At 72.0% G+C, this 54,918-nt stretch carries 56 protein-coding genes and 2 pseudogenes (1 of these 58 only partly in view); 25 read left to right on the top strand and 33 right to left on the bottom strand.

Features of this window, described 5'->3' with window-relative positions; genetic code table 11:
- Positions 1-52 precede the first annotated feature (52 nt).
- A complete protein-coding gene (locus tag ACFV0T_RS23770) occupies positions 53-1,006 on the bottom strand; it encodes an SPFH domain-containing protein (RefSeq protein WP_385782504.1) in 954 nt (317 codons plus the stop codon).
- Here ACFV0T_RS23770 and ACFV0T_RS23775 point away from each other — a divergent pair.
- Positions 957-1,085 carry a hypothetical protein gene (locus ACFV0T_RS23775; RefSeq protein ID WP_385782811.1) on the top strand — a complete coding sequence of 43 codons (129 nt, stop codon included), beginning with the start codon at positions 957-959 and terminating at the stop codon, positions 1,083-1,085. The two genes, ACFV0T_RS23770 and ACFV0T_RS23775, sit on opposite strands and share 50 nt — an antisense overlap.
- Positions 1,086-1,136: 51 nt before the next feature.
- Here ACFV0T_RS23775 and ACFV0T_RS23780 read toward each other — a convergent pair whose 3' ends face one another.
- Both ACFV0T_RS23780 and ACFV0T_RS23785 read right to left on the bottom strand, forming a co-directional pair.
- Positions 1,137-1,568: an NfeD family protein gene (locus tag ACFV0T_RS23780; RefSeq protein WP_385782507.1), complete on the bottom strand. Its 432-nt coding sequence runs from the start codon at positions 1,566-1,568 to the stop codon at positions 1,137-1,139.
- A 94-nt stretch (positions 1,569-1,662) separates the two neighbouring features.
- Positions 1,663-2,460, bottom strand: coding sequence for an ABC transporter ATP-binding protein (locus ACFV0T_RS23785; RefSeq protein WP_385782511.1), 798 nt, complete (start codon positions 2,458-2,460; stop codon positions 1,663-1,665).
- Positions 2,461-2,598: 138 nt separating this feature from the next.
- Here ACFV0T_RS23785 and ACFV0T_RS23790 point away from each other — a divergent pair, with 138 nt between their 5' ends.
- A complete protein-coding gene (locus ACFV0T_RS23790; RefSeq protein ID WP_385782513.1) occupies positions 2,599-3,387 on the top strand; it encodes a hypothetical protein in 789 nt (262 codons plus the stop codon).
- Positions 3,388-3,554: 167 nt separating this feature from the next.
- Here the strand turns inward: ACFV0T_RS23790 and ACFV0T_RS23795 are convergent, their stop codons facing one another.
- The 3 genes from ACFV0T_RS23795 to ACFV0T_RS23805 all read right to left on the bottom strand — a co-directional run bounded on the left by ACFV0T_RS23795 (position 3,555) and on the right by ACFV0T_RS23805 (position 5,775).
- Positions 3,555-3,800, bottom strand: coding sequence for a chaplin (locus ACFV0T_RS23795; RefSeq protein ID WP_385782516.1), 246 nt, complete (start codon positions 3,798-3,800; stop codon positions 3,555-3,557).
- Positions 3,801-3,971: 171 nt separating this feature from the next.
- Positions 3,972-4,613, bottom strand: a complete 642-nt coding sequence (locus ACFV0T_RS23800) for a response regulator (RefSeq protein ID WP_385782519.1) — start codon at positions 4,611-4,613, stop codon at positions 3,972-3,974.
- Complete coding sequence (locus ACFV0T_RS23805; RefSeq protein WP_385782522.1) at positions 4,606-5,775, bottom strand: GAF domain-containing sensor histidine kinase; 1,170 nt, start codon at positions 5,773-5,775, stop codon at positions 4,606-4,608. The genes ACFV0T_RS23800 and ACFV0T_RS23805 overlap by 8 nt, the downstream gene beginning before the upstream one ends.
- A 282-nt stretch (positions 5,776-6,057) precedes the next feature.
- Between ACFV0T_RS23805 and ACFV0T_RS23810 the strand changes: the two are divergent.
- The 3 genes and pseudogenes from ACFV0T_RS23810 to ACFV0T_RS23820 form a co-directional block, all read left to right on the top strand.
- A pseudogene (locus ACFV0T_RS23810) lies at positions 6,058-6,303 on the top strand (SDR family NAD(P)-dependent oxidoreductase); the annotation flags it as partial.
- Positions 6,300-6,730 (top strand): annotated as a pseudogene (locus tag ACFV0T_RS23815) (S-adenosylmethionine:tRNA ribosyltransferase-isomerase); the annotation flags it as partial. The pseudogenes ACFV0T_RS23810 and ACFV0T_RS23815, both read left to right, overlap by 4 nt.
- Before the next feature lie 299 nt (positions 6,731-7,029).
- On the top strand, positions 7,030-7,776 hold the full coding sequence (locus tag ACFV0T_RS23820) for a transglycosylase SLT domain-containing protein (RefSeq protein ID WP_385782525.1): 747 nt from the start codon (positions 7,030-7,032) through the stop codon (positions 7,774-7,776).
- An 81-nt stretch (positions 7,777-7,857) separates the two neighbouring features.
- On the opposite strand, the gene ACFV0T_RS23825 is transcribed toward ACFV0T_RS23820, so the two are convergent.
- Entirely contained in the window at positions 7,858-10,353 is a 2,496-nt protein-coding gene (locus ACFV0T_RS23825; protein WP_385782528.1) for an FHA domain-containing protein, read from the bottom strand.
- Between the two features lie 238 nt (positions 10,354-10,591).
- Between ACFV0T_RS23825 and ACFV0T_RS23830 the strand changes: the two genes are divergently transcribed.
- Entirely contained in the window at positions 10,592-12,697 is a 2,106-nt protein-coding gene (locus ACFV0T_RS23830; protein ID WP_385782531.1) for a streptophobe family protein, read from the top strand.
- Between the two features lie 330 nt (positions 12,698-13,027).
- Complete coding sequence (serB, locus tag ACFV0T_RS23835; RefSeq protein ID WP_385782534.1) at positions 13,028-14,242, top strand: phosphoserine phosphatase SerB; 1,215 nt, start codon at positions 13,028-13,030, stop codon at positions 14,240-14,242.
- Between the two features lie 177 nt (positions 14,243-14,419).
- Here serB and ACFV0T_RS23840 read toward each other — a convergent pair whose 3' ends face one another.
- From ACFV0T_RS23840 to ACFV0T_RS23855, 4 genes are all read right to left on the bottom strand, one after another.
- On the bottom strand, positions 14,420-14,938 hold the full coding sequence (locus tag ACFV0T_RS23840; protein WP_385782536.1) for a SixA phosphatase family protein: 519 nt from the start codon (positions 14,936-14,938) through the stop codon (positions 14,420-14,422).
- Between the two features lie 112 nt (positions 14,939-15,050).
- On the bottom strand, positions 15,051-15,257 hold the full coding sequence (locus tag ACFV0T_RS23845; protein WP_385782539.1) for a hypothetical protein: 207 nt from the start codon (positions 15,255-15,257) through the stop codon (positions 15,051-15,053).
- 241 nt (positions 15,258-15,498) lie between these two features.
- Positions 15,499-15,615, bottom strand: a complete 117-nt coding sequence (locus tag ACFV0T_RS23850; protein WP_385782542.1) for an SGM_5486 family transporter-associated protein — start codon at positions 15,613-15,615, stop codon at positions 15,499-15,501.
- Between the two features lie 82 nt (positions 15,616-15,697).
- Positions 15,698-17,146, bottom strand: a complete 1,449-nt coding sequence (locus ACFV0T_RS23855) for a CynX/NimT family MFS transporter (protein WP_385782544.1) — start codon at positions 17,144-17,146, stop codon at positions 15,698-15,700.
- A gap of 70 nt (positions 17,147-17,216) precedes the next feature.
- Here ACFV0T_RS23855 and ACFV0T_RS23860 point away from each other — a divergent pair, with 70 nt between their 5' ends.
- Positions 17,217-17,906, top strand: a complete 690-nt coding sequence (locus ACFV0T_RS23860) for a FadR/GntR family transcriptional regulator (protein ID WP_385782547.1) — start codon at positions 17,217-17,219, stop codon at positions 17,904-17,906.
- On the opposite strand, the gene ACFV0T_RS23865 is transcribed toward ACFV0T_RS23860, so the two are convergent.
- From ACFV0T_RS23865 to fabG, 3 genes are all read right to left on the bottom strand, one after another.
- Positions 17,887-18,234 carry a hypothetical protein gene (locus ACFV0T_RS23865; RefSeq protein ID WP_385782550.1) on the bottom strand — a complete coding sequence of 116 codons (348 nt, stop codon included), beginning with the start codon at positions 18,232-18,234 and terminating at the stop codon, positions 17,887-17,889. The genes ACFV0T_RS23860 and ACFV0T_RS23865 overlap by 20 nt on opposite strands.
- 174 nt (positions 18,235-18,408) lie before the next feature.
- A complete protein-coding gene (gene fabI, locus ACFV0T_RS23870; RefSeq protein WP_385782553.1) occupies positions 18,409-19,176 on the bottom strand; it encodes an enoyl-ACP reductase FabI in 768 nt (255 codons plus the stop codon).
- A 5-nt stretch (positions 19,177-19,181) separates the two neighbouring features.
- Complete coding sequence (fabG, locus tag ACFV0T_RS23875; RefSeq protein ID WP_385782555.1) at positions 19,182-19,886, bottom strand: 3-oxoacyl-[acyl-carrier-protein] reductase; 705 nt, start codon at positions 19,884-19,886, stop codon at positions 19,182-19,184.
- 269 nt (positions 19,887-20,155) lie between these two features.
- Between fabG and ACFV0T_RS23880 the strand changes: the two genes are divergently transcribed.
- From ACFV0T_RS23880 to tyrS, 3 genes are read left to right on the top strand one after another with little or no spacing between them, the layout of a single operon-like run.
- Positions 20,156-21,679 (top strand): TldD/PmbA family protein, encoded by a 1,524-nt coding sequence (locus ACFV0T_RS23880; RefSeq protein WP_385782557.1) that lies wholly within the window; start codon positions 20,156-20,158, stop codon positions 21,677-21,679.
- Complete coding sequence (locus ACFV0T_RS23885) at positions 21,676-23,079, top strand: metallopeptidase TldD-related protein (RefSeq protein ID WP_385782560.1); 1,404 nt, start codon at positions 21,676-21,678, stop codon at positions 23,077-23,079. The genes ACFV0T_RS23880 and ACFV0T_RS23885 overlap by 4 nt, the downstream gene beginning before the upstream one ends.
- A 57-nt stretch (positions 23,080-23,136) precedes the next feature.
- Entirely contained in the window at positions 23,137-24,405 is a 1,269-nt protein-coding gene (tyrS, locus tag ACFV0T_RS23890) for a tyrosine--tRNA ligase (protein ID WP_385782563.1), read from the top strand.
- 66 nt (positions 24,406-24,471) lie between these two features.
- Here tyrS and ACFV0T_RS23895 read toward each other — a convergent pair whose 3' ends face one another.
- Complete coding sequence (locus ACFV0T_RS23895; protein ID WP_385782566.1) at positions 24,472-24,750, bottom strand: GlsB/YeaQ/YmgE family stress response membrane protein; 279 nt, start codon at positions 24,748-24,750, stop codon at positions 24,472-24,474.
- A gap of 235 nt (positions 24,751-24,985) precedes the next feature.
- Here ACFV0T_RS23895 and ACFV0T_RS23900 point away from each other — a divergent pair, with 235 nt between their 5' ends.
- Together ACFV0T_RS23900 and ACFV0T_RS23905 are read left to right on the top strand one after the other, a co-directional pair.
- Positions 24,986-25,387: a DUF3099 domain-containing protein gene (locus ACFV0T_RS23900; protein ID WP_385782569.1), complete on the top strand. Its 402-nt coding sequence runs from the start codon at positions 24,986-24,988 to the stop codon at positions 25,385-25,387.
- A gap of 187 nt (positions 25,388-25,574) precedes the next feature.
- The gene (locus ACFV0T_RS23905) at positions 25,575-25,793 is read left to right on the top strand and encodes a hypothetical protein (RefSeq protein ID WP_385782572.1); all 219 of its coding nucleotides are present in this window, start codon (positions 25,575-25,577) and stop codon (positions 25,791-25,793) included.
- A gap of 71 nt (positions 25,794-25,864) precedes the next feature.
- Here ACFV0T_RS23905 and moaA read toward each other — a convergent pair whose 3' ends face one another.
- From moaA to ACFV0T_RS23920, 3 genes are all read right to left on the bottom strand, one after another.
- Positions 25,865-26,854: a GTP 3',8-cyclase MoaA gene (moaA, locus tag ACFV0T_RS23910; protein WP_385782575.1), complete on the bottom strand. Its 990-nt coding sequence runs from the start codon at positions 26,852-26,854 to the stop codon at positions 25,865-25,867.
- 156 nt (positions 26,855-27,010) lie between these two features.
- Positions 27,011-28,639, bottom strand: a complete 1,629-nt coding sequence (locus ACFV0T_RS23915) for a cation acetate symporter (RefSeq protein ID WP_385782577.1) — start codon at positions 28,637-28,639, stop codon at positions 27,011-27,013.
- The gene (locus tag ACFV0T_RS23920) at positions 28,636-28,992 is read right to left on the bottom strand and encodes a DUF485 domain-containing protein (protein ID WP_385782580.1); all 357 of its coding nucleotides are present in this window, start codon (positions 28,990-28,992) and stop codon (positions 28,636-28,638) included. The genes ACFV0T_RS23915 and ACFV0T_RS23920 overlap by 4 nt, the downstream gene beginning before the upstream one ends.
- A 264-nt stretch (positions 28,993-29,256) precedes the next feature.
- Between ACFV0T_RS23920 and ACFV0T_RS23925 the strand changes: the two genes are divergently transcribed.
- The 3 genes from ACFV0T_RS23925 to ACFV0T_RS23935 all read left to right on the top strand — a co-directional run bounded on the left by ACFV0T_RS23925 (position 29,257) and on the right by ACFV0T_RS23935 (position 33,375).
- Positions 29,257-30,786, top strand: a complete 1,530-nt coding sequence (locus ACFV0T_RS23925) for a S8 family serine peptidase (protein ID WP_385782583.1) — start codon at positions 29,257-29,259, stop codon at positions 30,784-30,786.
- Positions 30,787-30,887: 101 nt separating this feature from the next.
- Positions 30,888-32,258 (top strand): CoA transferase, encoded by a 1,371-nt coding sequence (locus ACFV0T_RS23930; protein ID WP_385782586.1) that lies wholly within the window; start codon positions 30,888-30,890, stop codon positions 32,256-32,258.
- Positions 32,259-32,361: 103 nt separating this feature from the next.
- Entirely contained in the window at positions 32,362-33,375 is a 1,014-nt protein-coding gene (locus ACFV0T_RS23935; protein WP_385782588.1) for a CopD family protein, read from the top strand.
- Here the strand turns inward: ACFV0T_RS23935 and ACFV0T_RS23940 are convergent, their stop codons facing one another.
- The 4 genes from ACFV0T_RS23940 to ACFV0T_RS23955 all read right to left on the bottom strand — a co-directional run bounded on the left by ACFV0T_RS23940 (position 33,376) and on the right by ACFV0T_RS23955 (position 36,821).
- On the bottom strand, positions 33,376-34,422 hold the full coding sequence (locus ACFV0T_RS23940; protein WP_385782591.1) for a zinc-dependent alcohol dehydrogenase family protein: 1,047 nt from the start codon (positions 34,420-34,422) through the stop codon (positions 33,376-33,378). It lies immediately after the preceding gene.
- Between the two features lie 40 nt (positions 34,423-34,462).
- Positions 34,463-35,128 (bottom strand): lysoplasmalogenase, encoded by a 666-nt coding sequence (locus ACFV0T_RS23945; RefSeq protein WP_385782594.1) that lies wholly within the window; start codon positions 35,126-35,128, stop codon positions 34,463-34,465.
- The gene (locus ACFV0T_RS23950; RefSeq protein WP_385782596.1) at positions 35,125-35,997 is read right to left on the bottom strand and encodes a sterol desaturase family protein; all 873 of its coding nucleotides are present in this window, start codon (positions 35,995-35,997) and stop codon (positions 35,125-35,127) included. Before ACFV0T_RS23950 ends, ACFV0T_RS23945 begins: the two co-directional genes overlap by 4 nt.
- 113 nt (positions 35,998-36,110) lie before the next feature.
- A complete protein-coding gene (locus ACFV0T_RS23955; RefSeq protein ID WP_385782599.1) occupies positions 36,111-36,821 on the bottom strand; it encodes a VIT family protein in 711 nt (236 codons plus the stop codon).
- Positions 36,822-37,075: 254 nt separating this feature from the next.
- On the opposite strand from ACFV0T_RS23955, the gene ACFV0T_RS23960 reads away from it, so the two are divergent.
- The 5 genes from ACFV0T_RS23960 (at position 37,076) to ACFV0T_RS23980 (ending at position 42,067) form a co-directional block, all read left to right on the top strand.
- Entirely contained in the window at positions 37,076-38,071 is a 996-nt protein-coding gene (locus ACFV0T_RS23960) for a DEDDh family exonuclease (RefSeq protein ID WP_385782602.1), read from the top strand.
- Between the two features lie 144 nt (positions 38,072-38,215).
- Positions 38,216-38,449 (top strand): hypothetical protein, encoded by a 234-nt coding sequence (locus ACFV0T_RS23965; protein WP_385782605.1) that lies wholly within the window; start codon positions 38,216-38,218, stop codon positions 38,447-38,449.
- 49 nt (positions 38,450-38,498) lie between these two features.
- A complete protein-coding gene (locus ACFV0T_RS23970) occupies positions 38,499-39,290 on the top strand; it encodes an SURF1 family protein (RefSeq protein ID WP_385782608.1) in 792 nt (263 codons plus the stop codon).
- A 229-nt stretch (positions 39,291-39,519) separates the two neighbouring features.
- The gene (locus ACFV0T_RS23975) at positions 39,520-41,307 is read left to right on the top strand and encodes a glycoside hydrolase family 15 protein (RefSeq protein WP_385782611.1); all 1,788 of its coding nucleotides are present in this window, start codon (positions 39,520-39,522) and stop codon (positions 41,305-41,307) included.
- 4 nt (positions 41,308-41,311) lie between these two features.
- Entirely contained in the window at positions 41,312-42,067 is a 756-nt protein-coding gene (locus ACFV0T_RS23980; protein WP_385782613.1) for an SDR family oxidoreductase, read from the top strand.
- An 82-nt stretch (positions 42,068-42,149) separates the two neighbouring features.
- Here the strand turns inward: ACFV0T_RS23980 and amaP are convergent, their stop codons facing one another.
- Genes amaP through ACFV0T_RS24005 form a run of 5 tightly spaced genes read right to left on the bottom strand, consistent with a single transcriptional unit; the run spans position 42,150 to position 44,496 of the window.
- Complete coding sequence (amaP, locus tag ACFV0T_RS23985; protein WP_385782616.1) at positions 42,150-42,737, bottom strand: alkaline shock response membrane anchor protein AmaP; 588 nt, start codon at positions 42,735-42,737, stop codon at positions 42,150-42,152.
- On the bottom strand, positions 42,734-43,426 hold the full coding sequence (locus ACFV0T_RS23990; RefSeq protein ID WP_385782619.1) for a DUF6286 domain-containing protein: 693 nt from the start codon (positions 43,424-43,426) through the stop codon (positions 42,734-42,736). The genes amaP and ACFV0T_RS23990 overlap by 4 nt, the downstream gene beginning before the upstream one ends.
- Positions 43,423-43,806: an Asp23/Gls24 family envelope stress response protein gene (locus ACFV0T_RS23995; RefSeq protein ID WP_385782622.1), complete on the bottom strand. Its 384-nt coding sequence runs from the start codon at positions 43,804-43,806 to the stop codon at positions 43,423-43,425. The genes ACFV0T_RS23990 and ACFV0T_RS23995 overlap by 4 nt, the downstream gene beginning before the upstream one ends.
- Positions 43,803-43,988, bottom strand: coding sequence for a hypothetical protein (locus ACFV0T_RS24000; RefSeq protein ID WP_385782625.1), 186 nt, complete (start codon positions 43,986-43,988; stop codon positions 43,803-43,805). The genes ACFV0T_RS23995 and ACFV0T_RS24000 overlap by 4 nt, the downstream gene beginning before the upstream one ends.
- A gap of 28 nt (positions 43,989-44,016) precedes the next feature.
- Positions 44,017-44,496 carry an Asp23/Gls24 family envelope stress response protein gene (locus ACFV0T_RS24005; RefSeq protein ID WP_385782809.1) on the bottom strand — a complete coding sequence of 160 codons (480 nt, stop codon included), beginning with the start codon at positions 44,494-44,496 and terminating at the stop codon, positions 44,017-44,019.
- A gap of 109 nt (positions 44,497-44,605) precedes the next feature.
- Between ACFV0T_RS24005 and ACFV0T_RS24010 the strand changes: the two genes are divergently transcribed.
- Positions 44,606-45,400 carry a nucleopolyhedrovirus P10 family protein gene (locus tag ACFV0T_RS24010; protein WP_385782628.1) on the top strand — a complete coding sequence of 265 codons (795 nt, stop codon included), beginning with the start codon at positions 44,606-44,608 and terminating at the stop codon, positions 45,398-45,400.
- A 153-nt stretch (positions 45,401-45,553) separates the two neighbouring features.
- Here the strand turns inward: ACFV0T_RS24010 and ACFV0T_RS24015 are convergent, their stop codons facing one another.
- From ACFV0T_RS24015 to ACFV0T_RS24025, 3 genes are all read right to left on the bottom strand, one after another.
- The gene (locus ACFV0T_RS24015) at positions 45,554-46,357 is read right to left on the bottom strand and encodes an enoyl-CoA hydratase/isomerase family protein (protein ID WP_385782631.1); all 804 of its coding nucleotides are present in this window, start codon (positions 46,355-46,357) and stop codon (positions 45,554-45,556) included.
- Positions 46,358-46,485: 128 nt separating this feature from the next.
- A complete protein-coding gene (locus ACFV0T_RS24020) occupies positions 46,486-46,707 on the bottom strand; it encodes a helix-turn-helix domain-containing protein (RefSeq protein WP_004002281.1) in 222 nt (73 codons plus the stop codon).
- Positions 46,708-47,042: 335 nt separating this feature from the next.
- Positions 47,043-48,641, bottom strand: coding sequence for an ABC-F family ATP-binding cassette domain-containing protein (locus ACFV0T_RS24025; RefSeq protein WP_385782634.1), 1,599 nt, complete (start codon positions 48,639-48,641; stop codon positions 47,043-47,045).
- A 249-nt stretch (positions 48,642-48,890) separates the two neighbouring features.
- On the opposite strand from ACFV0T_RS24025, the gene ACFV0T_RS24030 reads away from it, so the two are divergent.
- Both ACFV0T_RS24030 and ACFV0T_RS24035 read left to right on the top strand, forming a co-directional pair.
- A complete protein-coding gene (locus ACFV0T_RS24030) occupies positions 48,891-49,778 on the top strand; it encodes a neutral zinc metallopeptidase (RefSeq protein ID WP_385782637.1) in 888 nt (295 codons plus the stop codon).
- Between the two features lie 82 nt (positions 49,779-49,860).
- Positions 49,861-50,274 (top strand): VOC family protein, encoded by a 414-nt coding sequence (locus ACFV0T_RS24035; RefSeq protein ID WP_385782640.1) that lies wholly within the window; start codon positions 49,861-49,863, stop codon positions 50,272-50,274.
- Between the two features lie 22 nt (positions 50,275-50,296).
- On the opposite strand, the gene ACFV0T_RS24040 is transcribed toward ACFV0T_RS24035, so the two are convergent.
- The 3 genes from ACFV0T_RS24040 to ACFV0T_RS24050 all read right to left on the bottom strand — a co-directional run bounded on the left by ACFV0T_RS24040 (position 50,297) and on the right by ACFV0T_RS24050 (position 54,067).
- Positions 50,297-51,751 carry a hypothetical protein gene (locus ACFV0T_RS24040; protein ID WP_385782643.1) on the bottom strand — a complete coding sequence of 485 codons (1,455 nt, stop codon included), beginning with the start codon at positions 51,749-51,751 and terminating at the stop codon, positions 50,297-50,299.
- 169 nt (positions 51,752-51,920) lie between these two features.
- Complete coding sequence (locus ACFV0T_RS24045) at positions 51,921-53,048, bottom strand: alpha/beta hydrolase (RefSeq protein ID WP_385782646.1); 1,128 nt, start codon at positions 53,046-53,048, stop codon at positions 51,921-51,923.
- A gap of 266 nt (positions 53,049-53,314) precedes the next feature.
- A complete protein-coding gene (locus tag ACFV0T_RS24050; RefSeq protein ID WP_385782649.1) occupies positions 53,315-54,067 on the bottom strand; it encodes a class II aldolase/adducin family protein in 753 nt (250 codons plus the stop codon).
- Positions 54,068-54,263: 196 nt separating this feature from the next.
- Between ACFV0T_RS24050 and ACFV0T_RS24055 the strand changes: the two genes are divergently transcribed.
- Positions 54,264-54,918, top strand: partial view of a lysozyme gene (locus tag ACFV0T_RS24055; protein ID WP_385782652.1) — the 5' portion only. It continues 92 nt past the right edge of the window; only the first 655 of its 747 coding nucleotides appear in the window; its start codon is at positions 54,264-54,266; the stop codon falls past the right edge of the window.

A 54,918-nucleotide genomic window follows, 5' to 3' on the forward strand; every position in this document is an offset into this window, starting at 1 on the left:
CCGTCGGAGGTGGGCCCCGGTCTCGTCTGTGCGTGTGCCGGCCGTCGGCCGGTCAGTCGAGGGACGGCTTCTCGCGGCGCTCCGTGTTGCCGCCCGAGCCGGAGGAGTTGCCACCGCCCGAACCGCCGCCCATGCCGCCGAAGTTGCCCATGGCTCCGGACAGGCCCTTGAGGGCGTCGCCGATCTCGCTGGGCACGATCCAGAGCTTGTTGGCGTCGCCCTCGGCGATCTTCGGGAGCATCTGGAGGTACTGGTAGGAGAGGAGCTTCTGGTCCGGGTCTCCGGCGTGGATGGCCTCGAAGACCGTACGGACGGCCTGGGCCTCGCCCTCGGCGCGCAGGGCCGCGGCCTTGGCCTCACCCTCGGCCCGCAGGATCTGGGACTGCTTCTCGCCCTCGGCGGTGAGGATGGCGGCCTGGCGCGTGCCTTCGGCGGTGAGGATCGCGGCCCGCTTGTCGCGGTCGGCGCGCATCTGCTTCTCCATCGAGTCCTGGATGGAGGTCGGCGGCTCGATCGCCTTGAGCTCGACGCGGTTGACGCGGATGCCCCACTTGCCGGTGGCCTCGTCGAGGACACCGCGCAGGGCCGCGTTGATCTCCTCGCGGGAGGTCAGGGTCCGCTCCAGGTCCATGCCGCCGATGATGTTGCGCAGCGTGGTGACGGTGAGCTGCTCGATGGCCTGGATGTAGCTGGCGACCTCGTAGGTGGCGGCCCGGGCGTCGGTGACCTGGTAGTAGATGACGGTGTCGATGTTCACGACCAGGTTGTCCTGGGTGATCACCGGCTGCGGCGGGAACGGCACGACCTGTTCACGCAGGTCGATGCGGTTGCGGATGGTGTCGATGAACGGAACGACGATGTTGAGCCCCGCGTTGAGCGTGCGTGTGTAGCGGCCGAACCGCTCCACGATGGCCGCGCTCGCCTGTGGGATGACCTGGATCGTCTTGATCAGGGCGATGAAGACCAACACCACCAGAATGATCAATACGATGATGACCGGTTCCATCGTGCTCCCCGTGCCCTTCTCCGCCTCGGCGCTTTCGGAAGATCTTATGGTTGTTGAAGATCTTGCTGGTCGAGTCTGACAGACCGTCGTGTGCCTCGTGGGGTGTTCCGGTCACTTGCGTCACGCGAGGTCAGATGACGATCGCCGTGGCTCCCTCGATGTCGACGACGTCCACCTCCTGGCCGACTTCGTAGGCACGGCCGCCGTCGAGCGAGCGGGCCGACCAGACCTCGCCGGCGAGTTTGATGCGGCCGCCCGAGCCGTCGACGCGCTCCAGGACGAGGGCCTGCTTGCCCTTCAAGGCGTCGATGCCCGTGGCGAGTCGGGGCCGCTCCGCGCGGTGCCGGGTCGCGATGGGGCGTACGACGGCGATGAGGGCGACCGAGACGACGGCGAAGACGAGTACCTGGACGACGACGTCGAATCCGAGGCCGGCCATCGCGGCGGCGGCGACGGCACCCACGGCGAGCATGCCGAACTCCGGCATCGCGGTCACCACGAGCGGGATTCCGAGCGCTGCCGCGCCGACGAGCCACCACACCCATGCATCGATGTCGTCCACACGGCCATGGTAGGTCCGCACGTCCTGTCGCCGACAGGGTGCCCGCAGGGCGGAGGGCGCGCCTACCGGTGTGTTCGCGGGGGCTTCACGGCCCTCAGGCCATCGGCAGGCCCTGCGCGGTCCAGCGCTCGCCGACCTGTTCTACGACGAGCGGGAGGCCGAAGCAGAGGGAGAGGTTGCGGGAGGTGAGTTCGAGCTCCAGCGGGCCCGCGGCGAGAACCTTGCCCTGACGGATCATGAGGACGTGGCTGAAGCCCGGGGCGATCTCCTCGACGTGGTGCGTGACCATGATCATGGAGGGGGCGATCGGGTCGCGGGCCAGCCGGCCGAGGCGGCGGACCAGGTCCTCGCGACCGCCGAGGTCGAGGCCGGCCGCGGGTTCGTCGAGCAGGAGCAGCTCGGGGTCGGTCATCAGGGCGCGGGCGATGAGGGTGCGCTTGCGCTCGCCCTCGGAGAGGGTGCCGAACTTCCGGTCGAGGTACTCGCTCATGCCGAGGCGGTCGAGGAAGGCGAGGGCGCGCTGCTCGTCGACCTCCTCGTACTCCTCCTGCCAGCCGGCCGTCATGCCGTACGCGGCGGTCAGTACGGTCTGCAGGACGGTCTGGCGCTTGGGGAGCTTGTCGGCCAGGGCGATGCCGGCCATGCCGACGCGCGGGCGCAGCTCGAAGACGTCGCTGCCCGGCCTGCCGAGGGTCTCGCCGAGCACGGAGACGGTGCCGGAGCTGGGGAAGAGGTAGGTGGAGGCGATGTTCAGGAGGGTCGTCTTGCCGGCGCCGTTCGGGCCGAGGATGACCCAGCGCTCGCCCTCCTTCACCGACCAGGAGACCTGGTCCACCAGAGCCCGGCCCTCGCGGACCACGGATACGTCCTGAAGCTCCAGAACATCGCTCATGAGCGCGTTGTCTCCCCTTGCAGTGTGGCCGGTCTCGGCGTCTCGGCTGTCGCGTGCGCCGGTGGGCGCCGCCCTCGAAGAAATCTACGCCACGAGTCCCCCGGTCCATTCCATCGGTCCGGTCCTTAGGCTGGTCACATGCTCTCGGAACCGCGCTCTGGACGCCTTGCCGCTTGGGGAAACGCCCTTTTGGCCGGACTTGTCTCTCCTGATGACGCCGTGCTCGCGATCGTCGGGGAGGACGCCGTGCACCGGGTGGAGGGGCTGCCCGGCGAAACGGCGCCCGTAGGACTGACGCTCGCCCTGGGGCGGCTGCGGAGGCTGGGCGTGACCGGGCTGCAGGTCGCGTTGCCCGCGCCGGGGCATCCGCTGGGGCTGAGCGGGCCGCCGGAGTTCAACGCGCGGGCGCTGGAGGCCGAGGAGGCGGTGATCTGCCACGGGTCCGCGCTGGGGCTGGTGCCCGAGGTGTTCGAGGCCGGTCCCGACGGTGATGTGCATGTCGAGGTGGTCTGGCACTGCCTGCCGGTGCGGGAGGCTCCGCCCGCGGACGTGCCGTCGCTGGGCGAGGCCGAGCGGGAGCTCGCGGAGGCTCTGCGGGAGGCGACGGAGGTGCTGTCCCGGCTGGACGTGGCCGGGTCGGGGCCGGTCGCGGAGGCGGCGCTCGAGGCGTACCGGGCGCGGGCCGAGCGGGGGCGGGAGGTGCTGGCGCCCGGCTACCCGCCGCGGGCGGTGCGGGTGCTGGAGCTGGCGCAGCGGGTGGGGCTGCTGGTCTCCCTGGCGTACGAGAACGGGCACGGGGGTGCGGTGAGCGCGTCCGAGATGGGGGCGCGGGCTCAGGCGCTGCGGCCGGTGGAGCGGACGGCTCGGCGGGCGCAGGTCGCCGCGTACAACGCCGTTGTGGAGGAGCGGGAGCGGGGGGTGCGGTGAGCGTCGCCTGCCGGTGAACCGGCCTGGGCGAGCGCCCCCTGGGAGCTCTGCCCCAGAGCCCCGGAACGAGGCCTTGACGGCCTCGTCCTCAACTCCGTACGGGTTGAGTTCGGCCGGTCTCCCGGGAGGGCCCGGGAGACCGGAGGGCGTTACCGTGTGGGGCGAGGTCAGTGGTTGAGGCCGAGGTTGCCGAACGCCGGGTTCAGCAGACCGATGACGTTCACGCTGTTGCCCACCGCGTTCACGGGGATGTGCACCGGGACCTGGATGACGTTGCCCGAGACGACGCCGGGCGAGTGCTTGGCCTCGCCGCCGGCCCACGCACCGTCGGTGGCGGAGGCCATCCCGGCTCCGGCGGCGATCAGCCCGCCGGCCACCATCGTCACGGCCGCTGCCTTCTTCAGGTTCTTCACTTCTTCAACCCCTCCTTGCGATCGCCGCGGCAGTCGCCGCAGCACGCACTGGAGAACGGCCGAGATCCACGGAGGATGCGCCATCCGGGGGACATTCCCACGACGGTATGAATCTCAGACCGGAGTGGAACCGTCCGCGACGCCGCGGCCATCGCCCCCCGGCAGCGCGTTTCAGGTGGTCACGCCGTGGCGTACGGCCCACAGCGCGGCCTGGGTACGGTCGGAGAGGTCGAGTTTCATCAGGATGTTCGAAACGTGCGTCTTGACCGTCTTCTCCGAGAGAACGAGGGCCCGGGCGATCTCGCGGTTGGACCGGCCGTCCGCTATCAGCCCCAGCACCTCGCGCTCGCGGTCGGTCAGCGAACCGCCCCTCCCCTGGGGCGAGTGGGCCTCCTCCTGGGACAGCAGCACGACGGCCACCTCGGGCTGGAGCAGGATGTGGCCGGCGTGCACGGAGCGGATGGCGGCGGCGAGGGCGTCGGGATCCACGTCCTTGTAGACGTAGCCGGCGGCGCCCGCGCGCAGGGCCGGGACCACCGTGCGCTGCTCGGTGAAGCTGGTGACGATCAGCACGCGCGCGGGGTTGTCCAGTTCGCGGAGCTTGCGCAGGGCCTCCACGCCGTCCATGCCGGGCATCTTGACGTCCATCAGGACGATGTCGGGTTTCAGCTCCTCGGCGCGGGCGACCCCCTCGGCGCCGTCCGCGGCCTCGCCCACGACCTCGATGTCGTCCTGCACCTCCAGGAAGGTGCGCAGGCCCCGCCGGACGACCTGGTGGTCGTCGACGAGCAGCACTCTGATTGCGTCAGCCACCGGGGACCTCCAGCTCGATCGTGGTGCCCTCGCCGGGCGCCGACTCCACCACCAGCGTGCCGCCGACCCCGCTCGCCCGGTCCCGCATGGAGACCAGGCCCAGGTGGCGACCCGCCCGCCGTACCGTGTGCGGCTCGAAACCGCTGCCGTCGTCCGTGACCCGCAGGACCGCGCCGCGGTCCTGCCGCCGCACGGTCACCTCGACGTGCTCCGCCCCGGAGTGCCGCAGGGCGTTGTGCAGAGCCTCCTGGGCGACCCGCAGCACGGCCTCCTCCTGGGCGGCCGGCAGTGCGCGGAACTTGTGGGCGGCGAAGGTCACGCGCGCGCTGTGGGCGCGGTCCAGGACCTGGATCTGGGTGCGGAGCGTGGCGATCAGCCCGTCCTCGTCCAGCGCCGCGGGACGCAGCTCGACCACCGCCGCGCGCAGTTCGTCCGCGGCCTCCGCCGCGAGCATGGCCACCTGCTGCAGCTCGCCCTTGGCGCGGGCGGGGTCGCGGTCGACGAGGGCGGCCGCGGCCTGTGCCGTCAGACGCAGCGAGAACAGCTTCTGGCTGACCGCGTCGTGCAGTTCGTGCGCGAGGCGGGAGCGCTCCTCGGCGATGGTGAGTTCGCGGCTGCGTTCGTAGAGGCGGGCGTTGGTGAGGGCGATGGCGGCGTGCTGGGCGAGGATGGCGAGCAGTTCCTCGTCCTCCCGCGTGAAGCCGCAGCCGCTTTCGGGCGCGGGGCCCTCGGCGTGTCCTCGCGCGGGGCGCAGTTTGTTGGCGAGGAAGAGCGCGCCGATGACCTCGTCGCCGTCGCGGATCGGCAGGCCCAGGAAGTCCGACATGTCGGGGTGGGCGGAGGGCCAGCCCTCGAAGCGGGGGTCCTCGCGCACGTCGGCGAGACGCTCGGGGCGGGCCTCGTGGAGCATCGCGGCGAGGATGCCGTGCTGGCGCGGGAGCGGGCCGATGGCCTTCCACTGCTCGTCGCTGACGCCGTCGACGACGAACTGGGCGAAGCCTCCGTGGTCGTCCGGGACACCCAGCGCGGCGTACTGCGCGTCGAGCAGGTCGCGGGCCGAGGCGACGATCGTCTTGAGGACGTCGCGCACCTCGAGATGCCTGCTCATGGCCAGCAGCGCGGTGCTCACCGCGGCGAGGCCGGACCGGGGGCCTTGACTCATGACCTCACGGTACCGGCGGGGTAGGACAGCGCGGATCGGTCCGGTGGCGTGGCCGCCTGCGCCGGTGGGCCTAGGTCGGAGGTCCTGGGAGCTGCTGTGGCCTAGGGCGAAGGACCCCACTGTTCCGGGCCCCGCGTCCGAGGCGGGGCGGGCGGCCCCCTTCCTACGTTGGGATCACCCCGATCACAGACGGTCGAAGACGGTCGGAGGCGGTCGTAGGTGATCGAAGGCGGTCGACCGGAATCGGTCGGAAGCGGTAGGGGACGAGGAGGCGGGGTTTTCATGCCGGTAGCGATCATCACGGGGGCGTCGAAGGGGCTGGGGCGGGCGCTCGCCGAGGTCCCAGCCGCGCGCGGCTGGGACCTGGTGCTGGACGCCAGGACGGCCGGGGCGCTCCAGGAGACGGCGGCGGCGTTGACGGCGCACGGGAACGGGGTGGCGGCGCTGCCGGGGGACGTCACGGACGCCGGGCACCGCTCCGCGCTGGTGGCGGCGGCCCGGCGGCTGGGCGGTGCCGACCTGGTGGTGTGGCGTCGGCGGAGGGGCACGAACCGGCCTTTTCGGAGCGGTTCGGGGTACCGGAGACGTCGGCGCGCCTGATCAACGCGGTGCGGGCCGGGACGGACGGGTGATCGCGGTCGGTACGACGGCCGTGCGGGCCGTGGAGTCGGCGGCCGGCCCCGACGGAGTGGTGCGGGCGGCGGCGGGCTGGACGGATCTGGTGGTCACGCCCGGGCGCGGGGTGCGGCGGTCGACGGGCTGCCGACCGGGCTGCACGAGCCGGCGGCCTCGCATCTGCTGATGCCGGCGGCCGTCGCGGGGCGGGCGGCGGTCGAGCGCGGGTACGAGGAGGCGCTGCGCGGGCTCTGCCTGTGGCACGAGTTCGGGGACGTGCAACCTCATCCTCCCGACGGAGGCCACTCACACAGAGCGTTGCTCCAGCAACTGTTGGTGAGGCGAGGGTGGCGGCGGTGTGAGCCCGCACATAGGGCCCACATCACGTACGAAGGCGCATAGGAGACATAGGTATCCCGCATGAACGGGGCAGACGGCCTAGTCTGTCCCGTTTTGCCCTTCATGGGTCCACTACCGGGGATCGTACGTCACACCTTTGCCACAGGATTTTGCGGCCGCTAAGAATTGCTCTCGTCGCTCAGCGCCGCGGATTCTTCCCACGGCGTTCGTAACCGAAACACCGGTGTCCCCCGTCGGACGGAAGAGCGACCTCCGCGCTATCCGAAGAGGTCATCTGCCATGCCCAAGATCAACCGCACTCCTGGTCACAGTCGTACCCTGGCCAAGTCTCACAAGATCGCCATCGCCGGTGTCGCCACCCTCGGCGCCGCTGCCGTCGCCTTCTCCGCGGTTCCGAGCAACGCACAGACGACCACGACCACGGTCGACGCCGCCACCGCGGCGAACGTGGCCTACAGCACCGCGCCGATCAAGGACGTGAAGGCCCACGTCACCGATCAGCTCGCCGGTGCGAGCGTGAAGGTCGAGACCATCTCGGCGCAGAAGAAGGCCGCAGCCCAGGCCGTCGCCAAGCAGCAGGCCGCCAAGGCCGCCGCGAAGCAGCAGGCCGCGAAGCAGCAGGCCGCGAAGGCGCGCCAGGCGAAGGCGACCGCGAGCCGGTCCACGCAGCGCCCCGAGATGGAGCTCGTCGCCGCCAAGACGTACGCCAACAACCTCGACGGCTGGATCCGGCAGTCCCTGGACATCATGAAGAGCAGGGGCATCCCGGGCAGCTACAACGGCCTGCACCGCAACATCATGCGGGAGTCCTCCGGCAACCCGATGGCCATCAACGGCTGGGACGTCAACGCCGTCAACGGTATCCCGTCGAAGGGGCTGCTCCAGGTCATCCAGCCGACCTTCAACGCGTACCACGTGCCCGGCACCTCGTGGAACATCTACGACCCGGTCGCCAACATCACCGCCGCCGCCAACTACGCGGCGCACAAGTACGGCTCGATGGACAACGTCAACAGCGCGTACTGAGGCCGGCGCGGACCTCTGCTCACGTACGCCGAAGGGCGGCACCCCGGTCGGGTGCCGCCCTTCGGCGTCGTTCGGGCGCGCTTACTTGCGCATGACCTCGGGCTCGTGGCGGCGCAGGAAGCGGGCCACGAAGAAGCCGCAGATCACGCCGAGGGCGATCAGGGCGGCCATGTCCAGGCCCCAGGCGCCGGCCGTGTGGTCCCACAGCGGGTCCGTGCTCCCGCCGTCTGTCGGCGGGCTGATCTTGTTGAAGTCCAGCGTGGCGCCTGCCGCGGCGACCGCCCAGCGCGACGGCATCAGGTACGAGAACTCGTTGACGCCGATCGAGCCGTGCAGGGTGAACAGACAGCCGGTGAAGACGACCTGGATGATCGCGAACATGACCAGCAGCGGCATGGTCTTCTCGGCGGTCTTCACCAGCGCCGAGATGATCAGGCCGAACATCATCGAGGTGAAGCCCAGCGCCATGATCGGCACCGAGAGTTCGAGGATGGTCGCGCCGCCGAGGACCAGGCCCTTGTCCGGGATCTCTCGGCTGAAGAAGCCGATGGTCCCGACCAGGGCGCCCTGGAACACGGTGATCGCGCCGAGCACGAACACCTTGGACATCAGGTACGCCGAGCGGGACAGGCCGGTGGCGCGCTCCCGCTCGTAGATGACCCGTTCCTTGATCAGCTCGCGGACGGAGTTGGCGGCGCCGGCGAAACAGGCGCCGACCGCGAGGATCAGCAGGACCGTGGTGGCCGTGCCGTTGGGGATGATCCGCCCCTGGGCGTTGGCCGGGTTGGGCAGCAGGCCCTTGTCCGCGTCGATGAGCAGGCTCACCGCGCCGAGCACGGCCGGCAGGATCACCATCAGCGCCAGGAAGCCCTTGTCCGAGACGATGACCGTGCTGTACCGGCGTACCAGCGTGACGAACTGGGACATCCAGCCCTGCGGCTTCGGCGGCTTCATCGCCTGCATCGGCGCCATCGCCACGGACTGCGGCGCGACCGCGTCGATGTCCGCGGCGTACATCTGGTAGTGCTGCGAGCCCTTCCAGCGGCCCGCCCAGTCGTAGTCGCGGTAGTTCTCGAAGGCGGAGAAGACGTCGGCCCAGGTCTCGTAGCCGAAGAAGTTCAGCGCCTCCTCCGGCGGACCGAAGTAGGCGACGCTGCCGCCCGGCGCCATGACCAGGAGCTTGTCGCAGATCGCGAGCTCGGCCACGGAGTGGGTGACGACGAGGACCGTACGGCCGTCGTCGGCGAGGCCGCGCAGCAGCTGCATGACGTCACGGTCCATGCCCGGGTCGAGGCCGGAGGTCGGCTCGTCCAGGAAGATCAGCGACGGCTTGGTGAGCAGCTCCAGGGCCACCGAGACACGCTTGCGCTGGCCGCCGGAGAGGGAGGTGACCTTCTTCTCCTTGTGGATGTCCAGCTTCAGCTCGCGCAGCACCTCGTCGATGCGGGCGTCGCGTTCGGCGCCCGTGGTGTCGGCCGGGAACCGCAGCTTGGCCGCGTACTTGAGGGCCTTCTTGACGGTCAGCTCCTTGTGCAGGATGTCGTCCTGCGGGACCAGACCGATGCGCTGGCGCAGCTCGGCGAACTGCTTGTAGAGGTTCCGGTTGTCGTAGAGCACCTCGCCCTGGTCGGCGGGCCGGTAACCGGTGAGCGCCTTCAGGAGCGTCGACTTACCGGAGCCGGACGGGCCGATGACCGCGATCAGCGACTTCTCCGGGACGCCGAAGGAGACGTCCTTCAGGATCTGCTTGCCGCCGTCGACGGTGACGGTCAGGTGGCGCGCGGAGAACGACACCTCACCGGTGTCGACGAACTCCTCGAGCCGGTCGCCGACGATCCGGAACGTCGAGTGGCCGACGCCGACGATGTCGGCCGGGCCCAGCAGCTGTGTGCCGCCCTTGGCGATCGGCTGGCCGTTGACGTACGTGCCGTTGTGCGAGCCCAGGTCGCGGATCTCCATGCGGCCGTCGGGCGTCGAGTGGAACTCCGCGTGGTTGCGGGAGACCTGGAGGTCCGAGACGACCAGGTCGTTCTCCAGGGCACGGCCGATGCGCATCACGCGGCCGAGGGAGAACTGGTGGAACGTGGTCGGGCTGCGGTCGCCGTAGACCGGCGGCGCCCCCGCGCCACCACCGGGTCCCTGCTGCTGCGGGATCGACGGCGCCTGGTGCGCGGCCTGTTGGTTCCAGGCGTCCTCCGATTGCGCGGCCTGCGGGGCCTGCTGGGCCCAGCCGGGGTTCGCGCCCTGTGCCGCGTACGGCTGCTGCTGGGGCTGTGCGACCGCCGCGGTGCCCGAGAGGGTCACGCGCGGTCCGTCGGTGGCGTTGCCCAGATGCACCGCCGAGCCGGGGCCGAGCTCCAGCTGATGGATCCGCTGGCCCTGTACGAACGTGCCGTTGGTGCTGCCGTGGTCCTCGATCACCCAACTGCGGCCGTTATGGCTGACCGTGGCGTGGCGCCAGGAGACCCTGGCGTCGTCGAGCACGATGTCCCCCTGCGGATCACGTCCGAGGGTGTATGGCCTGGACGGGTCGAGCGTCCAGGTGCGTCCGTTCAATTCCAGTACGAGTTCCGGCACTCCAGCCCCACTGAGTTGTCCCCCGAGTTACCCCCATCACAGGGAGTCTAGGGATGTCGAACATCGGGGGGAACTATTTCAGGAGCGGCCCCCTGACCGAAAGCCGGGCCTTGTGAAGACGGTGTACGCGCGCTTCGGCAGTTCCCGTTGACGGGGTTGAAACCGGCCCGGAGAGTGGTAATCCCCCGCGAGGGGGACATGCGTGGCGGCCGCCGCGCAGCGGATCGGGGGGTCTGCCATGAGTGCTGGCACGGGCGTCGGGACCGTCGAGGGCGTCTCGCGGGGCAGGAACGTGCCCTGGTGGGACGTCCTGTTGTCGGCGATCGCCTCGGTGAGCTGGGCGTTGATCGGAATGGCGGGTACGGCGGCGCTCGGGCTGCATCTGCTCGCGGCCGACACGGCGGGTTCGCTCGGCCCGATGACCGCGGCGGTCGTGGCACTTGGGGTCGGTGGTTCCGTCTCGCCGTCCGGAGACGTGTCCGCATTCGGCCTGAAGGGCGCTGAGGCCACCACGGCCATCGAGGTCACGCCGCTGGGGGTGGGCCTGGTCGGAGCGGTGCTGATGTCGTGGTTCTTCCTACGGTCCTTGCGCACGGCCGGAGTTGTGGTCTCACCCGCCGAACTCCTCGCGCGCGCGGTGTCGGTGGCCGCCGTGTTCGTGGCGATGCTGGGCGGACTGGCCTGGGCGGGGCACGACGTCATCACCATCGACGGGGGTTCGCTGGGCCTCGACGACCTGCCCGGCGGGGGCGGGAGCGGGGGCGGCGGGATCGGCATCCCGGGGCTGGGCGACATCGGGGACATCGGGGGGCTGCTGCCGGACCGGCTCGGCGATCTGGTCGACGCGAAGGCGGCGGTCGGGTTCACCGTCGACACCGCGCCCACCCTGCTGGGCGGTCTGGTCTGGGTGGCCGGTGTCCTGCTGATCGCCCTGCTGGCCTCGCGCCGCACGCCCCTGCCGCACGGCTGGGCGGCCGTGCACCGGGTGGTGCGGCCGGCCGTGTCCGCGCTCGTCACGGTGCTGCTGGTGGCGGTGGCGGCGGGCGTCGCGGCGGCCGGATACGCGGCGATCGGCGACGACCACCCCGGGCGGATCGCGGGAGCGGCGCTGCTCGGCGCGCCGAACGGAGTGTGGCTGGGCATCCCGATCGGCCTGTTCGTGCCGTGGGACGGCCGGGCGACCGGCGCGCTGGCGAAACTGCTGCCCGACCCGCTGGACGACCTCCTCAGCGTCTCGTCCGACCAGCCCGTGACGATGGGGCGGCTGGCGGAGCTGGACGGGCGGGTGTGGCTGCTGGGGGTCGCGGCGGCACTGATGATGCTGTTCGCCGGGGTGCTGACGGCGGTACGGACCCCGGTGGGGACGGTGGTGGAGTGGCCCGCGGCGGGCGGCGTAGGCGGTGCGGGGGCCGGTGCGGTAGGGGGGTGGCCCGCCGGTGGCGTAGGGGGTGCCGGGACCGGAGCTGTAGGGGCCGTCGGCGCCGGTGCCGTACGGGACCCGGGCGCGCTCGCGTTCGCCGGGCGGTGTGCGCTGCGGTTGGGGATCGTGACCGCGTCGGCGCTGCCGCTGCTGGCCTGGCTGACCGAGGTGTCCGTGGACGCGTCGCTGTCGGTGCTGGGCTTCGACGCCTTCGGCGCCGGGATCGAACTCCACGGCCGGCTGGGCATGGCGCTGCTGCTCGGCGCGGTGTGGGGCGCTGGGGCGGGAGCCGTCGGGGCACTGCTGGCGTACGCGTGCGGGGCGGCGGGACGGCGGGCGGCACGACTGGCACTGGGTGACGCCGCGGGGGGTGGGACTGCGGGGGGCCTGACGCCGGTGGGACCAGTGGGCGTGGCGGGTACCGCGGGGCCGGCGGGAGCTGCGGGCGTCGGTACGGCGGCCGGCGCCGGGGTGCCGGGGCAGTACGGGGCGCCGTCGGGCCCGTACCAGCCCGGTACGCCCTATCGGCCGCCCAACCCCGTCACCAACCCCTACCTCCGGGTGCCGGACGAACTGCGGGAACCGCAGGACAGGCGGCCGGAGCAGGCCGGGCCGACGGGACGGGCCCCGGGAGACGGGACCCGGTCGCCGGGTGAGCCGTCGGGCGCACGGCCTCCCGGGCAGTCGTCAGGGCGGCGGTCGCCCGGGGGGCGGCCGCCGGAGGAGTCGCCCGGGGGGCGGTCGCACGGGAAGCCGTCGGCGCACGACGACGTGTACGGCGCTCCCACCATGGCCCGGCCGATCGATCCGCCCCCGCGGCGGCCCCCGGGCGCACGTCCCGGGACGCGGCCGCCGGCGCCGCGGGAGGACGGGCCGCCGCCGCCTCCCCCACCACCCCCGGCACCGCCCAAGCGCCCCCGGTGAGCCGCCCGGTGGACGGCGCGCGGTCCGGCAGCACGTGTTCTGACGGCGCGAGGTCCGGCCGGCGGCACGCGGTCCGGGCGGCCCGCCGTCCGCTGTCCCCCCTGGCCTCGCGAGTCGGCCGGATCCGTGCGGTGTCCTGCGGTCGGGTCGGGTCGCGCATCGGGCCCGTTCCGGCCGCGCCGTCACGGGCGTGCTCGGCTCGACGCCCGGGTCGGGGCGCCGTAGCCTGCCCGTAAGATCCACGCTGTCTGTAGGACACACAGTGTTCCGTGTCCGTCAGGCGGACCTCAGGCGCGGAAGGCACTGGGTGCCGGATACGGTGGGAACACCATGAGCGCTTCGCAGACCTCGGCCCCTGACGTGCCCACTCTCCTTGTCAAGATCTTCGGCAAGGACAGGCCGGGCATCACGGCCGGCCTCTTCGACACCCTCGCCGCCTTCTCCGTCGACGTGGTCGACATCGAGCAGGTCGTCACGCGTGGCCGGATGGTGCTGTGCGCGCTCGTGACCGAGCCGTCGCACGGGCTGGAGGGGGATCTGCGCTCCACCGTCCACAGCTGGGCGGAGTCGATGAGGATGCAGGCGGAGATCATCTCCGGCCTCGGTGACAACCGGCCGCGCGGCCTCGGCCGCTCCCTCGTCACCGTGCTCGGCCATCCGCTCACCGCGGAGTCGACCGCCGCCGTCGCCGCCCGGATCACCAGGACCGGCGGCAACATCGACCGTATCTTCCGGCTCGCCAAGTACCCGGTGACCGCGGTCGAGTTCGCGGTGTCCGGGGTGGAGACCGAGCCGCTGCGCACCGCGCTGGTGACGGACGCGGCCGCGCTCGGCGTGGACATCGCGGTCGTGGCGGCGGGGCTGCACCGGCGCGCCCAGCGGCTGGTCGTCATGGACGTGGACTCCACGCTCATCCAGGACGAGGTGATCGAGCTGTTCGCCGCCCACGCCGGCTGCGAGGACAAGGTCGCCGAGGTGACGGCGGCCGCGATGCGCGGGGAACTGGACTTCGAGCAGTCGCTGCACGCGCGCGTCGCCCTGCTGGAAGGGCTGGACGCGTCCGTGGTGGAGAAGGTGCGCAGCGAGGTACGGCTCACGCCGGGCGCGCGCACGCTGATCCGTACGCTGAAGCGGCTCGGCTACCAAGTCGGCGTCGTCTCCGGCGGGTTCACCCAGGTCACCGACGATCTCAAGGAGCGGCTCGGGCTGGACTTCGCCCAGGCCAACACCCTGGAGATCGTCGACGGGAAGCTGACCGGCAAGGTCACGGGCGAGATCGTGGACCGGGCGGGCAAGGCGCGGCTGCTGCGCAGGTTCGCCGCCGAGGCGGGCGTACCGCTCGTCCAGACCGTGGCGATCGGCGACGGCGCCAATGACCTGGACATGCTCAACGCGGCGGGACTCGGGGTCGCCTTCAACGCCAAGCCGGTGGTGCGCCAGGCGGCGCACACCGCGGTGAACGTGCCGTTCCTCGACACGGTCCTGTATCTGCTGGGTGTCACCCGCGAAGAGGTCGAGGCGGCGGACACCCACGACGACCACTGAGCGGTCGATCCACGACGACCACTGAGCGGTCGATCCACGACGACCGCTGAGCGGTCGATCCACGACGACCGCTGGACAGCCGTTCGGGGGTGTCCGGCATCCGGCATCCGTGACGCACGACGAGGGGTCCGGCACCGACGCGCGGTGCCGGACCCCTCGTGCACGGTGGGTGTGCGGTCAGTCGCTCGGCGCCCAGTAGTCGACCAGCGTGGCCACGCCGGGCTCCAGGGACTTCCAGGTGCCGTCGAAGGACAGCACGACGAAGGCGGCGGCCGGGAAGCCGCGGGCACTCATCCGCTCCCGGGCGTCTTCCTCGGCCGCACCGGCCAGGACGTCGGCGAGGCCCTGCACACCCGGGTTGTGGCCGATCAGGACGAGGTTGTGCACGTCGTCCGGGGTCTCGTTGAGCAGGGCGATCAGCTCTCCGGGCGAGGCCTCGTAGATCCGCTCCTCGTAGACTGTTTTCGGCCGGTGCGGGAACTCCGAGACGGCGATCTTCCAGGTCTCGCGGGTTCGGACCGCGGTGGAGCACAGGGCCAGGTCGAAGGAGATCGCGGAGTCGGCGAGCTTGAGTCCGGCGACTGCGGCGTCCTTGCGGCCCCGGTCAGCGAGCCGTCGCTCATGATCGGTCACCTGTGGCCAGTCGGCTTTCGCATGCCGGAAGAGGATAATCCTGCGGGGTTCTGCGACGCTCATGGAACCCAGCTTCGCATGAAACACGCCATGGGGCGCAGGGAGTTGACATGCGGCTTCACCGGCGGCGTCGGGGGCCACGGAGGCACCCGGGGCGGGTCCGGCCGGCCCGCGCCTAACGTGCGAACAACTCCTGCACGCGTTCCAGGAGATGGGTGATCGCCGGGTCTCCGGTGGCCGCCTGGGCGTCGGACGGGTTCAGTATCAGCGCCAGCAGGGTGACGAAGGCGAGGGCCGGGAGGGCGAGGGCCCACCAGGGCAGCCGGATGTCGGCACGGCCCGTGGTCGCCGGGTGGGGGCGGGGGTGCGTAGGGGCCGACATGGATGCCTCCGCTGGTCTGCGAGTGGTCCGTGGCCCGCGCCTCGCGGCCACATCTCGAAACTACGGAGTCCGGGGCCGCCAACCCATCCGGTGACCCACCCACTTGACCCTGACCCTCACCCCCTAGGGGATGGGGGGCTGGCACCACCATCGGGTCCGTCCGGGGGGCGGCCCCGGACGGACGGGGCGGCGAAGGCAGCGGAGGTTGCGGCAGGGGTGACAGCAGGGGGTGACGCGAGGATCAGGGAGAGGCGATCGTCGCGATGACCGCAATGATCACGAAGATGGCGAAGAACGAGCCGAAGATGATCAGCATCCTCTTCTGGCCGTTCGGCGGGTTCGGGTCGAGCACTGGCATACCGCAAGTCTCGCATCTCCCGCCCTCGCGGGGCGCGCCGGGGTGCGGTCAGCTCTCCCACGTGCGGCCCCCCGGGGTGCGGTCAGCGAGCCGCCTCGTCCTCGACCGTGCGGTCGCGCCCGGCCAGCACTCCCACGACCATCTGCGGCACCATCAGCGCGGCCATGAGCGCGATCGGCAGCCCCCAGCCGCCGCTGTGCTGGTAGAGCACGCCCACCAGCAGCGGGCCGGGGATCGAGATCAGATAGCCGGTGCTCTGCGCAAACGCCGACAGCTGGGCCACGCCCGCGCCGGTCCTGGCCCGCATCCCGACCATCGTCAGGGCCAGCGGGAAGGCGCAGTTGGAGACGCCGAGCAGCACGGCCCAGACCCAGGCACCGCCGGCCGGCGCGACGTACAGACCGGCGTATCCGGCGAGGCCGCAGACACCGAGGGCCAGCACGATCGGGCCCTGCCGGGGCAGCCGGGTGGCCAGGCGCGGGATGACGAAGGCGAGCGGCACGCCCATCACCATCGTGACGGCCAGCAGCAGCCCGGCGGTGCCCGCGGGCACTCCGGCGTCGCGGAAGATCTGCGCCATCCAGCCCATGGTGATGTACGCGGCGGTTGCCTGGAGTCCGAAGAAGACGGCGAGCGCCCAGGCGGTACGGCTGCGGGTGATCCGCAGCGCGGGCCGGAGCGGCTCCCCGCGCGCGGGCTCCCGCGCGGCCGCGGCGCCCCGGCCCCGCACCAGCGGGATCCACGGCAGTACGGCCACCGCGGCCAGGCCCGCCCAGACCGCGAGCCCGGTCTGCCAACTGCCGCCCAGCGACTTGGTCATGGGCACGGTCACCGCGGCCGCGGCGGAGGTGCCCAGGGCGAGGGCCATGGAGTACAGGCCGGTCATGGAGCCGACCCGGTCGGGGAACCACCGCTTGACGATGACCGGCATCAGGACGTTGCTGACCGCGATGCCCATGAGCGCGAGCGCGCTGGCCGCCACGAAGCCCGCCGTGCTCCCCGCGTACGGCCGTATGAGCAGGCCCGCGGCGATGGCGGCCATACCCGCGCAGACCACCGCGCCCGGCCCGAAGCGGCGGGCGAGCCGGGGGGCCATGACGCCGAAGACGGCGAAGCAGAGCGGCGGGACCGAGGTGAGCACGCCGGCCAGGGTGCCGCTCATGCCGAGCCCGTCGCGGACTTCTTCGAGGAGGGCGCCGAGGCTGGTGATGGCGGGGCGGAGGTTGAGCGCGGACAGCACGATGCCGACGACGACCAGGCGCGTCGCCCACGCGCGCGGGGCGCCGGGCACGTCACCCGCCGGGGCCGTCGCCGTGGTCGTCGCGGACGTCGCACGTGTCGTCGTGGACGTCGCACGTGTCGTCGTGGACGACGTCGCACGTGTCGTCGTGGACGACGTCGCACGTGTCGTCGTGGACGACGTCGCACGTGTCGTCGTGGACGACGTCGTTCGTGCCGTCGTGGACGCCCTGGTGGGTGTCTTCGCCGATGTCGTCGTCCGGGTTTCCTCGCTCACCATGGGGTCCATCATAGAATCATGGGATGATTGGTTGTCCATCCCCGGGCGCCTCACCGCCGCCCGCCGCGTGCGAAGGTGTGCCATGCCCCTGAGCCATCCCCGCCGCTCGGCGCTGTCCGAGCAGGTCATCGCCGAGTTGCGCAACCAGATCACCTCGGGCGAATGGCCGGTCGGCTCCCGTATCCCGACCGAGCCCGAACTCGTCGAACAGCTGGGGGTCGCCCGCAACACGGTCCGCGAGGCCGTCCGGGCGCTGGCGCACAACGGTCTGCTCGACATCCGCCAGGGCTCCGGCACGTACGTCGTGGCGACCAGCGAGCTGGCGGGCGTGATGCACCGCCGCTTCTCCGGCGCCGACCCTCGGCACATCGCCGAACTGCGTTCCGCGCTGGAGTCGGCGGCGGCGCGGCTGGCGGCCGAGCGACGCACCGAGAAGGACCTCAAGCAGCTCGACGCACTGCTGGTGCGGCGCGAGGAGGCCTGGGCGTCGGGGGACGCGGAGACGTTCGTGGCGGCCGACGCGACCTTCCATCTCGCGGTGGTGGCCGCCTCCCACAACGACGTCATGACCTCGATGTACGCGGACCTGGGCGAGGTGCTGCGGGACTGGCTGCGCGACGACGTCGGCGAGGATCTGACGCCCAAGGCGCCCATGGACCACACCCGGCTGGTCGACGCGATCCGCTCGGGTGACGCGGACTCGGCGGGCGTGGAGGCGGCCGGCTATCCGTTCGTGTGCCGTCCGGGCCTGTTCACCCCTTCTGGTGGCTGATCCACACCGAGCGGACTTCCTTCCAGCACCGGCCGGTGAGCCGTACGGTCATCGCGGGCCCGGTGTCGACGGGGGCGCCGTCGGTGTCGAGGTCCCACCAACGGTCGCACTCGACATGCAGAGCGACCCGGTCGGTGTCGGCATAGGGGTTGTGACAGTAGGCGACGACATGGGAGCCGCTGACGGTCGTCCGGCACTCGGCTCCGAACAGCTGCCGCGGGGCCGGTTCCCCCGTCTTCACGCGCGTGTGCGGCATCGCCTCGTACGGCAGGGACAGCACGAGGGCGACGGCCACGGTCACTGAGGCCAGGCAGCGGGACAGGCGCACAAGGGGGACCTCCTCGGCCGTGCTCGGGAGGATCTCGCGTGGGTACGCGTTATTCCAGAGTGCGCAATCGCGGCCCTTCCCCGCCCGGCCGGATGGGCCGAACGGGTGACGCCCCGCTCCCCGCGCGCTGCGGGAGGCGGGGCGTCCACGCCGTACGGGACGACGTACGAAAGGTCACGCACCGATGGCGTGCAGACCGCCGTCCACGTGGATGATCTCGCCGGTGGTCTTCGGGAACCAGTCGCTCAGGAGGGCGACGATGCCCTTGCCGGCGGGCTCCGGGTCCTTGAGGTCCCACTCCAGCGGGGAGCGGTTGTCCCACACGGACGCCAGCTCACTGAAGCCCGGGATGGACTTGGCGGCCATCGAGCCGAGCGGGCCCGCCGAGATGAGGTTGCAGCGGATGTTCTGCTTGCCCAGGTCGCGGGCGAGGTAGCGGCTGGTGGCCTCCAGGGCGGCCTTGGCCGGGCCCATCCAGTCGTACTGCGGCCACGCGAAGGACGCGTCGAAGGTGAGGCCGACGACCGAGCCGCCGTTCTGCATCAGCGGCAGGCAGGCCATGGTCAGCGACTTCAGGGAGAAAGCCGAGACGTGCATCGCGGTGGCGACCGACTCGAACGGCGTGTTGAGGAAGTTGCCGCCGAGCGCGTCCTGCGGCGCGAAGCCGATGGAGTGCACGACGCCGTCCAGGCCCCCCAGCTCCTCGCCGACGATGTCGGCCAGGCGGGCGAGGTGCTCGTCGTTGGTGACGTCGAGCTCGACGACCTTGGTGGGCTTGGGCAGCTTCTTGGCGATGCGCTCGGTCAGCGTGGGCCGCGGGAACGCGGTCAGGATGATCTCGGCACCCTGCTCCTGGGCCTGCTTGGCGGCGTGGAAGGCGATGGAGGACTCCATCAGCACACCGCTGATCAGGACGCGCTTGCCCTCGAGAATTCCGCTCATGGTGATCAGTGACCCATTCCCAGTCCGCCGTCAACAGGGATGACGGCTCCAGTGATGTACGAGGCGTCGTCCGAGGCGAGGAACCGCACCGTCGCGGCGATCTCCTCCGGCTGCGCGTACCGGCCCAGCGGCACCTGCGACACGATGCCCGCACGCTGCTCGTCGTTGAGCACCTGGGTCATGTCGGTGTCGACGAAGCCGGGCGCGACGACGTTGAAGGTGATGTTGCGCGAGCCCAGCTCACGGGCAAGGGAGCGCGCGAAGCCGACCAGGCCGGCCTTGGAGGCGGCGTAGTTCGCCTGCCCCGCGGAGCCGAGCAGCCCGACGACCGACGAGATCAGGACGACCCGGCCCTTCTTGGCGCGCAGCATGCCGCGGTTGGCCCGCTTGACGACGCGGAAGGTGCCGGTGAGGTTGGTGTCGACGACCGAGGTGAAGTCCTCCTCGGACATGCGCATCAGGAGCTGGTCCTTGGTGACGCCGGCGTTGGCGACCAGGACCTCGACGGTTCCGTGCTCCGCCTCGATCTCCTTGTAGGCCTGCTCCACCTGCTCGGTGTCGGTGATGTCGCACTTGACGGCCAGGAAGCCGGCCGGCGGCTCACCCGAGCGGTACGTGATGGCGACCTTGTCGCCGGCGTCGGCGAATGCGCGGGCGATGGCGAGGCCGATGCCCCGGTTGCCTCCGGTGACGAGAACCGAGCGGCTCAACGGATCACCCTTTCCCTAGGGGTCTGAACACACCCGCCCGAACATCTGGATGGCAGGCGGCTTCCCCCGAAAACCTATCGGTCCGGCCACGTCGGAGGACATTCGGGCACCGACAGTGGGAGACGGCCGGTCCTGTGGGATCCCTACAGCCGACACCTGGGAAACCACTGTGGTCACGCGTCGCGGTGAAGCATCATTGCACCTCGGTACCCCTGCCCGGCGTGGCCGGAGTGCCTGTCGCATCGGGGTCGAAGAGGAGGAGGGCCATCGTGCCCCACGAGATCGACGAGTCATTCCTCGCACTGCCACTGCGCGCCCTCGCCGACGCGGCGCTGGCACGCGCGCGTGCGCTCGGCGCCGAGCACGCGGACTTCCGGTTCGAGCGGGTGCGCAGCGCCTCCTGGCGGCTGCGGGACGCCAAGCCGTCCGGGTCGTCGGACACCACCGACCTCGGGTACGCGGTGCGCGTGGTGCACGGCGGTACGTGGGGGTTCGCGTCGGGGGTGGACCTGACGATGGACGCCGCAGCCAAGGTCGCCTCCCAGGCGGTGGCGATGGCCAAGCTCTCCGCCCAGGTGATCGAGGCGGCCGGTGCGCAGGAGCGGGTGGAGCTCGTCCACGAGCCCGTGCACGCCGAGAAGACGTGGGTCTCGTCGTACGAGATCGATCCGTTCACGGTGCCCGACGAGGAGAAGGCGGGGCTGCTGGCGGAGTGGAGCACGCGGCTGCTGGCCGCCCCCGGCGTCAACCACGTCGACGCCTCGCTGCTCACCGTGCACGAGAACAAGTTCTACGCCGACACCGCCGGGACCGTCACCACGCAGCAGCGGGTGCGGCTGCATCCGCAGCTGACCGCGGTGTCGGTGGACGAGTCGAACGGCGAGTTCGACTCGATGCGCACGATCGCGCCGCCGGTCGGGCGCGGCTGGGAGTACCTCACCGGCACCGGCTGGGACTGGGAGAGCGAGCTGTCGCGGATCTCGGAGCTGCTCGCCGAGAAGATGCGGGCGCCGAGTGTCGAGCCGGGGCTGTACGACCTGGTCGTCGACCCGTCCAACCTGTGGCTGACCATCCACGAGTCCATCGGGCACGCGACCGAGCTGGACCGCGCGCTCGGTTACGAGGCCGCCTACGCCGGTACGTCGTTCGCGACCTTCGACCAGCTCGGCAAGCTGCGCTACGGCTCGCAGCAGATGAACGTCACCGGCGACCGCACCGCCGAACACGGACTGGCGACCGTCGGGTACGACGACGAGGGCGTCCAGGCGCAGTCCTGGGACCTGGTGAAGGACGGCACGCTGGTCGGCTACCAGCTGGACCGGCGCATCGCGCGGCTGACCGGGTTCGAGCGGTCCAACGGGTGCGCGTTCGCCGACTCCCCCGGGCACGTGCCCGTGCAGCGCATGGCCAACGTGTCGCTCCAGCCGGATCCGGCGGGGATGTCCACGGAGGACCTCATCGGGGGTGTCGACCGGGGCATCTACGTCGTCGGCGACCGGTCCTGGTCCATCGACATGCAGCGCTACAACTTCCAGTTCACCGGGCAGCGGTTCTTCAGGATCGAGAACGGGCGGATCACCGGCCAGCTGCGGGACGTCGCCTACCAGGCCACGACCACCGACTTCTGGGGGTCCATGGCGGCCGTCGGCGGCCCGCAGACCTATGTCCTCGGCGGCGCCTTCAACTGCGGCAAGGCCCAGCCCGGTCAGGTGGCGGCCGTCTCCCACGGCTGCCCGTCCGCCCTCTTCAAGGGCGTCAACATCCTCAACACGACGCAGGAGGCCGGTCGATGAGCGCGCGCACCGACAATCCGAGCAAGCCGCACGAGGTGGTCGAGCGGGCCCTCGCGCTGTCCCGGGCGGACGGGTGTGTCGTCATCGCCGACGAGTACTCCACCGCCAACCTGCGCTGGGCGGGCAACGCGCTCACCACGAACGGTGTCACACGCGGGCGCACGCTCACCGTGATCGCGACCGTGGACGGCAAGGAGGGCACCGCCTCCGGTGTCGTGTCGCGGGCCGCCGTGACCGCGGCGGAGCTGGAGCCGCTGGTGCGGGCCGCGGAGGCCGCCGCGCGGGGCGCCGCCTCGGCCGAGGACGCGCAGCCGCTGGTCACGGGCGTGCCGGAATCGCCCGACTTCACGGAGGCGCCCGTGGAGACCTCCTCCGCGGTGTTCGCCGACTTCGCGCCGGCGCTCGGGGAGTCGTTCGCACGCGCGCGTGCGGGCGGCCGCGAGCTGTACGGCTTCGCCAACCACGAGCTGGTGACGACCTACCTCGGTACGTCGACGGGGCTGCGGCTGCGGCACGACCAGCCCAACGGGACGCTGGAGCTCAACGCCAAGTCGCCGGACCGTACGCGCTCGGCCTGGGCCGGGCGCTCGACCCGGGACTTCAAGGACGTCGATCCGGCGGCGCTGGACGCGGAGCTGGCCGTACGTCTGGGCTGGGCGGAGCGCCGGGTGGAGCTGCCCGCGGGCCGCTACGAGACGCTGCTGCCGCCGACCGCCGTCGCCGACCTGCTGATCTACCAGATGTGGTCGGCGTCGGGCCGGGACGCGACCGAGGGCCGGACGGTGTTCTCCGAGCCGGGCGGCGGCACCCGTCTCGGGGAGCGGCTGACCGAGCTGCCGCTGACCCTGCGCAGCGACCCGAACGAGCCGGGCCTGGAGTCCGCGCCCTTCGTGATCGCGCACTCCTCGGGCGGCGACCGGTCGGTGTTCGACAACGGGCTGCCGATCCGGGCCACCGAGTGGGTCGGGGCGGGCGAGCTGAAGCACCTCACCACCACCCGGCACAGCGCCGGTCTGACCGGGCTGCCGGTGGCGCCGGCGATCGACAACCTGATCCTGGACGGGGGCGAGGACCGCTCCCTGGCGGAGATGGTCGCCGCCACGGAGCGGGGGCTGCTGCTGACCTGCCTGTGGTACATCCGCGAGGTCGATCCGGCGACCCTGCTGCTCACCGGCCTGACCCGGGACGGCGTCTACCTCGTCGAGAACGGCGAGGTGACCGGTGAGGTCAACAACTTCCGGTTCAACGAGTCGCCGGTCGACCTGCTGGGGCGGGCCACCGAGGCGGGGCGCACGGAAAAGACGCTGCCGCGGGAGTGGAGCGACTGGTTCACCAGGGCCGCGATGCCCGCCCTGCGGGTGCCGGACTTCAATATGAGCTCTGTCAGCCAAGGCGTATAACCTCGTAGCCGGTGGTCGCTCGACCGCCCGAAGATCATCCAAGGAGATACGAGAACCGTGACGGACATCGTCGACGAACTGAAGTGGCGGGGCCTCGTCGCCCTCTCCACTGACGAGGACGCATTGCGCAAGGCGTTCGCGGACGGTCCCGTCACGTTCTATTGCGGTTTCGACCCGACCGCGCCCAGCCTGCACCTCGGCAACCTCGTGCAGATCCTGACGATGCGCCGGATCCAGCAGGCGGGCAACCGCCCGCTGGGTCTGGTCGGCGGCGCCACGGGCCTGATCGGTGACCCGAAGCCGAACTCGGAGCGCACGCTCAACGCCCCCGAGGTCGTCGCCCAGTGGGTCGAGCGGCTGCGCGCCCAGATCGCCCCGCTGCTGGACTTCGAGGGGCCGAACGCGGCGGTCATGGTCAACAACCTGGACTGGACCCAGGGCATGTCGGCCATCGAGTTCCTGCGTGACATGGGCAAGCACTTCCGGGTCAACAAGATGATCGCGAAGGAGGCCGTCGCCCGGCGGCTCAACTCCGACGCGGGCATCAGCTACACCGAGTTCAGCTACCAGATCCTCCAGGGCATGGACTTCCTGGAGCTGTACCGGAGGTACGGCTGCACGCTCCAGACCGGCGGCAGCGACCAGTGGGGCAACCTCACCTCGGGCACGGACCTGATCCACCGGGCCGAGCCGGACGCCGTGGTGCACGCGCTGGGCACCCCGCTGATCACCAAGGCCGACGGCACCAAGTTCGGCAAGACGGAGTCCGGCACGGTCTGGCTCGACCCCGAGATGACCACGCCGTACGCCTTCTACCAGTTCTGGCTGAACGCGGACGACCGGGACGTCTCCAAGTTCCTGCGCATCTTCAGCTTCCGGTCCCACGACGAGATCGAGGAGCTGGAGAAGCAGACCGAGGAGCGTCCGCAGGCGCGCGCCGCGCAGCGGGCGCTGGCCGAGGAGCTGACGACGATGGTGCACGGCGCCGACCAGACGGCCGCCGTGGTCGCCGCGTCCAAGGCCCTCTTCGGCCAGGGCGAGCTGGCGGACCTCGACGACCGGACGCTGGCCGCGGCCCTGTCCGAGGTGCCGCACGTCCGGGTCGCCGAGCTCCGGCCGGTCGTGGACCTGTTCGCCGAGGTGGGCCTGGTCGCCAGCAAGTCGGCGGCCCGCCGCACGGTCAAGGAGGGCGGCGCCTACGTGAACAACGTGAAGGTCGCCGCCGAGGACGCGGTCCCCGCCCAGGAGGACCTGATCCACGGCCGCTGGCTGGTGCTGCGCCGGGGCAAGAAGAACCTGGCGGCGGTCGAGGTCGCGGCCGGCTGATCCGGCAAGGGCAGAGCGAAGGGGTGGCTTCCCGGACGGGAGGCCACCCCTTCGCCCTACGCGGTCTCAGGCTCGCTGTCTCCTGTTGCCCCGCAGGGCCATGTACGCCGCGTCGCCGAGGGCCACGATGATGATCGCGGCCACCAGCTGGAACGCGTGCCGGCTCCAGTCGATGCCCCGGGTCTCGGCCACGCCGAGGGCACGGGCGATGGCGTTGCCGGCGATGGCGCCCAGGATGCCGAAGATGGTGGTCAGCCAGAGTGGGCTGTGCTGCTTGCCCGGGATGATCGCCTTGGCGATCAGGCCCAGCACGAATCCCACGATGATGGCCCACAACCAGCCCATGGCTGCCTCCTCGTACGGCTTGACGTGAGCAGTACGGTCAGTTTCCGCCCGCCCCTGGTACGGCGCATGTCGGGTACGGCCGTACGTGCGACGGCGCAGGACGTTCGCCCAGGCGGGAGGTGCCCCGGTCTGTAAGGCGGCGCAGCCGCGGCGTACCGTGGAACATGTGCCGGCCCGGTGTCCCGGCCGGGTGCCGGCCAGGGGAAAGTCCGATGCGGGCGGATGGTGGAATGTGATGCGGAAGCAGCGCGGTGGCGGCAACGTCCAGGTGTTCCGGATCACCGGCGCGCGGCGGAGTCTGGAGGACGACGTGCGCGGCCGACAGCGCCGGTACGTCATCTCGATGACGGTCCGTACGCTGGCCGTGATCCTCGCGGCCACCCTGTGGGGCGTGGAACGGCACGTCGCGATCGTGGCCCTGGTTCTGGGTGCTCTTCTCCCCTATGTCGCGGTGGTCGTCGCCAACGCCGGGCGGGAGAACGTGCCCTCGCTCCCGACGACGTTCGTGACCATGCCGACGCCGCCGATGATCGGGCCCGCCCGGGCCGAGGAGGCCGCTGAGAAGGCCGCCGCGGAGGCCGGCGCGGAATCCGTCCCGGACGACGCCGCGGGTGAACGGGCTGAGCATCGGCCGTGAACCGGCTGTGCGCCAAGCTCAAGAAAAGCTCAGATCAATCCTGTTGTTCCGGCTCCCTGCGGCCGGTTACCCGTGACATACTTCGTACGCGCTCCGCATCCCCCGTCGGAGCGACAGACCGACGCCGGGCAGCTCCCCCCGTGGCTGCTCGGCGTCGCCTTGTTGTGCGCACCTGTGAGATGAATCCGTGAGTGACGAGACTCCCGTCTGTTCCGCCAAGGGCTGCCGTGTCGACGCAGTGTGGGTGCTGGCGTGGAACAACCCGAAGATCCATACGCCGGAGCGGCGCAAGACGTGGCTCGCGTGCGACGAACACCGCGAGCATCTGTCGCAGTTCCTCGGGGTGCGGGGGTTCCTCAAGGACGTGGTGAGGCTCTCGGAGTGGGAAGCGGCCGAGGGCGCGTGACACCGCGCTGAGCCGCTGATCGACCGCACCGCGGATCGGCCAGGTCCTCACCCGCGGGTCAAGTCGCCCACTCACCCGCCGATCGAGGACATCGGGCGGTCCGGCTGGAGGAACGACGGGTCGTCCAGGCCCGAGCCGGCCTTCTTGCCCCACATCGCCAACCGCCAGATACGGGCGATCTCCTCGTCGCAGGCACCGCCGCGCAGCGCGGCGCGCAGGTCGGTCTCCTCGGTCGCGAACAGACAGGTGCGGATCTGGCCGTCGGCGGTGAGGCGGGTGCGGTCGCAGGCCGCGCAGAACGGGCGGGTGACGGAGGCGATGACGCCGACGCGGTGCGGTCCGCCGTCGACGATCCAGCGCTCGGCCGGGGCCGAGCCGCGCTCCTGGGACCCCTCGGCGGTCAGCTCGAATCGGGTGCGCAGGGAGGCGAGGATGTCACTCGCGGTGACCATGCCCTCGCGCTTCCAGCCGTGCTGGGCGTCCAGCGGCATCTGTTCGATGAAACGCAGTTCGTAGCTGTGCTCGACCGCCCAGGCCAGCAGGTCCGGGGCCTCGTCGTCGTTCAGGCCGGGCATCAGGACCGCGTTCACCTTGACCGGCGTCAGGCCCGCCTCGTGGGCCGCTTCGAGACCCGCGACGACGTCCCGGTGGCGGTCCCTGCGGGTGAGCGTCTTGAAGACGTCCGGGCGGAGGGTGTCCAGCGAGACGTTCACCCGGTCCAGGCCCGCGGCTTTCAGGGCCTCGGCGGTGCGCTTCAGGCCGATGCCGTTGGTGGTGAGGGACATCCGGGGCCGGGGCGTCAGGGCCGCCACCCGCTCGACGATGCCGACCAGGCCGGGGCGCAGCAGGGGCTCGCCGCCGGTGAAGCGGACCTCCTCGATACCGAGGGAGGTGACCGCTGTCCCGATCAGGCGGACGATCTCGTCGTCGGTGAGCAGGTCCGGCTTGCCCAGCCACTGCAGGCCCTCCTCGGGCATGCAGTAGGTGCAGCGCAGATTACAGCGGTCGGTCAGCGAGACGCGCAGGTCGGTGGCCACCCGGCCGTAGGTGTCTATGAGCACGTGGGCCCCCTCCCCTCGTACCGGATCCGGCATTCTCTGTCACCTGCGAGCCTACGTGACGGGACCGACAACGACAGTTGCCGATCACACGAGGTACGACGCGGCCGCGTCGTAGGACCCTACGATCCCAGCGACGCGGCCGCGGCGGGAAGGCGCTCAGTGCGCTCCGGTGCCGGTCAGCGACCGGACCTCGAGTTCGGCGTACTTGTCGGGGTCGGGGGTCTCCTTGGACAGGTAGGTGCCGACGACACCCAGCAGGAAGCCGACCGGGATCGAGATGATGCCCGGGTTCTCCAGCGGGAACCAGTGGAAGTCGACGTCCGGGAACATCGAGGTGGGCTTGCCCGAGACGACCGGGGAGAACAGCACCAGGCCGACCGCCGTGACCAGACCGCCGTAGATCGACCACAGGGCGCCGGAGGTGGTGAACCGCTTCCAGAAGAGGCTGTAGAGGATGGTCGGCAGGTTGGCGGAGGCGGCGACCGCGAACGCCAGGGCGACCAGGCCGGCCACGTTCAGGTCGCGGGCGAGGGCGCCGAGCACGATGGACACGGCGCCGATGCCGACCGTCGCCCAGCGGGCCGCGCCGATCTCCTGCTTCTCGGTGGCGGTGCCCTTCTTGATGACGTTGGCGTAGATGTCGTGGGCGAAGGACGAGGACGAGGCCAGGGTCAGGCCCGCGACGACCGCGAGGATCGTGGCGAAGGCGACCGCCGAGATGGTGGCCAGCAGGATCGCGCCCCAGTTGGAGTCGACGCCGCCGAGATGGAGCGCGAGCAGCGGCGCGGCCGTGTTGCCCGCCTTGTTGGAGGCGATGATCTCGTCCGGCTTGATGAGCGCGGCGGCGCCGAAGCCGAGGGCGAGGGTCATCAGGTAGAAGGCGCCGATCAGGCCGATCGCCCAGATCACCGACTTACGGGCGGCCTTGGCGGTGGGGACCGTGTAGAAGCGGATCAGGATGTGCGGCAGACCCGCGGTGCCGAGGACCAGCGCGATGCCCAGCGAGATGAAGTCCAGCTTGGTGGTGCCCGTCGCGCCGTACTTCAGACCGGGCTCCAGGAAGGCGGCGCCCTTGCCGCTGTTGTCGGCGGCCGAGCCGAGCAGGTCCGAGACGTTGAAGTCGAACTTGAGCAGGACCAGGAAGGTCAGCAGCAGGGCGCCCGCGATGAGCAGGACCGCCTTGACCATCTGGACCCAGGTGGTGCCCTTCATGCCGCCGATGGTCACGTACACGATCATCAGGACGCCGACCAGGGCGACGATGCCGATCTTGCCGCCGTCGCTGGTGATGCCGAGCAGCAGCGAGACCAGGACGCCGGCGCCGGCCATCTGCGCCAGCAGGTAGAAGATCGACACGACGATCGTGGAGGTGCCGGCCGCGGTGCGGACCGGGCGCTGGCGCATGCGGTACGCCAGCACGTCGCCCATCGTGTAGCGGCCGGAGTTGCGCAGCGGCTCCGCGACCAGGAGCAGGGCGACCAGCCAGGCGACCAGGAAGCCGATGGAGTAGAGGAAGCCGTCGTAGCCGAAGAGGGCGATCGCACCCGCGATGCCGAGGAAGGACGCGGCGGACATGTAGTCGCCGGAGACGGCGAGTCCGTTCTGGAAGGCGGTGAACTGCCGTCCGCCGGCGTAGAAGTCGGCGGCGTCCTTGGTCTGGCGGCCCGCCCAGACGGTGATGACGAGGGTCGCGGCCACGAACACCGCGAACAGGGTGATGATCAGCGTCCGGTGCTCGCTCGCCTCTCCCGCGGCGAACTGCACATGGGTGATCGCGGGGCTCATGCGCCGCCCTCCATCCGGGACTTGATCGCGTCAGCCTTGGGGTCGAGCTGCGTGGCGGCGTGCCGCGCGGTCCACCAGGCGATGAGGAACGTGGTGAGGAACTGGGCCAGACCCAGGACGAGAGCCACGTTGATGTTGCCGAACAGCTTGGTTCCCATGAAGTCGCCCGCGTAGCTCGACAGCAGGACGAACAGCAGGTACCAGGCGACGAAGCCGACGGTCAGCGGGAAGGCGAAGGAGCGGTAGGAACGGCGCAGTTCAACGAACTCGGCGCTCTCCTGCACCGCGACGAACTCCTCCTTGGAGGGCAGTCGATGTTCGGCTTTCGAAGGGGGCGGTGCGTCGGTGGCCACGGAGTCTCCTCGCGGTGCGGGTGCGGTGACGACGGTGAACGAGGTGGGCGGTGGGGCAGTCACCCTCCCGTTCCCTGTCCAAGGTCACGGCGCCCGATGAGGCGCGGTTCAACTCGGTTCGCGTCTTTCGGAAGTCGTCTCCATAAGTCATTGCTGGCCAGGGAGTCCGGAAGATAGCTTCGCCCCTGCACCACCCGTCATGTACCTGCCCGAGCACAACCTGTGTCTCGGGCCGGTTTTGTTTCCGGATGATGTGGAGACCCCATGGCTCATCTGCCTTCCAGGCGCCGCCTCGCCCTCGCCGTGCCCGTCGTGCTGTCCCTGACCGCGTCGCTCGGATTCCTGCCGGCCGCGGCCTCGGCCGCGCCGCGCGTGGAGTCCGCGGCCCAGACGGCCGACGCGGGGACCTACGCCTACGTCGTCAACACGAGACTCGACCACCGCACGATCAAGTCGGTCGAGCGGGCGGTCGTCGCGGCCGGCGGTACGGTCGTCGTGACGTACGACAAGATCGGTGTGATCGTCGCGCACTCCGCGAACCCGGGCTTCGCCGCGCAGATACGCACGGTGCGCGGGGTGCAGTCGGCCGGCGCCACGCGTACTTCCGCGGTCACCGCGGCGGGCACGACGGACGAGGGCGCGGTCCAGTACCTGTCCCGGGCCGAGGCCGCGAAGGTCGCCGCGGGCAGGGGGAGTTCGACCGCGGAGCCCCTCGAAGCCGATCAGTGGGACCTGCGCGCGATCGGCGCCGACAAGGCCGCGAAGATCAACCCGGGCAGCAGGAAGGTGACCGTCGCCGTCATCGACACCGGCGTCGACGACACCCACCCCGACATCGCCCCGAACTTCTCCGCCTCGCAGTCCGCGAACTGCGTGAGCGGCAAGCCGGACACGACGTACGGTGCCTGGCGGCCGGTCGACGCCGACCACTACCACGGCACCCATGTGGCGGGTGAGATAGCCGCGGCCCGCAACGGCGTCGGCGTCGCGGGGGTCGCCCCCGGGGTGAAGGTCGCCGGCATCACGGTCGCCCAGCCGGACGCGAACAGCCTGTTCTTCCCGGAGAGCGTGGTGTGCGCCTTCGTCTTCGCCGCCGATCACGGCGTGGAGATCACCAACAACAGCTACTACGTGGACCCGTGGCTGTACAACTGCACGGACGACCCCGACCAGAAGGCGATCGTCGACGCGGTCAACAGGGCGCAGCTGTACGCCCAGAAGAAGGGCACCCTCAACGTCGCCTCGGCGGGCAACTCCAACGACGATCTCGACTCGGACGCCCTCGTCGACGCCTCCAGCCCTGACGACTCGACCCCCGTGACGCGGACGGTCGACCCGCACAAGTGCTTCGACATCCCGACCCAGTTGCCGGGTGTCGTCACCGTGAGCGCCACGGGTGTCAAGGGCGCCAAGTCGTACTACTCCAGCTACGGCAAGGGAGTCGTCGACGTCGCGGGTCCGGGTGGTGACCGGTACCAGATCCCGGACACGCCCTCGCAGAACGGCCGCATCCTCTCGACGCTGCCGAACAACCAGTACGGCTACCTCCAGGGGACGTCGATGGCCTCCCCGCACGTCGCCGGGGTGGCCGCGCTGCTGAAGTCGGCCCATCCGCACGCGACTCCGGCCCAGCTCCAGGCGCTGCTCAAGGCGCAGGCGGACAACCCGGGCTGCCCGACCGCCCCGTACGACGGCGACGGCGACGGGGTCGTGGACGCGACCTGCGTGGGCGGCAAGCGCGTCAACGGCTTCTACGGTTTCGGCGTCGTCAACGCCCTGCGCGCGGTGAAGTAGCGCCCGGGGAAGGCGCCGAGAGCACGCGGCAGGAAGGGCCGGGCGGGTGATCCGCCCGGCCCTTCCTCATGTTGATTCCGTGCATACTGCATAGTGCAGTCATGACTGCAATCGCGTTCGCCTGGTCCGCCCTGGGCGGCGATCCCGCCCTGCTCGCGCGCGGCTCGACCGTCGTACGACGGGGAGCGCTCGCGGCGCGCCTCGACGTAAGGGAGTTGGCGCGGGTGTGCGTGGGCACGTGCGCGCTGGCCGCAGCCGAGCTCGGCGCGCGGCGGGCCGGACTGCCGGAGGTGCCCGGGGTGCACGTCGACGACGGGGCCGTGGCCACCGCGTTCGTCAGTGAACGGCATCTGCTGGTCGACGGGCGGGTTCCCGTCGCCTTCGCACCTCTGTCACGGTTCTGGCGGACCGCCGACGGATGGGTGCGCACGCACGCCAACTACCCGCACCACCGGGCGCGGTTGCTGGGCGCGCTGGGACTCGCGGACGACGCGACGGTGGACGACGTGGCCGGCCGGCTCGCCGAGCGGTCCGCCCTGGCGGTGGAGGAGACGGTGTACGGCGCGGGCGGCCTCGCGGTCGCGCTGCGCACGGTGCCGGAGTGGGCGGCGCACCCGCAGGCCGCCGCGCTCGCCGAGCGCCCGCTGGTGGAACGCGGACGGCTGGACCGCGCCCCCGTGCGGACGCTCGCCCCGGTCGACGTCCGTCCGCTGCTGCCCGCCGCCGGGCTGCGTGTCCTCGACCTCACCCGGGTGACCGGCGGACCGGTCGCGACCCGCACACTGGCCCTGCTGGGCGCGGACGTGCTGCGCCTCGACCCCCCGCGGCTGCCCGAACTGCCCGACGCACACGCCGACACGGGCTTCGGGAAGCGGTCGGCGGCACTGGACCTGGTGGCCGACCGGAGTGCCTTCGAGGAGTTGCTCGCGGCGGCGGACGTCGTCGTCACCGGTTACCGGCCGGGTGCCCTGGACCGGTTCGGACTCTCCGCCGAGGCGCTTGCCGAGCGCAGGCCCGGGTTGGTGGTGGCTCAGCTGTCGGCGTGGGGCGCGTACGGGCCGTGGGGCGGGCGGCGCGGCTTCGACAGCCTGGTGCAGGCCGCCACCGGCATCGCGGCCGTCGAGGGGTCGCCGGAGCGGCCCGGCGCGCTGCCCGCGCAGGCCCTCGACCACGGCACCGGCTATCTGCTGGCCGCCGCGGTGCTGCGGGCGCTGACCGAGCAGTCGTACGAGGGCGGCAGCCGGTTCGTCCGGCTGGCGCTGGCGCGGACGGCGGCCTGGCTGACGGACGGGGTCACGCCCGGGGTGCCGGGCGCCGAGCCGTACCACGGGCCGGAGCCCTGGCTGGCCGAGACCGACAGCCGGCTCGGGCGGCTGCGGTACGCGCGCCCGCCGGTGTCCTTCGCGGGCGGGCCGACCGACTGGGCGCGGCCCCCGGGACCGTGGGGCGGGGACACGGCACGCTGGGTCTGAGACGTTCCGAGACGTCCCCGGACGTGCCGACGGGCGGAATGGCGTTCCCCCAGTTCTTTCCCCGTAGTTGCCCCGTTCTGGACCGGATGGCGACCATCCTGGGGTGACCCTGATTCGACCGGCCTCCGAGGTTCCCGGGACGGGCGGCCCCGAGCGACGGCGTGCCGGTGCGGGTCGGGCCGTCGCCGTCCTGGTGCTGGTGACGCTCGGCGCGCTGACACCCCTGCTCGGGCCGTCCGCCGCGCTGCACGGCACGGGCGAGGCCGCCGCGCCGGGCGCCGGGGGCATCGCGCTGCTGCGTACGGTGCTGTTCGCGGCGCTGTGCGTCCCGGTGGGCGAGGTCTTCGCCGACCGTCTGGCCGGCCGGGTCCCCGGCGCGCCCGCCGAGGCGCCGCGCCGATGGGCCCCGTACGCGGCCGCCGCCGGATTCCTCGCGGCGCTGGGGCTCGCCTGCGTCGTCGCGACCGGCAACCTGGTGCCGCACTCCCTCGCCGAGATCGACGTCGGCGGCCTGTACCGCTCGTACGAGGGCAGGCTCGCGCTGCTGGAGGTCGACGCCTTCGCCGTGGCGGGCCTGTGCGCGCTGTCGCGCCGGCCGGGCACCCAGGTGTGGCCCCTGGCCGCCGTGGTCGTCGCGGAGGCGCTGCGGGCCCATCCCCCGGCCGAGCACGGCGCGTCGACCGGCGCCGCGCTGACGCTCGTGCACCTGCTGTGCGCGGCGCTGTGGGTGGGCGGTCTGCTGCGCGTGCTGCGCACGCTCGGGCGGTGGCGCGACGGCGCGGCGGGCGCGGCCCTGTTGGGCCGCTACGCACGCGTGGCGGCCGTACTGCTGGCCGCGATCACCGCGACGGGGGTGTGGAGTTCGCTGCGCCGGATGCCGGCGGACACGGTCCTGGACCAGCTGACGACGACGGCGTACGGGCGCACCCTGCTCGGCAAGGTGCTCCTCGTGGCCGTCGTCGCCGTGCTGGCCCTGTGCGCGCGGATCCGGCTGCGCCGCGCGGCCGACCCGCTGAGCGCCTGCTCTCCCGCGCGCGCGGAGGTGGTGGCGCTGGGGTCTGCGGTCGCGGTGTCGGGCGTACTGACGGCACTGCCGCTGCCGATCCGCTGGGGCTGATCAGCCGTTGGTGACGAGCACCTTGAGGGCGGTGCGCTCGTCCATGGCCTTGTAGCCGTCGGGGACGCCCTCGATGCCGACAGTCATGTCGAAGACGGGCGACGGGTCGATCGTGCCGTCGAGGACGTCGGGCAGCAGGTCGGGGATGTAGGCGCGGACCGGTGCGACGCCGCCCCGCAGGGCGATGTTCCGGTCGAACATGACACCGAGGTCGAGGCCGGTGCCGCTGCCGTGGGGCACGCCGACGAAGCCGATGGCGCCGCCGTCGCGGGTGATGCTCACGGCCGTGCGCATCGACTGCTCGGTGCCGACCGCCTCGACGACGCCGTGCGCGCCCTGGCCGCGGGTGAGCGCGCGGACGGCCTCGACAGCCGCCTCCCCGCGCTCGGCGACGACGTCGGTGGCGCCGAAGCGGCGCGCGATGTCGGTGCGGACCTCGTGCCGGCCGAGGGCGATGATCCGCTCGGCGCCGAGCCGCTTGGCGGCCAGGACCGCGCACAGCCCGACGGCTCCGTCGCCGACGACGGCGACCGTGGCACCCGGGCGGGCGCCCGCACCGAGGGCGGCGTGGTGGCCGGTGCCGAGGACGTCGGAGAGGGTCAGCAGGGCGGTCAGCAGGTGGTCGTCGGAGGCCGCGTCCTTGGGCAGTTGGACGAGCGTACCGTCGGCGAAGGGGACGCGCACGGCCTCGCCCTGGCCGCCGTCGTGACCGACGGCACCCCAGAAGCCGCCGTGCTCGCAGGAGGTCGTCAGGCCCTCCCGGCAGTAGTCGCAGACGCCGTCGGACCACATGAAGGGCGCGACGACGAGGTCGCCGCGCCGGACACCGGTGACCTCGCTGCCGGTGTCCTCGACCAGGCCGAGGAACTCGTGCCCGATCCGCTGGCCCGGCCGGCGGGCCGCCTCGCCGCGGTAGGCCCACAGGTCGCTGCCGCAGATGCAGGCGCGCAGCACCCGGACCACGGCGTCGGTGGGCAACTGCACCATGGGCTCGGGCACGTCCTCCACGCGCATGTCGTAGGGGGCGTGGATGGTGGTGGCGCGCATGTCGAGGGTCCTTCTCGTGCGGTGTGCGGTGCGGGTGCGCTCAGGGGGTGGTCGAGCGCACTTCACGGTACGCCGCGGTGGGCGCCCGCCGCTCGTCGAGGGTGCCCCGGACCAGCAGGAACTGCGCGGCGGCGTACGTGAGCATGATCCAGAAGTCGGGTCCGGGCAGTTGCGGCCGGTCGGCGATTCCGGTCGCGATGAGGGTGTCCGAGGCCATGAACAGCGCGCCGCCGAGTCCGGCGACGAGGCCGAGCCGGGCGCCCGCCGCGTACGCCATGGCCGTGAGCAGGGTGCTGTAGACGGCCACGGGAACACGCAGGTCCGCGGGCAGGTCGGGCCAGAGCAGGGCGACGGTGGCGAGGAGCACGACGGCGTAGCAGGGCAGCAGGAGTCCGGCACGCGCGCGTGGGGTGCCGACCGTGCGGAACAGGGCCAGGTAGCAGACGTGTCCGGCGGCGAAGGAGGCCATCCCGGCCAGGAAGGCGGGGTCGGCGTCGGACAGGAGCAGGGTGTCGCCGCCCCAGCCGAAGAGCAGGGCGGCGACGAGGAGCCGGGGTGCGCCGCGCAGGGCCGCGTAGCCGGCGAGGAGCGGCATCAGCAGCGGCTTGGCGACCGTGTGCCCGGTGTCCGAACCGGCCAGGAGGAAGCCCAGGTCGGCGACGGCGGCTATGGCGAAGGCGCCGAGGAGGAGGCGGGGCGCTCTCACGCGGCGGTGGTCTCCGCGACGGGCGCGGCGGCCGCGGGAGGCGTCGGCTGCCAGCCCGGTCCCAGGAACACCCGCCCGGCACGTTCGCGCCAACTGTGCGCCGCCTTCAGGTCCTTGGCGATGGCGACGTACTCGTGGGTGGCGACCCTCAGCGGGTTGAACGTGCCGATGTTCTTGGTCAGCCCGTACACCGGGCGCTCTGTCTCCGCCACGAACGACCCGAACAGCCGGTCCCAGAGGATCAGGATGCCGCCGAAGTTGCGGTCGAGGTAGCCGCCCTGGGAGGCGTGGTGCACCCGGTGGTGGGACGGCGTGTTGAAGGTGAACTCGAACCAGCGGGGCATCCTGTCGATCCGCTCGGTGTGGATCCAGAACTGGTAGACGAGGTTCACGGAGGAGCAGAACGCGAGCGCGGCCGGGTGCACACCGGCGGCGACGAGGGGGACGTAGAACGGCCACGCGGTCAGGGAGGTCCAGGGCTGGCGCAGGGCCGTGGTGAGGTTGAACTTCCTGCTGGAGTGATGGACGACGTGACACGCCCACAGGATGCGGATGACGTGGTGCCCGCGGTGGGACCAGTAGTAGAAGAAGTCCTGCGCGAGCAGCATCAGCAGGATCGTCCACCACAGGATCGGCACGCGCAGCGGGGTCAGCTCGTAGATCGCCGTGTAGAGGGCGACGATCGGGATCTTCCAGACGAAGTCGAAGAAGAGGCTCCCGAGCCCCATGCCGACACTGGTCGCGGCGTCCTTGGTCTCGTATCCCGCCGTGTCCTCGTCGGGATGGATGCGGACGCTGATCACCTCGACCACGGTGAGCAGCACGAAGGCGGGTATGGACCACAGCACGACATCGGGCAGGTTCGGCATGCAGGCACCGTAGAACCGCTGGTCGTCCACGGGCTAGGGGTTGTTACCGACAAGTATCGCCGTCGGTGTGCGCCTGGCCGTCGGCGATCTCCGCCGCGGGCCGCCCCGCCGCGTCACGCTCCGGCCGCGCCCAGCAGCGTCCCGACCGCGTACGTGACTCCCATGGCCACCACTCCGCCCGCCGCGTTCCGCAGCACCGCGCGCCCGGCTGGAGCGGCGCCCAGCCGGGCGCTGCTCCAGCCGGTGAGGACCAGGGCGGCCAGGACGGAGCCCACCGTGACCGGCAGCCGCCAGTCCACCGGGGGCAGGACGATGGCCAGCAGCGGCAGCAGCGCGCCCACCGTGAACGCCGCGAAGCTCGCCCACGCCGCGTGCCACGGCTCGGCGAGCTCGTCCGGGTCGATGCCGAGCTCCACGCGCGCGTGGGCCCTCAGCGCGTCCTGCCGCGACAGCTGCCGCGCCGCCTCCCGGGCCACCTCCCGGGACAGCCCGCGCGCCTGGAGCAGCCCGGCGAGTTCCGCCAGCTCGGCCTCGGGCCGGTCCTTCAGCTCCCGGCTCTCCACGGCCAGCGCCGCCTTCTCGGAGTCCCGTTGCGTCGACACCGACACGTACTCCCCCGCCGCCATCGACAGCGACCCGGCGAGCAGCCCGGCCAGACCCGCCGTCAGCAGCGCCGCGCGGTCCTGCGTCGCGCCGGCCACGCCGACGACGAGCCCCGCGGTGGACACGATGCCGTCGTTGGCCCCGAGGACCGCGGCGCGCAGCCAGTTGAGCCGTGCTCCCAGGGCGCCGCCGTGGGCCTCGTCGTGCGTCGGTTGGGTCACCCGGCGAGGATCCCATCCTGGCCACCACCGGACCCGTACCGACGCTCCCCGGGCCCGTCCTGACGCTCACCCCGCGCGTGTGGCGTGTGTCCCCGCCGCACGGGCCATGTGCCCCTCGCGTGCGCACCGCGTCCGCGGCCGACGAGGAACTCGCCCCGCTCGTCGCCTCCTTCGCGCCCGGCGTCCGTAGCCCGCGCGCCGCCGTCGGGGCATGTGCGCCGCGCTGTCGGTGCGGGCCCGTATCCTCAATGACCATGCTCGAAGACCGCACGACCGCAGCGTCGTTCCCCACATCGTGGCCGACCGCGTATCCCCAGGGATACGCGGTCGTTGACGTGGAGACCACGGGCCTGGCCCGGGACGACCGGATAATCTCCGCGGCCGTGTACCGGCTGGACGCGCGCGGCGAGGTCGAGGACCACTGGTACACGCTGGTCAACCCGGAGCGGGACCCGGGCCCGGTGTGGATCCACGGCCTGACGAGCGATGTGCTCGAAGGGGCGCCGCTCTTCCCGGACATCGCCGAGGAGTTCGCGGCCCGCCTGGCGGACCGGGTGCTCGTCGCGCACAACGCCGTCTTCGACTGGCAGATGATCGCCCGCGAGTACGCGCGCGCGCAGCGCGAGGCGCCGGTGCGCCAGCGGCTGTGCACCATCGCGCTCTCCAAGGAGCTGGGCCTGCCGCTGCCCAACCACAAGCTGGAGTCGCTGGCGGCCCATTTCGGCGTCGTGCAGCAGCGGGCGCACCACGCGCTGGACGACGCGCGCGTGCTGGCGGAGACGTTCCGGCCCAGCCTGCGGGCCGCGGCCGCGGGCGGCGTACGGCTGCCGCTGCACGAGTGCAGGCCGCTGACCGAGTGGCAGGACCGCCCCGCGCCCCGGATCGGCCGACAGGCGGGCGGCGGCGGGTACGGCGGCTACGCACAGGGCAGTTGGCGCCCGTCACGCAAAAGGCCCGCATGCCCCTATCCCAACCCAGGCCGGTACGAAGACGGCAAACCGCTCAAGCAGGGCATGCGGATCGCCTTCTCGGGTGACACGTCGACCGACCGCGAGCTGCTGGAGGACCGCGCGACGGACGCCGGACTCCATGTCGCCACCAGCCTCTCCCGGCTGACCAGCCTGCTGGTGACCAACGACCCCGACTCGGGCACGTCGAAGGCGGTCAAGGCGCGGCAGTACGGCACGCCGGTCGTCGACGAGGCCGCGTTCGGACAGCTGCTGCGCGACGTGGAGGCCGCCGGAGGGTGACCCGGCACGATGTGGAGGCCGCCGGAGGGTGACCCGGCACGATGTGGAGCCCGCCGGAGACCGACCCGTACGGACGGGTGATTGCCGCACGACTCGCCCGCGTCCGCCCGCCCGGCCGGGCGGCGACGGCTCACCCTGTGCCGCATGGCGAATTGTGAAGTTTGCGGCAATGACTACGGCATGACCTTCGAGGTGCACGCGCAGGGCGCGGTCCATGTCTTCGACTGCTTCTCCTGCGCGATCCACCGTATGGCCCCCATCTGCGAGCACTGCCGGGTGCAGATCATCGGCCAGGGCGTCGAGGTCGAGGGCCACTGGTACTGCGGCGCCCACTGCGCGCGCGCCGAGGGGAGGGCGGGGATCGTCGACCGGGTGTGACCCGGTACCCGGCCGAGTGCACTCCGCGACCGAGTTGTACGGTCGTGGGGTGTACCGCTTCCTCTTGTCCCGGCAGTGGGTGATCGTCACCCTCGTCGCGATCGCGCTCATCCCGACGATGATCGAGCTGGGCATCTGGCAGATGCACCGGTACGAGATGCGCAGCGCCCGCAACCAGCTGGTCTCCGACGCCCTGAACGCCGAGCCGGTCCCGGTGGAGCGGCTCGCCTCCCCCGGGCAGGCCGTGACCAGCACCGACCGGTACCGCACCGTCACCGCGACGGGCACGTTCGACACCTCCCGGCAGGTCGTCGTCCGGCGCCGCGTGAGCTCGGACGACGAGGTCGGTTTCCACGTCCTCACCCCGTTCGTCCTGACGGACGGCAAGGTGCTGCTGGTCAACCGGGGCTGGATCCCCGCGAACGGAGCACAGACCGCCTTCCCGAAGATCCCGGCGCCGCCCGCCGGCCGGACCACCGTCACCGGCCGGCTGATGCCCGACGAGACGACCGCGGCGAGCGGCATCAAGGACATCAAGGGGCTGCCCGACCGGCAGATCATGCTGATCAACAGTGCGGAGCAGGGACAGCGGCTCGGCGCCCAGGTGCTCGGCGGCTACATCCAGCAGACAGCGCCCGAGGCGAAGGACGGCACCCCGGAGCAGATCTCCGACCCGGGCAAGGAGGACGCCCCGCTGAACTACGCCTACATGATCCAGTGGTGGCTGTTCGCGGCGGGCGTCCCGGTGGGCTGGTGGGTCCTGGTCCGGCGTGAGCTGCGCGACCGGACGGAGGCCGAGGCGGGAGAAGCCGGGGCGCGGACCGAGCCGGCCACGGTGTAGGACCGGGCTGGCCGCTCCCCGGCCGACCCAGGGCTCCGGGCCCGCGAGGGCCCGTCCGACCGCGCTCCAGGGTCCGCCCGGGGCCGATCCATGGCCGTCCCGGGTCCGCTCCGGGTCCGCTCCGGGGCCGACATGGGGCAACTCCACGGCCGGTCCGGCGGGACGGCCCCTAACCCACCCGGCCGCATGCGCTGATTGCCCCGCCGGTCCACCGGGAACCGGGAATTCCGTGTACCCCCGTATCGAGGACTACGCCCTCATCGGCGACGAACAGACCGCAGCCCTGGTCGGCCTGGACGGCTCCGTCGACTGGCTGTGCTTCCCACGCTTCGACTCGGCGGCCTGCTTCGCCAAGCTGCTGGGCAGCGAGGACAACGGCCACTGGCGGATCGCCCCCATGGGCGCGCAGGGCCCCTGTACCCGCCGCGCCTACCGCCCCGACACCCTCGTCCTCGACACCGAGTGGGACACGGACGAGGGCACGATCCGCGTCACCGACCTGATGCCCCAGCGGGAACTGGCACCCGACCTGGTACGCATCGTGGAGGGCGTCAGCGGCCGGGTCACCGTACGGAGCACCGTCCGGCTCCGCTTCGACTACGGCTCGATCATCCCGTGGATGCGCAGATCCGACGGCCACCGGGTCGCCGTCGCCGGCCCGGACTCGGTCTGGCTGCGCAGCGAACCCTCGGTGCGCACCTGGGGCGAGGACTTCGGCACGCACTCGGAGTTCACCGTCGCCGAGGGCGAGCGGGTCGCGTTCGTCCTCACCTGGCACCCCTCGCACGAGCCGCGCCCGGCGCTGGTCGACCCGTACGAGGCACTGAGCAGCAGTGTCGTCGACTGGCGGAAGTGGGTGAGTCACTGCACCTACGACGGCCCCTACCGGGACGCCGTCGTGCGCTCCCTGATCACCCTCAAGGCCCTCAGCTACGCCCCCACCGGCGGCATCGTCGCCGCGGCCACCACCTCGCTGCCGGAGCAGCTGGGCGGGGTGCGCAACTGGGACTACCGCTACTGCTGGCTGCGCGACTCCACCCTCACCCTGGGCGCCCTGCTGTCGGCGGGCTACCACAAGGAGGCCGAGGCCTGGCGGAACTGGCTGCTGCGCGCGGTCGCGGGCGACCCGGCGGAGCTCCAGATCATGTACGGCCTGGCCGGTGAGCGGCGCCTGCCGGAGTGCGAGCTGCCCTGGCTCACCGGGTACACCGACTCGGCACCCGTACGGATCGGCAACGCCGCCGTGAACCAGCTCCAGCTGGACGTCTACGGCGAGGTCATGGATTCGCTGTACCTGGCACGTAGTTCGGGTCTGTCCGCCAAGCCGCACATGTGGTCGATGCAGGGCGCCCTGATGCAGTACCTGGACTCGGCGTGGCGGCAGCCGGACGAGGGGCTGTGGGAGGTGCGCGGCGGCCGCCGCCACTTCGTGCACTCGAAGGTGATGGTGTGGGTGGCCGCCGACCGGGCGGTGCGCACCCTGGAGGAGCACCCGGAGCTGCCCGGCGACCTCAAGGCCTGGCGCGCACTGCGCGACGAGGTCCACCAGGAGGTGTGCGAACAGGGCTACGACCCGGAACGCAACACCTTCACGCAGTACTACGGCTCGCGCGAACTCGACGCGGCCCTGCTGCTCATCCCGCGCGTCGGCTTCCTGCCGCCCGACGACCCACGTGTGGTCGGCACGGTGGACGCGGTACGCGAGGAGCTGGGCCACGGCGGCTTCGTGCGCCGCTACGACACCGAGGACACGCCCGTCGACGGACTCCCGGGCGGTGAAGGCGTCTTCCTGGCCTGCTCGTTCTGGCTGGCGGACGCGCTGCACCTGACGGGCCGTACCCAGGAGGCCCGGGTGCTCTTCGAGCGGCTGGTGAGCCTCACGAACGATGTGGGACTGCTGGCCGAGGAGTACGACCCGGAGAGCGGACGCCAGCTCGGCAACTTCCCGCAGGCGTTCAGCCACATCGGCCTGGTGAACACGGCACTCGCCCTGTCCGGGGGCGACGTAGCAGGATAGGGGCATGGATCTTGGACTGAAGGACCGGGTGTACGTCGTCACCGGAGCCACGCGAGGCCTGGGCAACGCCGTCGCGCGCGAGCTCGTGGCCGACGGCGCGAAGGTGGTCGTCACGGGACGGGACGAGAAGCGGGTCGCCGACGCGGCGGCCGAACTGGGGCCGAACGCGGTCGGGTTGGCTGTCGACAACGCCGAGGAGGACGCGCCCGTCCGGCTCATCGCCGCCGCCCGCGAGCACTTCGGCGGCTTCGACGGCATCCTGGTCAGCGTCGGCGGGCCGCCGCCGGGCTTCGTCGCCGACACCACGGACGAGCAGTGGCGCACGTCGTTCGAGTCGGTGTTCCTGGGTGCGGTACGGCTCGCCCGCGCGGCGGCCGCGGAGCTCGGGTCCGGCGGCGTCATCGGGTTCGTGCTGTCCGGCTCGGTGTACGAGCCGATCCCGGCACTGACCATCTCCAACGGGCTGCGGCCCGGCCTGGCCGGCTTCGCCAAGTCCCTCGCCGACGAGCTGGGGCCGCGCGGCATCCGCGTGCTCGGGCTGCTGCCGGCCCGCATCGACACGGACCGCGTACGCGAGCTGGACGGGTACTCGGCGGATCCGGCGGCGACCCGGGCGGCGAACGAGTCCCGCATCCCGCTGCGTCGGTACGGGACGCCGGAGGAGTTCGGGCGGACGGCGGCGTTCCTGCTGTCCCCGGCCGCGTCCTACCTGACGGGGATCATGGTGCCGGTGGACGGCGGGGCCCTGCACGGGTTCTGAGCCCGCAGGCGGTCCTGGGACGGACGGTCGTGTCGGGGGCGCGGAGCCGCACAGTGACGCGGCCCCGCGCCCCCGGCCTCGCTCAGCTCACCCGTTCCGCACGATGCCTGGCCGCGCGCAGACGTACCTCGGCCGGGAGCGCCGCGAGCCCCGCGGAGTTGCGCGCGTGGGTGAGGGCCTCGGCGGTGAGGTGGTCCAGAACGGTTCCCGGGTCCACGTGCGGCTCCAGCAGGAGGCGCACACGGGCCGCGGGCGCACTCCGCCGGCCCGTCAGCAGCACCTGGGCGTGCTGGACGCCGTCCAGGTTCCCCGCCTCGCTGCCCAGCACCCCTTCCAGCGCCCGCCCCCGCAGCAGTGCCCCTTCGCCGTCGCCGGTGTCGACGAGGACCTCGGCGAGCCGACGGCGGCGGAACACCGCGACCAGCCACCACAGGGCGAGCAGGACGAGGACGGCGAGGACGGCGAGAACGGTCGGCCACCACCAGCCGTGGTCCCGCCAGCGGGTCCGTTCGGCCGCGGTCAGCAGTACGTCGTGGGGGCCGTGGTGGATCCACCAGGAGGGCGGCGGAGCGCCCAGGCCGACGGCGAGCACCGAGCCGCCGAGCAGCACCAGGACGAGGCCGACGACTCCGATCAGCATCCGGTTGACGGTCCTGAGCACCGTACTCACCCCTTCCGTCCCGGTCGCCGTACCCGCACCGACAGCGCGGGCGGCCGGGCGAGCCCCAGGCCCCTGATCGCGTCGGCGAGCACGGTGTCGAGGTCCGCGCGGACGTCGTCCAGTTCACGGAAGTGCGAGACCGCCCGGACGTCGGCCCACCGGCGGTGCGCCCGCACCCGTACCGACTGCACGCCCGCGACCTCCATGGCCCGGTCGCGCAGGACCAGCGCCGCCGCGTCCCGGTGCAGTCCCGCCCGTACGTCGGGACGGGTGCGTCGCATCGGCAGGACCGCGCGCAGGCCGGGGGTGGCGGCCAGCAGCAGCAGCCAGAGGCCGAGGGCGGCGGCGACGCCGGCTCCGACCAGCACCCAGGGGTCGTCGAGCGGCCGCTCGGCGAGCTGCCGGGCCAGCGCCCGGCGCCAGTGTGTACCGGGCCGGTGGGCGCGCACGGCGGCGATGTCGTAGAGGAAGGCGGCCGTGACGACCAGCAGCAGTACGGCGACCACGGCCGCGGGGATCCGGCGGGCGGACCAGAAGCGGTGCCCCGGGCCGTCGTCCGCGCGGTCGGACAGCGGGGGCGGGGGATCGTAGGCCGCCGCCGAGGCGGACCGGCCCAGTCCGGTGCCGGTGCCGGTGTCGTCTCTCTCGATGACCGGCAGTCGTCGTGTGGTGCCCTCGGAGCCCTGGGGCTCGCTCATCGCGTCCTCCCCTGTGCCGCGCCCGGTGCCGGGGTCGGGTGCAGCCGTTCCACGTGGACGGCGACTTCCGGCACCTCCATTCCCACCAACGCGCCTACCCGCTCGACGACATGTCGACGCACCTCGCGGCAGCGGGCGCCGATGTCGCAGGGATAGCCGAGTTCCAGATGGACGCGGATGCGGGCGGTGTCGTGGTGGACGATCACGGTGGCGTGCGCGGGCACGGCGTCCGCGGGCAGCGGTCCGACGGCCTCTCGGGCCGCCTGGGCGGCCGTCTTGGCCACGACCCGGTCGGCGATCCGGGTCGCGCCGCGTTCGCCCGGCGGGACGACGGCCAGGCGTCCGCCGCCCTCGGCGAGACCGTCGTTCACGGATGTCACCGCCGCCGGTCGTCGCGCGGACGGAAGAAGTCGCCGAGATCCAGGTCCCCCTCCAGCAACCGGCCGACGACGAACCCGATCGCGCCCAGCGCCGCCACCAGCAGGAACGCGCCGAACCCGCCGAAGTATCCGGCGAACCCCAGCGCCATCCCGGCGATCATGCCGACCACGGCCATGCTCATACGGTGCTCCTCGGCTCGGGCTTCCGGTTCACTGGATCCGGGGCTCCGGCTCCTCGTCGTCCTCTTCCTCGGGCAGTTTGACGTCGCTGACGGCGATGTTGACCTCGACGACCTCCAGGCTCGTCATGCGCTCCACCGCCGCGATGACGTTCTCCCGTACGGCCTTCGCCACGTCGGCGATCGACACGCCGTAGTCGACGACGATCTCCAGGTCCAGCGCGGTCTGGAGTTCGCCGACCTCGGCCTTGACCCCGCGGGTCACGGACTTCGCCCCGCCGGGCACCCGGTCCCGCACGGCGCCGAAGGTGCGGCTCAGGCCGCTGCCCATCGCGTGCACGCCGAGCACGTCACGCGCCGCCAGCCCGGCGATCTTCTCCACGACCCCGTCGGCGATGGTGGTACGCCCCCGGGTGGCCGGGTCTCCGCCGCCACGCCGGGTGGCCTTGCGGGTCTGGACCGACGGCTCCGTCACACCCTCGGGGTACTGCGTCCGGTTCGGCTCCGTCATGTCGTCGGTCATCGCCGCACGTCCCTTCCGGTCGTCTCCGGTCGTAGTCCTTCCCCCACGGTAAGTGCGGTCGCCCGCTCCCGCCCTGGTGATGGGGCAGGCTGGAGCAATGACGGCGGACCGGTTGGCGCGGGCGGTACGGGATCGGCTGGGGCTGGGCAGGCTGCTGCCGCTGGGCGGCCGGGCCGACGGCGCGTGGATCACGGAACGGGCGGCCGAGGCCGTGCTACGGCGCTCGGCGCGCGGCGTGCCGGGGGTGAGCCTCGGTGCGCTCCGGATCGCGCCGGCGGACCCGGCGGAGGCGGATCGGGCGGACGAGGCGGACGAGGCGGACGACGTGAACGACGTGAACGACGTGAACGACGTGAGCGAGGCAGTCGTACCGCCGCCGAGTGCGCTGCCGCCTGGTCCGCTGCGCGTCTCGGCGGACTTCGCGGCGACGGCGTCCGTGCCGCTGCCGGGCACGGCCTCCCTGCTGCGGGCGGCGCTGGCCTCGGCGGCGACGGAGGGCCTCGGTCTGACGGTCACCGAGGTGGACCTGCGGGTGACGGGCCTGCTGGACACGGGTCCGCCGGACGAGGAGCCCGAGACATCGCCGGAGCCCGCGCGGGAGCCGTGGGCGTCCGGCGCGGAGGCCGGCCCCGAGGAGGCGCGGGCCGCCGCGGCCGTGCTGTCCCTCGCGGGAGTGGACCGGCTGACCGCCGTGCTCGGCGGCCGGCCGGTACACCTCGCCCTCGGGGAACGGCAGGGCGAGGCCGCGCCGCCACGCCGCCACGCGCGCGTGGAGATCGCCGTACGGATGGAGCACCGGGCGCTGGACGTGGCGCGCGCGGTGCGCGTGGCGGTGGGCGGTGTGCTGCCGGATCACCCGGCGGTGGCGGTGGTGGTGACCGCGGTCGGCTGAGGCGCGCTCGCCGAAACCCGGTCCTCACCCACCCGCACCCGAGCCCGACTCACCGAATCCCGGCGAGGGACACTCGCCGAGTCCGAGGATCACCGGCGACGCCGAGACTCACTCGCCGAATCCCGGGCAGGGGGCACTCGCCGACGCCGAGGCCTACTCGCCGACGCCCGCCAGGTCCCGCAGGCGGCGGGCCTGGGCGGCACGCTCCGCGGCACGCTGCTCGTCGTACGTACGGTCCGCGGCGCCGCGCAGCAAGGCCTTGGTCTCGATCACCGCGTCCCGGGGCGCGGCGAGGATCGGCCCGATCAGGTCCCGCACCGTCGCGTCGAGGTCCGCCACCGGGACCGAGAGGTTCGCGAGGCCGGAGCTGACGGCCTCCTCGGCCAGGACGAACCGGCCGGTGAGGCAGATCTCGACCGCACGGCCGTAGCCGACCAGCGACACCAGCGGGTGCGTGCCCGTCAGGTCCGGGACGAGCCCCAGGCCGGTCTCGCGCATGGCGAACTGCACGTCGTCGGCGACGACGCGCACGTCACAGGCGAGCGCGAGCTGGAAGCCCGCACCGATGGCGTGTCCCTGCACGACGGCGATGGACACGATGTCGTTGCGCCGCCACCAGGTGAAGCCCTCCTGGAACCCGGCGATTGCGGCGTCGAGTTCGGTGTCGTCGCCACGCGCGAGGTCGACGAAGGACGGCTCGCCCTCGATGCCCTCCGGCGTGAACATCTGCCGGTCGAGACCGGCGGAGAAGGACTTGCCCTCACCGCGCAGCACGACGACACGGACGGTGCCCGGCAGCAGTCGCCCGGCTTCGGCGAGCGCGCGCCACATGGCGGGGCTCTGCGCGTTGCGCTTGGCCGGATTGACCAGCGTCACCGTGGCGATCGCGTCGTCCACGGTGAGCCGTACGCCGTCCTTGTCGAGCAGGGGAACGAGTTCCTGGTCGGGCGAAGCCATGGGGCGCCTCCGATGAGTGCGGTCATCCTGGATGCCGTGGTACGGCAGCTAAGTGACTGCACAGTAACCACCCGGTCGATCAGCCGACCGACCGGGTGGCCACCATCGAAGCCGATGGGCCGCCCGGGTCAGGACGAAGCAGCCTTCTTGCCCCTTGTCGCCCCACCACGCCCACGAAGCGTGACGCCCGACTCGCTGAGCATCCGGTGGACGAAGCCATACGAGCGGCCGGTCTCCTCGGCCAGCGCCCGGATGCTCGCACCGGAGTCGTACTTCTTCTTCAGGTCTGCCGCGAGCTTGTCGCGCGCGGCGCCGGTTACCCGGCTGCCCTTCTTCAGAGTCTCGGCCACCCGTGCCTCCTCATGGGAAGTGCGCTCTGGTCCCCTCATGATCACCCCTCCGGGGCTTCATGGCCACCCATTCGGCAAGGTCCGTACGACAGGCTTGTGACGACAGGAGCGCATCCCCACATACGGAATCTGCTATTCCGTCGCGAGGCGTTCGTACGACCGAACGGGTTGTTTTGTGAAGTGCCAGGTCAGAGACGCACCATGGCCGATCCCTTGTCGACAAAAGGATCGGCCATGAAATGCGTGTAGGACACACCTCGATACGAGGAGATCTCACTCAGATGATGGATCACGGATCGGCCGAATGATCCATACGCTGTGGATCAGGCATTCGATCAAGCCAGGGCGACGAGATCCGCGTAGTCCGCGCCCCACAGGTCCTCGACGCCGTCCGGCAGCAGGATGATCCGCTCCGGCTGGAGTGCCTCGACCGCGCCCTCGTCGTGGGTGACCAGAACGACGGCGCCCTTATAGGTGCGCAGCGCGCCGAGGATCTCCTCGCGGCTGGCCGGGTCGAGGTTGTTGGTCGGCTCGTCGAGCAGCAGGACGTTCGCCGACGACACCACGAGGGTGGCGAGGGCGAGACGGGTCTTCTCGCCACCGGACAGGACACCGGCCGGCTTGTCCACGTCGTCGCCGGAGAAGAGGAAAGAACCCAGCGTCTTGCGCACCTCGACGAGGTCGAGGTCGGGGGCGGCGGAGCGCATGTTCTCCAGGACCGTGCGCTCCGGGTCGAGGGTCTCGTGCTCCTGCGCGTAGTAGCCGAGCTTGAGGCCGTGGCCCTCGACGACCTCGCCGGTGTCGGGCGTCTCGACGCCGCCGAGCAGCCTGAGGAGGGTCGTCTTGCCGGCGCCGTTCAGACCGAGGATGACGACACGCGAGCCCTTGTCGATGGCCAGGTCGACGTCCGTGAAGATCTCCAGGGAGCCGTACGACTTCGACAGCCCCTCCGCCGTCAGCGGGGTCTTGCCGCACGGCGCGGGCTCGGGGAAGCGCAGCTTGGCGACCTTGTCCTGCTGACGCACCGCCTCCAGGCCCGAGAGCAGCTTGTCGGCGCGCTTGGCCATGTTCTGCGCGGCGACGGTCTTGGTCGCCTTGGCGCGCATCTTGTCGGCCTGCGAGTGCAGGGCGGCGGCCTTCTTCTCGGCGTTCTGCCGCTCGCGCTTGCGGCGCTTCTCGTCGGCCTCGCGCTGCTGCTGGTAGAGCTTCCAGCCCATGTTGTAGACGTCGATCTGGGCGCGGTTGGCGTCCAGGTAGAAGACCTTGTTCACGACCGTCTCGACGAGGTCGACGTCGTGGGAGATCACGATGAAGCCGCCGCGGTAGGTCTTCAGGTAGTCGCGCAGCCAGATGATCGAGTCGGCGTCCAGGTGGTTGGTCGGCTCGTCGAGCAGCAGCGTGTCCGCGTCCGAGAACAGGATCCGGGCCAGCTCGATACGGCGGCGCTGACCACCCGAGAGGGTGTGCAGCGGCTGGCCGAGCACCCGGTCGGGGAGGTTGAGCGCGGCGGCGATGGTGGCGGCCTCGGCCTCGGCGGCGTACCCGCCCTTGGTGAGGAACTCCGTCTCCTGGCGTTCGTACTGCCGCAGGGCCTTTTCGCGGGTGGCGCCCGCGCCGTTGGCGATGCGCTGTTCGTTCTCGCGCATCTTGCGGATCAGGGTGTCCAGTCCGCGTGCGGAGAGGATGCGGTCGCGGGCCAGTATGTCGAGGTCGCCGGTGCGCGGGTCCTGTGGCAGGTAGCCGACCTCGCCGGAGCGGGTGACGGCGCCGGCGGCGGGCATGCCCTCGCCCGCCAGGACCTTGGTGAGCGTCGTCTTGCCCGCGCCGTTGCGGCCGACCAGGCCGACCCGGTCGCCCTTGGCGATGCGGAAGGTGGCGGACTCGATGAGGATGCGGGCACCGGCGCGCAGCTCGATACCGGAGGCGGAGATCACGGACAGACTCCAGGACGGGAGGGTTCGGGTGGGCGGCTGAGGACGTTCCCGCCGTCTAATGCGCGAGGAGAATGGCCATGGACGTCAGTCTAACGGGGTCGTGCAAGCACTTTTCCTGCGTGGTGCGGGGCGCGGCCCGGCGTCGTGGGGGCGAGTCGCCCGTCCGGGACGTCCCGCCCGGGGTGCCCCGAGCGGGTCATGGAGCGAGGATGTCGCGTGGGGGACGACGCGTGCGGAGGTGGTGCGCCCATGCAGTTCGACGACGACGCCCGACTGGACACCTCCGAGGTGCAGGATGTGCGCGGCAGCCGGATCCCCGGTGGCCGGGCGACCGTCGGCGGCGGCATCGCGGGGCTGATCGCGCTGCTCCTGGGCCTGTTCTTCGGGGTCGGCCCCGACCAGCTCGGCCTGTCGTCGGGGGGCGAGCCGGCCGCGACCTCGTCGTCGCTGGCCCAGGTCCAGCAGAGCTGCCGTACCGGGCAGGACGCGAACGCCAAGGACGACTGCCGGATGGTGGCGGTGGTCAACAGCGTGCAGGACTTCTGGGACCAGGAGTTCCAGCGCCGAGGGGGCACCTACACCCGCGCCTCCACCGTCTTCTTCAGCGGGCAGATCGCCACCGCGTGCGGTACGGCGACCTCGGCGGTCGGCCCGTTCTACTGCCCGCGCGACCGGAAGGTCTATCTGGACCTGGGGTTCTTCAACGATCTGCGGACGAAGTTCGGCTCCAGCGGCGGACCGTTCGCCCAGGCGTACGTGGTGGCGCACGAGTACGGGCATCACGTGCAGGACCTGATGGGCACGCTCGGCCGGTCCCAGGACGGGCGGACGGGGGCGGACAGCAACGCGGTGCGGGTGGAGCTCCAGGCGGACTGCTACGCCGGGGTGTGGGCACGCCACGCGACCACCACGAAGGACGAGTCGACCGGGCGGCCGCTGATCACCAGCCTCACGGACGCCGACATCCGGGACGGCCTCGACGCGGCGGCGGCCGTGGGCGACGACCGGATCCAGGAGAAGTTCCAGGGGCGGGTCACGCCGGAGACGTGGACGCACGGGTCCGCGCAGCAGCGTCAGCAGTGGTTCTACCAGGGGTACCGGACCGGCGACATGGGCCAGTGCAACACCTTCCGGTGAGGTGCGGGCCCGTTGTCAGTGGTCGCTGCCAGACTGGGCGGCGGGTGGAATTCCCGGCAGTGATCACGAAGGGGTGGTCGGTATGGCAGACACAAGTGGGGGGCGCCCCAGCATCTACCCGACGGTGCTGTACGCGGACGCGATGGCGGCCATCCGGCAGCTCACGGAGGCCTTCGGGTTCATGGAGCTGTCCGTGTACGAGGGCGAGGACGGCTCGGTGATGCACGCCGAGCTGGTGCAGGGCAACGGCGCGGTGATGGTCGGCTCCAAGGGCCGCGGCGGCGTCTTCGACACGGCGATGGAGGGCGCGGGGCCGGTGGGGGTGTACGTCGTCGTGGACGACGTCGACGCACACCACCAGCGCGCCGTCGAGCACGGCGCCGAGATCCTGATGCCCCCGACGGACCAGGACTACGGCTCGCGGGACTACCTGGCCCGGGACGTCGAGGGCAACATCTGGAGCTTCGGCACGTACGCCCCCGAGATACAGGGCTGAGCCCGGGCCGACACCCGGCCGGTCAGTTCCCCCCGGTGTGCACCTGGAAGGCCGCCCGGCGGACGGCTTTGGCCAGGGCCGGGTCGGGATGGGCGGCGGCGAGTGCGACGAGGACCTGCACGGTGCGCGGGTGACCGACGGCACGCACCTCGTCGAGCAGCTGGGGCACGGTGGGCTGGAGCGCGGACTCCAGGTGCCGGACGAGCATCGGCGCCTCGCCGTGGTCGGCGACGGCGGCGGCGGTGTCGACCCACAGCCAGGTGGCCTCTTCCCGGGTCAGCACCTCGTGCGCGTCCTCGGGGTCGATGCCGTCGTGCTCGGCGAGCCACAGCAGGGCGTACGGCCGCAGCGCCGGCTCGTCGACGACCGAGCGGACGTCGTGCTCGGCGGGGGCGCCGACGACGCGCAGCGCCTCGAAGGCGAGGCCGCGCAGCAGGGCGTCCTCACCACGGGCGGCGGCCAGCAGGTCGGTGACGGCGCGGCCGACGGGGCGGGCGGCGAGCCAGGCTCGGTACTCGGCGCGGGCCGCGTTGGGGCGCAGCTGGGCACAGCCGCGCAGCATGTCCTCGGCGGCCTGCTCGATGTTCCCGGCGGGGCTCTGCGCGGCGACGCAGATCTGCTCCAGCTTGACCCAGACCGCCCAGCTGCCCAGCGGCGTGAGGGTGGCCTGTCCCTCGCCGTAGGTGAGGGCGCCCACGGAGGCGAGTGCGTGCAGGGCCCACTCGAGGAGCGGCGCCAGCTCGGCCTCCCGGGCGGGCTCCGCCGAGGCGGCGTCGGCGGCGGGCGCCGCCGCGGCGGCGGCCACGGCGGACACTGCGGCGCTGGGCACGGCATGGGGGCCGTACGGGATCTCGCAGCGTTCGGTGCGCAGCTCGGTGACCCGCTGGGCGAGCAGGTCGAGGAGCTGGGCCACGGGGACGGGCCCGGCCGACAGCTGGAGGAAGGAGAGCACCTGGGGCATGCCCGAGACGACCTCGGCGACGGTCGAGGGCTCGTGGTCCGCGGATTCCGGGGACGCGAGCGACCAGGCGTCGAAGAGGGCGACCCAGCCGCGCAGTACGGCGCTGTCGTCCCGGTCCCAGGCGCGCAGCCGCCAGCCGGGGCGGGCGCTGTCGCCGTGCACCTCGACGAGTCCGGCCAGGCGGGCGGTGTCCCAGTCGGCGCGGACTTGATCCGCGGTCAGGCCGAGATCCAGGGCCGCCCGTTCGGCGGTCGCGTCGGTGAGGGTGGCCTTGCCGTCGGCGGTCGCGCCGTCGCGGCCGGGGCCGAGGGCGGTGTCGGCCCAGCGGGCGACACGGGCCGCCGGAGCCAGACCGGAGCGAGCCATTCTGGCCAGTTCCGCGGGGGCCGGTGTGCCCTCCGGAGGTCGGGGTGCGGGGCGGCGCGAGCGCCGCTGGTTCACAGCTCTGGGGGCGGCGGCCAGGGGTCGGGGGCGGACGAGTCGAAGCCTGGAGTCGCGCGGGATACGGGACGTCACAGGGGCAGTCTTCCGGTTGACCGTCCGAAAACCCAAACGGAACGTGACGGGGGGCGACGGGACTGGCCAACGCATGGGCTCGGGAGAGGGGCTGACAGGTGTGATCAGGCCACTGGTACGGCATTAAACGGAAGCAGGTCGACCGGTCGGTGGCGGGTGCGCGGACCGGTCACATCTGGGGGACCATGAAGCGCCGCAGGGCCTCCTCGTAGGCGGCCGGGTCGGGGTTCCACATGGCGCCGTGCGGGGCCCGCGGGACGGTCTGGAGACTGACCAGATCGGGACGGCGGCGGGCGAGGCGGCGCGAGAGGTTCCAGGGGGCCACGGTGTCGTCCGGGCCGTGGAAGATCAGGGTCGGCACCCGGAGCAGATCGGGGTCGGCGGGCTCGGCGTCGTGACCGCTGTCCATGCCGGTGCGGCCCTGGGCGGCGCGGACGGCCAACGGCAGCAGCGCGCCCGGGGTGCCGCGGGCCGCGGCCAGGGCCCGCAGTGTGGTCTCCCAGCTGAGGACCGGGGAGTCCAGGACGAGCCCCGAGATCCGGTCGCGCAGTCCCGAGTGCGCGGCGGCCCGCAGTGCCATGGTGGCGCCGATGGACCAGCCGAGGAGGACGACGCGTTCGGCGCCGTAGCGCACGGCGTAGCGGATCGCGGCGTCCAGGTCGCGCCACTCGGTCTCGCCGAGGTGGTTCAGGCCGTCCGGCGAGCGGGGCGCGCCGAGGTCGCCGCGGTAGGCGAGGGCGAGCACGGGCAAGCGCAGGCCGTGCAGGAACTCCATGACGTTCATGGCGAGTTCCCGGGTGGTGCCGAGGCCGTGCACCGCGATCACCCAGGTGTCGCGGGCGGCGGGGACGAACCATGCCGGGAGGGAGCCGAGTTCGCCCGGGATGTCGACGTCGGCGTGGTCCAGGCCGAGGGCGGCGCTCGGGTTGCCGACGTACACGTTCGGGGTGAGCCACGCCTTGTCGCCCGGCTCCAGGGCGCCGTGGGTGACGCGCTCCAGGCGGCGTACGACGGTGTCGGCGGAGTGCGGGGCGTCGGCCAGGACGGAGCCGACGACGGCGTGGGAGCCGTCACCGTTGAGGCCGTAGGTGCCGGGCCGCAGCGAGGCCAGGTCCCTGGTGAGGGTGACCTGTCCGGCGGCCGTGCCGTGGACGGTGAGCCTGGGTTCGGTCGGCAGGGGGCGGCCGGCCGGCGCCTTGAGAGCGGCGTCGCTGGCGAGCCGGCCGGCGGCCACCGCGGCGGCACCGGCCCCTACCACTGCGGTGACGGCAGCAGCCGTCGCTTTGACAGGGCGCACCAGACCAGTGTCGTGGCGGACCGGTCGACCGGCCAGCGGGAGACAGGGAAGGGGTGACGCGGGAGGGGAGGACGCGCACAGAGGAGACGGTGCGGAAGGGACGCGCGCAGGAGGGACGCGCGCAGGAGGGACGCGCGCGGAAGGGACGAGGCGAGGAATACGACGGCGGAGGAAACACGGGCAGAGCGAGGAGGCAGAGGAAGAGGACGGGGACGGGGACGGGGACGGGGACGGGGACGGGGACGGGGACGGGGACGGGGACGGGGTCAGTCGCGCTGGCCGTATCCGCGCAGCCGCTGCGCCGCCTCCGCCAGCTGCTCGGCCGACAGCAGGTTCGGCGTCAGGCCCGGTACCGAGGACGCCGTCAGCCACAGACGGCACATCCACTCCAGCTGTGCCGTGCGGTCGTAGGCCTGGTCGAGGGTGGCGCCGTAGGTGAGGGTGCCGTGGTTCTGGAGGAGACAGCCGGTGCGGTCGGCCAGGGCGAGGCGCACGTTCTCGGCCAACTGCTCGGAGCCGTACGGCGCATAAGGGGCGACCCGGACGGGGCCGCCGAGGGCGCCGGTCATGTAGTGGATCGCGGGGAGCACGGGGACGAGCGTGGAGACGGCCGTGGCGTGCACGGCGTGGGTGTGCACGACGGCGCGGGCGTCGGTGGTGCGGTGGACGACGAGGTGCATGGGCAGCTCGCTGGTCGGGACGAGGGTGCCGAGCACCTGTCGGCCGTCGAGGGCGACACCGGTGATGTCGTCCGGCGCCAGCCGGTCGTACGGCACGCCCGACGGCGTGACCAGCACGGTGTCCCCGACACGCACCGAGACATTGCCGGAGGTGCCGACCACCAGCCCGTCGGACACGGTCCGGCGGGCGGTCGCGACGAGCGCGGCCCAGGCGCGCGCCTCCTCCTCGGACACACCGCTCCCCCGCGACTCCGCCACGCTTCCCACGTCCTCCCGCACACCCTGTGCGCCCTCCCGGGCGCCCCGTCCGTCCCGTTCGTCGCGCCGCTGCTCAGCCATGTCGCGATCCTGCCAGGCACCGGTGCGGCGCGCCGTCGGCCCGGGGCACTGTAGGGCGGAAGCCGAGGCTCCGTAAGGGCGCATATCCGTATACATCACCTTCTCCAGCGTCTTGGCCGGAGATCGACTAGCATGCGTCGATCTTCGAGTAGCCTCTGGGGGATTTGTCGTACGCGTCGCCATTCCGGGGGGAAGCATGGCCCGTGATCGCAAACCGTCCCGCCGCCACGCCCGCGTGATCGCGGCATCGGTGGCGGCTCTCACGTTCGGGAGCGCGCTCGCCGGAGCGCCGGCCTCGGCGGCGGCTCGGCCCAAGGGGCACGATGTCTCGTCGCACCAGAAGAACATCGACTGGCAGGCCGCGAAGGCCAAGGGCGCCACGTTCGCCTACGTCAAGGCGACCGAGTCCACCGCCTACCGCAACCCCTACTTCGACCGGCAGTACCGGGGCGCGCGCGGCGCGGGACTGCTCCGCGGGGCGTACCACTTCGCGCTGCCGGACCAGTCGTCGGGCACGGCACAGGCGGCGTACTTCGTGCGCAACGGCGGCGGCTGGACCCCGGACGGCGGGACGCTGCCGCCCGCACTCGACATCGAGTACAACCCGTACGACGGCAAGCACCGGTGCTACGGCCTGAGCAAGGCGGGGATGGTCGGCTGGATCCGGTCGTTCAGCGACGAGGTGAAGCGGCTCACCGGGCGCCGTCCGGTGATCTACACGACCACCCACTGGTGGAACACCTGCACGGGCGGCAGCCGCGCCTTCGCCGCCGACCATCCGCTGTGGATCGCCCGGCACGGCTCGACGGACGCGGGTGCGCTGCCCGCCGGATGGTCGTCGTGGACCTTCT

The organism is Streptomyces sp. NPDC059582, from assembly GCF_042735715.1.
Classification (GTDB): Bacteria; Actinomycetota; Actinomycetes; order Streptomycetales; family Streptomycetaceae; genus Streptomyces.

Excerpts from the sequence above, each read along its gene's own strand:
- ACFV0T_RS23785 (WP_385782511.1), bottom strand. The coding sequence starts at position 2,460 with ATGAGCGATGTTCTGGAGCTTCAGGACGTATCCGTGGTCCGCGAGGGC.
- serB (WP_385782534.1), top strand. The coding sequence starts at position 13,028 with ATGAGCGCTTCGCAGACCTCGGCCCCTGACGTGCCCACTCTCCTTGTC.
- ACFV0T_RS23845 (WP_385782539.1), bottom strand. The coding sequence starts at position 15,257 with ATGTCGGCCCCTACGCACCCCCGCCCCCACCCGGCGACCACGGGCCGT.
- ACFV0T_RS23885 (WP_385782560.1), top strand. The coding sequence starts at position 21,676 with ATGAGCGCGCGCACCGACAATCCGAGCAAGCCGCACGAGGTGGTCGAG.
- ACFV0T_RS23965 (WP_385782605.1), top strand. The coding sequence starts at position 38,216 with ATGGCGAATTGTGAAGTTTGCGGCAATGACTACGGCATGACCTTCGAG.
- ACFV0T_RS23820 (WP_385782525.1), top strand. The coding sequence starts at position 7,030 with ATGCCCAAGATCAACCGCACTCCTGGTCACAGTCGTACCCTGGCCAAG.
- ACFV0T_RS24015 (WP_385782631.1), bottom strand. The coding sequence starts at position 46,357 with ATGGCTTCGCCCGACCAGGAACTCGTTCCCCTGCTCGACAAGGACGGC.
- ACFV0T_RS23940 (WP_385782591.1), bottom strand. The coding sequence starts at position 34,422 with ATGCGCGCCACCACCATCCACGCCCCCTACGACATGCGCGTGGAGGAC.
- ACFV0T_RS23900 (WP_385782569.1), top strand. The coding sequence starts at position 24,986 with ATGCGGAAGCAGCGCGGTGGCGGCAACGTCCAGGTGTTCCGGATCACC.
- ACFV0T_RS23770 (WP_385782504.1), bottom strand. The coding sequence starts at position 1,006 with ATGGAACCGGTCATCATCGTATTGATCATTCTGGTGGTGTTGGTCTTC.
- ACFV0T_RS23990 (WP_385782619.1), bottom strand. The coding sequence starts at position 43,426 with ATGAGCGAGCCCCAGGGCTCCGAGGGCACCACACGACGACTGCCGGTC.
- ACFV0T_RS24030 (WP_385782637.1), top strand. The coding sequence starts at position 48,891 with ATGCAGTTCGACGACGACGCCCGACTGGACACCTCCGAGGTGCAGGAT.
- ACFV0T_RS23950 (WP_385782596.1), bottom strand. The coding sequence starts at position 35,997 with ATGCCGAACCTGCCCGATGTCGTGCTGTGGTCCATACCCGCCTTCGTG.
- ACFV0T_RS23930 (WP_385782586.1), top strand. The coding sequence starts at position 30,888 with ATGACTGCAATCGCGTTCGCCTGGTCCGCCCTGGGCGGCGATCCCGCC.
- ACFV0T_RS23840 (WP_385782536.1), bottom strand. The coding sequence starts at position 14,938 with ATGAGCGTCGCAGAACCCCGCAGGATTATCCTCTTCCGGCATGCGAAA.
- ACFV0T_RS23925 (WP_385782583.1), top strand. The coding sequence starts at position 29,257 with ATGGCTCATCTGCCTTCCAGGCGCCGCCTCGCCCTCGCCGTGCCCGTC.
- ACFV0T_RS24010 (WP_385782628.1), top strand. The coding sequence starts at position 44,606 with ATGACGGCGGACCGGTTGGCGCGGGCGGTACGGGATCGGCTGGGGCTG.
- ACFV0T_RS23790 (WP_385782513.1), top strand. The coding sequence starts at position 2,599 with ATGCTCTCGGAACCGCGCTCTGGACGCCTTGCCGCTTGGGGAAACGCC.
- ACFV0T_RS23805 (WP_385782522.1), bottom strand. The coding sequence starts at position 5,775 with ATGAGTCAAGGCCCCCGGTCCGGCCTCGCCGCGGTGAGCACCGCGCTG.
- fabI (WP_385782553.1), bottom strand. The coding sequence starts at position 19,176 with ATGAGCGGAATTCTCGAGGGCAAGCGCGTCCTGATCAGCGGTGTGCTG.
- ACFV0T_RS23960 (WP_385782602.1), top strand. The coding sequence starts at position 37,076 with ATGCTCGAAGACCGCACGACCGCAGCGTCGTTCCCCACATCGTGGCCG.
- ACFV0T_RS23980 (WP_385782613.1), top strand. The coding sequence starts at position 41,312 with ATGGATCTTGGACTGAAGGACCGGGTGTACGTCGTCACCGGAGCCACG.
- ACFV0T_RS23830 (WP_385782531.1), top strand. The coding sequence starts at position 10,592 with ATGAGTGCTGGCACGGGCGTCGGGACCGTCGAGGGCGTCTCGCGGGGC.
- ACFV0T_RS23895 (WP_385782566.1), bottom strand. The coding sequence starts at position 24,750 with ATGGGCTGGTTGTGGGCCATCATCGTGGGATTCGTGCTGGGCCTGATC.
- ACFV0T_RS24035 (WP_385782640.1), top strand. The coding sequence starts at position 49,861 with ATGGCAGACACAAGTGGGGGGCGCCCCAGCATCTACCCGACGGTGCTG.
- ACFV0T_RS23855 (WP_385782544.1), bottom strand. The coding sequence starts at position 17,146 with ATGATGGACCCCATGGTGAGCGAGGAAACCCGGACGACGACATCGGCG.
- ACFV0T_RS24000 (WP_385782625.1), bottom strand. The coding sequence starts at position 43,988 with ATGAGCATGGCCGTGGTCGGCATGATCGCCGGGATGGCGCTGGGGTTC.
- ACFV0T_RS23850 (WP_385782542.1), bottom strand. The coding sequence starts at position 15,615 with ATGCCAGTGCTCGACCCGAACCCGCCGAACGGCCAGAAGAGGATGCTG.
- ACFV0T_RS24050 (WP_385782649.1), bottom strand. The coding sequence starts at position 54,067 with ATGGCTGAGCAGCGGCGCGACGAACGGGACGGACGGGGCGCCCGGGAG.
- ACFV0T_RS23860 (WP_385782547.1), top strand. The coding sequence starts at position 17,217 with ATGCCCCTGAGCCATCCCCGCCGCTCGGCGCTGTCCGAGCAGGTCATC.
- ACFV0T_RS23775 (WP_385782811.1), top strand. The coding sequence starts at position 957 with ATGAAGACCAACACCACCAGAATGATCAATACGATGATGACCGGTTCC.
- ACFV0T_RS24005 (WP_385782809.1), bottom strand. The coding sequence starts at position 44,496 with ATGACGGAGCCGAACCGGACGCAGTACCCCGAGGGTGTGACGGAGCCG.
- ACFV0T_RS23915 (WP_385782577.1), bottom strand. The coding sequence starts at position 28,639 with ATGAGCCCCGCGATCACCCATGTGCAGTTCGCCGCGGGAGAGGCGAGC.